General features: G+C 49.3%; 49 protein-coding genes and 2 tRNA genes (1 of these 51 running past the window's edge). 43 read left to right on the top strand and 8 right to left on the bottom strand.

The window, feature by feature from the left end:
* The 14 genes from HJV72_RS15945 to HJV72_RS15880 all read left to right on the top strand — a co-directional run.
* A protein-coding gene (locus tag HJV72_RS15945) for a DUF1905 domain-containing protein (protein WP_208072443.1) crosses the window boundary here: on the top strand, positions 1–566 show its 3' portion. The gene continues 91 nt to the left of window position 1, outside the view; only the last 566 of its 657 coding nucleotides appear in the window; its start codon lies off the left edge, out of view; it ends in the stop codon at positions 564–566.
* A 227-nt stretch (positions 567–793) separates the two neighbouring features.
* On the top strand, positions 794–1234 hold the full coding sequence (locus HJV72_RS15940) for a GNAT family N-acetyltransferase (protein ID WP_208072447.1): 441 nt from the start codon (positions 794–796) through the stop codon (positions 1232–1234).
* A 30-nt stretch (positions 1235–1264) separates the two neighbouring features.
* Positions 1265–1777 carry a GNAT family N-acetyltransferase gene (locus HJV72_RS15935; protein ID WP_208072441.1) on the top strand — a complete coding sequence of 171 codons (513 nt, stop codon included), beginning with the start codon at positions 1265–1267 and terminating at the stop codon, positions 1775–1777.
* A gap of 189 nt (positions 1778–1966) precedes the next feature.
* Positions 1967–2635, top strand: a complete 669-nt coding sequence (locus HJV72_RS15930; protein WP_208072440.1) for a methyltransferase family protein — start codon at positions 1967–1969, stop codon at positions 2633–2635.
* Between the two features lie 84 nt (positions 2636–2719).
* Positions 2720–3184 carry a VOC family protein gene (locus HJV72_RS15925; RefSeq protein ID WP_208072438.1) on the top strand — a complete coding sequence of 155 codons (465 nt, stop codon included), beginning with the start codon at positions 2720–2722 and terminating at the stop codon, positions 3182–3184.
* Positions 3185–3370: 186 nt separating this feature from the next.
* Positions 3371–4735: an FAD-dependent oxidoreductase gene (locus HJV72_RS15920; protein WP_208072436.1), complete on the top strand. Its 1365-nt coding sequence runs from the start codon at positions 3371–3373 to the stop codon at positions 4733–4735.
* 159 nt (positions 4736–4894) lie between these two features.
* On the top strand, positions 4895–6289 hold the full coding sequence (locus HJV72_RS15915; protein WP_208072434.1) for a GntR family transcriptional regulator: 1395 nt from the start codon (positions 4895–4897) through the stop codon (positions 6287–6289).
* Between the two features lie 71 nt (positions 6290–6360).
* Positions 6361–7731, top strand: a complete 1371-nt coding sequence (locus HJV72_RS15910) for an FAD-dependent oxidoreductase (RefSeq protein ID WP_208072432.1) — start codon at positions 6361–6363, stop codon at positions 7729–7731.
* Positions 7731–8606 (top strand): tocopherol cyclase family protein, encoded by an 876-nt coding sequence (locus HJV72_RS15905; protein ID WP_208072430.1) that lies wholly within the window; start codon positions 7731–7733, stop codon positions 8604–8606. The genes HJV72_RS15910 and HJV72_RS15905 overlap by 1 nt, the downstream gene beginning before the upstream one ends.
* 100 nt (positions 8607–8706) lie before the next feature.
* Positions 8707–10086 carry a DUF6612 family protein gene (locus tag HJV72_RS15900; protein ID WP_208072428.1) on the top strand — a complete coding sequence of 460 codons (1380 nt, stop codon included), beginning with the start codon at positions 8707–8709 and terminating at the stop codon, positions 10084–10086.
* A gap of 156 nt (positions 10087–10242) precedes the next feature.
* Positions 10243–11358, top strand: a complete 1116-nt coding sequence (locus tag HJV72_RS15895; RefSeq protein ID WP_208072426.1) for a DUF3810 domain-containing protein — start codon at positions 10243–10245, stop codon at positions 11356–11358.
* Positions 11359–11384: 26 nt separating this feature from the next.
* Positions 11385–12140: a proline reductase cluster protein PrdD gene (prdD, locus tag HJV72_RS20025; RefSeq protein ID WP_208072425.1), complete on the top strand. Its 756-nt coding sequence runs from the start codon at positions 11385–11387 to the stop codon at positions 12138–12140.
* Between the two features lie 31 nt (positions 12141–12171).
* Positions 12172–12660, top strand: a complete 489-nt coding sequence (locus HJV72_RS20020; RefSeq protein WP_208072423.1) for a glycine/sarcosine/betaine reductase component B subunit — start codon at positions 12172–12174, stop codon at positions 12658–12660.
* A 30-nt stretch (positions 12661–12690) separates the two neighbouring features.
* Positions 12691–13323, top strand: coding sequence for a DUF1847 domain-containing protein (locus tag HJV72_RS15880; protein ID WP_208072421.1), 633 nt, complete (start codon positions 12691–12693; stop codon positions 13321–13323).
* A 112-nt stretch (positions 13324–13435) separates the two neighbouring features.
* On the opposite strand, the gene HJV72_RS15875 is transcribed toward HJV72_RS15880, so the two are convergent.
* Positions 13436–15634: a DNA topoisomerase III gene (locus HJV72_RS15875; protein WP_208072419.1), complete on the bottom strand. Its 2199-nt coding sequence runs from the start codon at positions 15632–15634 to the stop codon at positions 13436–13438.
* Between the two features lie 183 nt (positions 15635–15817).
* Here HJV72_RS15875 and HJV72_RS15870 point away from each other — a divergent pair.
* The 7 genes from HJV72_RS15870 (at position 15818) to HJV72_RS15845 (ending at position 22044) form a co-directional block, all read left to right on the top strand.
* A tRNA-Glu gene (locus tag HJV72_RS15870) sits at positions 15818–15889 on the top strand.
* 156 nt (positions 15890–16045) lie between these two features.
* A complete protein-coding gene (locus HJV72_RS15865; protein WP_208072417.1) occupies positions 16046–17746 on the top strand; it encodes a LytS/YhcK type 5TM receptor domain-containing protein in 1701 nt (566 codons plus the stop codon).
* A complete protein-coding gene (locus HJV72_RS15860; protein ID WP_208072415.1) occupies positions 17743–18471 on the top strand; it encodes a LytR/AlgR family response regulator transcription factor in 729 nt (242 codons plus the stop codon). The genes HJV72_RS15865 and HJV72_RS15860 overlap by 4 nt, the downstream gene beginning before the upstream one ends.
* Positions 18472–18628: 157 nt before the next feature.
* Positions 18629–20062 carry a carbon starvation CstA family protein gene (locus tag HJV72_RS15855; protein ID WP_208072413.1) on the top strand — a complete coding sequence of 478 codons (1434 nt, stop codon included), beginning with the start codon at positions 18629–18631 and terminating at the stop codon, positions 20060–20062.
* 153 nt (positions 20063–20215) lie between these two features.
* Positions 20216–20286 (top strand) — tRNA-Cys (locus tag HJV72_RS15850).
* 114 nt (positions 20287–20400) lie between these two features.
* A complete protein-coding gene (locus HJV72_RS20015) occupies positions 20401–20535 on the top strand; it encodes a peptide-methionine (R)-S-oxide reductase (RefSeq protein WP_256435979.1) in 135 nt (44 codons plus the stop codon).
* Positions 20536–20661: 126 nt separating this feature from the next.
* A complete protein-coding gene (locus HJV72_RS15845; RefSeq protein ID WP_208072411.1) occupies positions 20662–22044 on the top strand; it encodes an aminopeptidase in 1383 nt (460 codons plus the stop codon).
* Between the two features lie 168 nt (positions 22045–22212).
* Here the strand turns inward: HJV72_RS15845 and HJV72_RS15840 are convergent, their stop codons facing one another.
* Entirely contained in the window at positions 22213–23181 is a 969-nt protein-coding gene (locus HJV72_RS15840) for an AraC family transcriptional regulator (RefSeq protein WP_208072409.1), read from the bottom strand.
* A gap of 151 nt (positions 23182–23332) precedes the next feature.
* On the opposite strand from HJV72_RS15840, the gene HJV72_RS15835 reads away from it, so the two are divergent.
* From HJV72_RS15835 to HJV72_RS15810, 6 genes are all read left to right on the top strand, one after another.
* Complete coding sequence (locus HJV72_RS15835; protein WP_208072407.1) at positions 23333–25222, top strand: DUF5696 domain-containing protein; 1890 nt, start codon at positions 23333–23335, stop codon at positions 25220–25222.
* Positions 25223–25237: 15 nt separating this feature from the next.
* Positions 25238–26560 carry a Gfo/Idh/MocA family protein gene (locus HJV72_RS15830; RefSeq protein ID WP_208072405.1) on the top strand — a complete coding sequence of 441 codons (1323 nt, stop codon included), beginning with the start codon at positions 25238–25240 and terminating at the stop codon, positions 26558–26560.
* 90 nt (positions 26561–26650) lie between these two features.
* Positions 26651–27934 carry an ABC transporter substrate-binding protein gene (locus tag HJV72_RS15825; protein WP_208072404.1) on the top strand — a complete coding sequence of 428 codons (1284 nt, stop codon included), beginning with the start codon at positions 26651–26653 and terminating at the stop codon, positions 27932–27934.
* 19 nt (positions 27935–27953) lie between these two features.
* Complete coding sequence (locus HJV72_RS15820) at positions 27954–28880, top strand: carbohydrate ABC transporter permease (RefSeq protein ID WP_208072402.1); 927 nt, start codon at positions 27954–27956, stop codon at positions 28878–28880.
* Between the two features lie 13 nt (positions 28881–28893).
* Positions 28894–29721 (top strand): carbohydrate ABC transporter permease, encoded by an 828-nt coding sequence (locus HJV72_RS15815; RefSeq protein WP_208072400.1) that lies wholly within the window; start codon positions 28894–28896, stop codon positions 29719–29721.
* A 113-nt stretch (positions 29722–29834) separates the two neighbouring features.
* Positions 29835–30401: a sugar O-acetyltransferase gene (locus tag HJV72_RS15810; protein ID WP_243765672.1), complete on the top strand. Its 567-nt coding sequence runs from the start codon at positions 29835–29837 to the stop codon at positions 30399–30401.
* A gap of 62 nt (positions 30402–30463) precedes the next feature.
* Here HJV72_RS15810 and HJV72_RS15805 read toward each other — a convergent pair whose 3' ends face one another.
* Positions 30464–31096, bottom strand: a complete 633-nt coding sequence (locus HJV72_RS15805) for a YesL family protein (protein ID WP_208072398.1) — start codon at positions 31094–31096, stop codon at positions 30464–30466.
* Positions 31097–31230: 134 nt separating this feature from the next.
* On the opposite strand from HJV72_RS15805, the gene HJV72_RS15800 reads away from it, so the two are divergent.
* From HJV72_RS15800 to HJV72_RS15745, 12 genes are all read left to right on the top strand, one after another.
* Positions 31231–31833, top strand: a complete 603-nt coding sequence (locus HJV72_RS15800; RefSeq protein WP_208072396.1) for a hypothetical protein — start codon at positions 31231–31233, stop codon at positions 31831–31833.
* Between the two features lie 55 nt (positions 31834–31888).
* On the top strand, positions 31889–33397 hold the full coding sequence (locus HJV72_RS15795; protein WP_208072394.1) for a catalase: 1509 nt from the start codon (positions 31889–31891) through the stop codon (positions 33395–33397).
* Between the two features lie 106 nt (positions 33398–33503).
* On the top strand, positions 33504–34298 hold the full coding sequence (locus HJV72_RS15790) for an IclR family transcriptional regulator (protein WP_208072393.1): 795 nt from the start codon (positions 33504–33506) through the stop codon (positions 34296–34298).
* 231 nt (positions 34299–34529) lie between these two features.
* Positions 34530–35960 (top strand): SLC13 family permease, encoded by a 1431-nt coding sequence (locus HJV72_RS15785; protein ID WP_208072391.1) that lies wholly within the window; start codon positions 34530–34532, stop codon positions 35958–35960.
* Positions 35961–35998: 38 nt separating this feature from the next.
* Positions 35999–37381: an aldehyde dehydrogenase family protein gene (locus HJV72_RS15780; RefSeq protein ID WP_208072389.1), complete on the top strand. Its 1383-nt coding sequence runs from the start codon at positions 35999–36001 to the stop codon at positions 37379–37381.
* A gap of 95 nt (positions 37382–37476) precedes the next feature.
* A complete protein-coding gene (locus HJV72_RS15775) occupies positions 37477–38628 on the top strand; it encodes an ATP-grasp domain-containing protein (protein WP_208072387.1) in 1152 nt (383 codons plus the stop codon).
* The gene (sucD, locus tag HJV72_RS15770; protein ID WP_208072385.1) at positions 38612–39532 is read left to right on the top strand and encodes a succinate--CoA ligase subunit alpha; all 921 of its coding nucleotides are present in this window, start codon (positions 38612–38614) and stop codon (positions 39530–39532) included. The genes HJV72_RS15775 and sucD overlap by 17 nt, the downstream gene beginning before the upstream one ends.
* Before the next feature lie 51 nt (positions 39533–39583).
* Positions 39584–40732 (top strand): iron-containing alcohol dehydrogenase, encoded by a 1149-nt coding sequence (locus tag HJV72_RS15765; RefSeq protein ID WP_208072383.1) that lies wholly within the window; start codon positions 39584–39586, stop codon positions 40730–40732.
* 116 nt (positions 40733–40848) lie between these two features.
* Positions 40849–41814, top strand: coding sequence for a ketopantoate reductase family protein (locus tag HJV72_RS15760; protein ID WP_208072381.1), 966 nt, complete (start codon positions 40849–40851; stop codon positions 41812–41814).
* Positions 41815–41922: 108 nt separating this feature from the next.
* The gene (locus tag HJV72_RS15755) at positions 41923–43116 is read left to right on the top strand and encodes a GGDEF domain-containing protein (protein ID WP_208072379.1); all 1194 of its coding nucleotides are present in this window, start codon (positions 41923–41925) and stop codon (positions 43114–43116) included.
* 20 nt (positions 43117–43136) lie between these two features.
* Complete coding sequence (locus tag HJV72_RS15750; RefSeq protein ID WP_208072377.1) at positions 43137–44336, top strand: GGDEF domain-containing protein; 1200 nt, start codon at positions 43137–43139, stop codon at positions 44334–44336.
* An 89-nt stretch (positions 44337–44425) separates the two neighbouring features.
* The gene (locus HJV72_RS15745; protein WP_208072375.1) at positions 44426–45661 is read left to right on the top strand and encodes a threonine/serine ThrE exporter family protein; all 1236 of its coding nucleotides are present in this window, start codon (positions 44426–44428) and stop codon (positions 45659–45661) included.
* 65 nt (positions 45662–45726) lie between these two features.
* Here the strand turns inward: HJV72_RS15745 and HJV72_RS15740 are convergent, their stop codons facing one another.
* On the bottom strand, positions 45727–47196 hold the full coding sequence (locus HJV72_RS15740) for a GntR family transcriptional regulator (protein WP_208072373.1): 1470 nt from the start codon (positions 47194–47196) through the stop codon (positions 45727–45729).
* A gap of 204 nt (positions 47197–47400) precedes the next feature.
* On the opposite strand from HJV72_RS15740, the gene HJV72_RS15735 reads away from it, so the two are divergent.
* Entirely contained in the window at positions 47401–49848 is a 2448-nt protein-coding gene (locus tag HJV72_RS15735) for a response regulator (protein WP_208072371.1), read from the top strand.
* An 84-nt stretch (positions 49849–49932) separates the two neighbouring features.
* Here the strand turns inward: HJV72_RS15735 and ortB are convergent, their stop codons facing one another.
* From ortB to HJV72_RS15720, 3 genes are read right to left on the bottom strand one after another with little or no spacing between them, the layout of a single operon-like run.
* Positions 49933–51354, bottom strand: coding sequence for a 2-amino-4-oxopentanoate thiolase subunit OrtB (gene ortB / locus HJV72_RS15730; RefSeq protein ID WP_208072369.1), 1422 nt, complete (start codon positions 51352–51354; stop codon positions 49933–49935).
* Positions 51347–51664, bottom strand: a complete 318-nt coding sequence (gene ortA, locus HJV72_RS15725; protein ID WP_208072368.1) for a 2-amino-4-oxopentanoate thiolase subunit OrtA — start codon at positions 51662–51664, stop codon at positions 51347–51349. Before ortA ends, ortB begins: the two co-directional genes overlap by 8 nt.
* Positions 51665–51668: 4 nt before the next feature.
* Positions 51669–52790: a YkvI family membrane protein gene (locus tag HJV72_RS15720; protein WP_208072366.1), complete on the bottom strand. Its 1122-nt coding sequence runs from the start codon at positions 52788–52790 to the stop codon at positions 51669–51671.
* Positions 52791–53113: 323 nt separating this feature from the next.
* Between HJV72_RS15720 and HJV72_RS15715 the strand changes: the two genes are divergently transcribed.
* On the top strand, positions 53114–53815 hold the full coding sequence (locus HJV72_RS15715) for a GntR family transcriptional regulator (RefSeq protein ID WP_208072364.1): 702 nt from the start codon (positions 53114–53116) through the stop codon (positions 53813–53815).
* Positions 53816–54179: 364 nt separating this feature from the next.
* Positions 54180–54725, top strand: coding sequence for a M48 family metallopeptidase (locus tag HJV72_RS15710; protein ID WP_208072362.1), 546 nt, complete (start codon positions 54180–54182; stop codon positions 54723–54725).
* 65 nt (positions 54726–54790) lie between these two features.
* Here the strand turns inward: HJV72_RS15710 and HJV72_RS15705 are convergent, their stop codons facing one another.
* Complete coding sequence (locus HJV72_RS15705; protein ID WP_208072360.1) at positions 54791–55963, bottom strand: MFS transporter; 1173 nt, start codon at positions 55961–55963, stop codon at positions 54791–54793.
* Between the two features lie 516 nt (positions 55964–56479).
* Here HJV72_RS15705 and HJV72_RS15700 point away from each other — a divergent pair.
* The gene (locus tag HJV72_RS15700; RefSeq protein WP_208072358.1) at positions 56480–57613 is read left to right on the top strand and encodes a helix-turn-helix domain-containing protein; all 1134 of its coding nucleotides are present in this window, start codon (positions 56480–56482) and stop codon (positions 57611–57613) included.
* Positions 57614–57671 lie beyond the last annotated feature (58 nt).

The following is a 57671-nucleotide window of genomic DNA, read 5'->3' as shown; positions in this document are numbered from 1 at the left end:
AGGGATCAGTGCCGGTTCGAGCTTACATAAAAGACTGCATATTTGAGTGCAGGCTCATTCCAAAAGGAGAAGGCATTTATTACATACCCATTACAAAGGATATTGTAAATCAGATTAATTGCGATGATGAGATAAATGTCTCCTTTGAAATCATTAACGGATTAACCAGAATCAATCATGATAGTCCATATTCAAAGGAAAATCCGATACGAAAAATCCGGGATATCCAAAGTGTCACTTATCCGAAAGCCGGATACTGCGGCCAGACATGCATCGCTATGCTGACGGGACTAAGTGTAGATGAAGTAATTGATATTATGCAGGCTAAAGCATGGCAGTGTTCTTTCTCAAAGCTATTAGAAACATTAGACTATTTTGGCATTTTACATGATGGAAAGATTACTTACACTAAAGGGAAAGAATTTATGCTGCCAGAGTGTTGTATCCTTAATGTCAAAGATAAGAAGATCAACCATCTTGTCTTGTATTATAAAGGGCAGTATTATGATACGAAGGATATTCATTTTGACGATATCATAGGCTACTTAAAAATCATTGTCGAATAGAGTACTAAACTACAGCAATAGGATGCTAGTGGAGGAATATGATTTGTGCTGCATTGAAGAGAAAGTACATGACCTTTATAGGAAAGAGGATATTAACTGTGCAAGGAGAATGCTCCTGTGCTTAAGTGAGTTGTTTGATATATCACTGGATCAGTCAAAAACTCACATGTGATGCTGTAAGATTTGCGTTTAATTATATCAAGGCGATTCAAGAAGGAGGTCAAATGATGCATATAAAAAAAGTTATGGGTGCAAAGAAAGAATTCATTGATTTGCTGCTCCTTGCGGATGAACAGGAAGATATGATTGATAGATATCTTGAGAAAGGCGATATGTTTGTATTGGATGATCATGGCATCAAGGGGGAGTGTGTTGTTACAAAAGAAGACGAGGGCGTCTATGAGCTTAAAAATATTGCCGTGCTGCCGGAATCTCAACGGAAAGGTTATGGAAAGAGCTTGATAGAATTTGCAATCTCGTATTATACTGACTGTAAAGTCCTGCTTGTCGGAACAGGGGACTGTCCTTCTGCCCTTGCTTTCTATCATAGCTGCGGTTTTATGGAATCCCACAGATTGAAGAACTTTTTTACAGATAATTATGACCACCCAATGTTTGAAGATGGGATACAACTTGTCGATATGGTCTATTTGAAGAGGGAACGATAATATTTAATATATCAGGGAGGTAGAGGAAAAGTGACATGTAGAATAAGAAAATGGGAGATGTCGGACGCCAGGGATTTAGCAGAGGCGTTATCCAATACAAAAGTACAGAACAATCTCCGGGACGGATTGCCCTATCCTTACACGGAACAGGATGGAAAAGATTTTATTTCTGAAATGCTTGCCGCGGATGAAAATGAAACGTTTGCCTTTGCTGTCACGGCAGACAGCAAAGTAATAGGCAGCATCGGAGTTTTCCGGCAGCAGAACATACACAGACGGACTGCCGAGCTGGGGTATTACATAGCAGAAGAATATTGGGGCAGAGGATTAATGACTGAAGCCGTAACACAAGTCTGCCGGCACGTCTTCGAAAATAGCGACATCATCCGTATCTATGCAGAGCCTTTTGCTTATAATGCCGCATCCTGCCGGGTACTTGAAAAAGCAGGTTTCAAATACGAGGGGACGTTGCGAGATAATGCTGTAAAAAACGGCAAGGTTATCGACATGAAGATGTACTCACTGCTGAAAGCAGAAAGATAAAAAGGAACAGACACAATAGCTGCACGATGAAGTCATTTCTAAAGCGAAAGGGAATATCAGCCTGGTGATTGTAAGGAAATGACTGAACTGTTTAAAATACCGTCTATTCAGCTATGGAAAAGGGCAGATAGAAATGAACGGCAGGGATAATTGGTTTGACAGAAATTTAAATCTATGGAGGATATATCTATGGCTAAACTTGCATTACAAGCTGTAACTAAGCTAATAAGCGGTTTCGTATTGATTGGTCTTCTTCTATTCTTGCCTGCCGGTTCAATATCTTATCTGGGGGCATGGCGTTTCATTGCGCTTTTATTTGTACCAATGCTATTTGTTGGGGGAGTCTTGATGATAAGAGCTCCCAATTTACTCAGGAAACGTTTGAATGATAAGGAACCGGAAATGGAGCAGAAAATAGTTATTGTCCTGTCTGGCTTAGAATTTATAATTTGCTTTATAGTAGCAGGGCTTGATTACCGTTTTGGCTGGACAAGTCTGCCGAAATGGTTAATCGGCATTTTCTGTGTTGCATTTCTCATATCTTATGGAATCTATGCTGAGGTAATCAGAGAAAATGCGTATCTTTCAAGGACGGTTGAAATACAGGAAAACCAACAGGTTATTTCAACAGGACTATATAGGTTTGTGAGACATCCAATGTACTTTTCCGTTGTATTGATGTTTTGGGCAATGCCTTTGGTACTGGAATCTCTGCCTGCCTTTATTGTAATGGTGCCTTTTCCCTTATTACTTGTAAAACGTATCCGGAACGAAGAAAAGGTACTTGAAGAAGGCCTATCGGGATATAAAGATTATGAAAATAGAGTAAAGTATAGGCTCATTCCATTTGTCTGGTAAGACACTTTATTTCCATCGAAAGGTATGCCATGGGAGAAATGAATTTGAAGTAATAGCAGTATTATATTGTAGGAGGTAACTTAGATGAAATATGAAGGCGTATGTATAGCAGTGAAAGACGTAAATCTCTCTAAAAAATTCTATCAGGAGATATTTGGACTTGAGGTCTTACAAGATTATGGTATAAATATTTCCTTTGGCGCGCTGTCCCTGCAGCAAGATTTTGACTGGCTGGCAGGAGTACCCAAGGATAGCATACTGGAAAAACCTCATAATATGGAACTGTATTTTGAGGAAGATGACTTTGACGGGTTTATTGCCAGATTAGAACAACGTAACGATATCCAATACTTAGGGGATGGTGTGAGGGAAGCCGGATGGGGACAACGCTCTGTACGTTTCTACGATTTGGACGGCCATATTATCGAAGTTGGTGAAAACATGATAATGGTTGTAAAACGGTTCCTGGATTCTGGAATGTCAATGGAGGAGACTTCTAAACGGATGGATGTATCTATGTCCGATCTGGAGTCGATTCTTTATAGTTAATGATATAAGGAGCCACCGCACATGGCCGGGTTATTTTCAGATATTGAAAATAACCCGGCTTTTCCATGTACCTTGTCATACATATAAAATCCTTCGTAATCTTATGGTTGACAGATTGAACTGTATATGATAAAGTTACAGTATAAACTGTAACAGAATAATATACATATAAAGCGGAGGTATGTCATGTCAGGTAATAATTATTATGACGCTGTTGTCATCGGTTTTGGCAAAGGAGGAAAGACAATAGCAAATGCTCTTGGAAATGCGGGAAGAAAAGTTGCAATGATTGAACAATCGGAAAAGATGTATGGGGGTACCTGTATCAATGTCGGATGTATCCCCACCAAATCGCTTGTGCACAGCGCCAGGGAAGCGTCAAGCGGATGTAAGACAGGCAGAGAGGCGTATGCGGAGGCTGTAAAGAAAAAGAGCCTGCTTGTCGAAAAGCTGAGAAAAAAGAACTACCAGAAGCTGGAAAACAGTCCGAACGTGTCGGTCATCCAGGGCAAAGCAAGATTCATATCGCCACACGAAGCGGAGATTGACAGTTCGGGAAGGAAACAGATTATCTATGGAGACCAGTTTTATATCAATACAGGTTCTTCACCATTCATCCCTCCTATCAAAGGGATTAAGGCGAACCCTTACGTATACCTCAGCGAGACATTGTTAGACTTAGAGGAGCTGCCGGAACGCCTCGTCATAATCGGAGGTGGCTATATAGGCGTTGAGTTTGCATCCATCTATGCGGATTTTGGGGCGCAAGTATCCATCCTTCAGGATGGAAGCGTGTTTCTGCCAAGAGAGGACGAAGAGATTGCCGGAAAAGTCCGGGCTAATCTAGAACGGCGTGGTGTCAGGGTACTTACAGAAGTACAGGTGGAAGAAGTCAGAGAGGCAGCCGGTCATGCGGACGTCATCATCGGTACTAAGGAAGGTCCGGACACCCTGGCTGCAGAGGCTGTGCTCGTAGCCACTGGTAGAAGGCCTAATACACAGGACCTTAATCTGGAGGCGGCCGGTGTGCAGACGAATGAGAGAGGCGGCATCATAACAGATGATACAAGGACGACAACCGCTCCTCATATCTTTGCGATGGGTGACGTAGTGGGTGGGCTGCAGTTTACTTATATCTCCCTGGATGATTATAGAATGGTAAGCTCTAAAGTATTAGGTGACGGGAGCTATACGTTAGAGGAACGGGGCGCAGTTCCGTATAGCGTGTTCTTGAACCCCCCGTTTTCCAGGGTGGGAATGAGTGAAGAAGAGGCAGCCAAAGCAGGTTACAAAGTTATGACCGCGCGTCTTGAAGCCACAGCCATACCAAAGGCCCAGGTAGTTGGGCAGCCCGATGGTCTTCTGAAGGCGGTGGTTGATGCCGGCACCGGTAAGATACTCGGGGCCCATCTCTTCTGTGAGGAATCTCACGAGCTGATCAATCTCGTCAAACTGGCTATGGATGCGGGGCTCCACTATACTACATTAAGAGATATGATATTTACACATCCGACGATGGGAGAGGCGCTGAACGACCTTTTTAACATATAGCATATCTGCCTGTGGTTAGGATTTTCAGAATATAAGAGACAATAGAATAAGCCTGTGGATTGGTCAGCCAATCCACAGGCTTATTCTATTGTCTCTTATATTATATACGTACCTATATCGTGATATAATGATAAATAATAGTCGGGAGGTGCTTAAAAAGTGAAGACAAGAAACCTAGATATGATGATTTATGGATACCTGCTGACCCGTATCCACTATGGGTTTTATCGAGAAGAGGAGCCGCTCCCTTCCGCCCAGAGGCTCGGCAAACTTTTTAACGTATCTGACATGGCGGCGCGCGGGGCCTACCGTCTGCTTGAAAAGGATGGCTGCATTTTGAATGTAAGAGGGAGAAGAACTGTTGCGGGCAATCATATTGCTGAACAGGAGAAGACCAATCTTGATAAATTCATAGTGAGCGAGGAACTCATGCAGGACATACTATGCAGCTTTGACCTGATCTTCCCGGAAGTCTTCTTCTACGGGCTTAATGCCTGCAGTGAAAAGGAGATTCATAAGCTCTATGGAATTCTGGACCGCCCTGCTCTCTCCTGGGACGAACCAACTCTGGATTTTTTGGCTCATGTAATCAAAGGGCTGAAGAATCCTCTTTTAATTGATTTGTATTATGATGTGGCCTTATTGACATATCCGGCCTTTCTGTCGCGTCTCGGGAAGTCGAAAGAAGGGTGGGAAGAGGCGCACAGAGAACTGTCGCCGCTGCTATATGAACTGCTGCGTGTCAGAGAAGAGGGGAACAGAAGAACTTTATGGAGCCAGATTGCCCGGCGATGTCCGGCTTATAATACTGAAAAAGGGGCGGTATCAGAGGATACGTACGAATGGGGCAGGAGAAGGACCTGCCTGGTGGCAGCCGGTAAAATTTTATACAAGATTAACAGTGGCGAATATCCTGTTGATACATTTCTTCCCTCTGCCAGGATACTGGCGGAACAGACATCAACGCCTATCATTACCATGCGGAGGGCTATCGCGCTGCTGAATGATCTGGGAATGGCCGAGTCCGTGAACGGTAAAGGCACCAGGGTGATATCATCGGAGAAGGGGCGCAGGAGAGTGAAGTGGCGTTCACCTGCTCTCAATAAAAACGTCAGGCTGTACCTGTATTCGGTGCACATATTGGCAATTACGTCCCAATCACTGGCGGTCCGTGCATTTCCGCTTATGAACGTTGAGAAGAGGAGGAGAATAAAAAACGATATTGAATGCCTGCTGGAGAGGGAGGAACATGCAGGTACGATAAGCTATATCTGCATTAAGGCGTTGATGGATGAGATGGATCTACCTTCGTTGCGGGAGATATACAATAAGCTTCTGCAATATCTTATATTAGGCCAGCCGCTGTCCTGTCTGCAGCCATATCTCAACATGGACGGGCAGGCAAGAGAGCTGATGGCCGGACTGGAGAGCGGCGATGCCTTGATGTTTGGAGTGGCGCTGAAGAAGTCCTTTTTCGTAATGTTCAGCTCTTCCAAAACGAAGGCAGCTTTTATGGGAATCGAGGGACTTGAAGAGCTGACGCTTCCTTTTTAAAACAGTGGAAGAGGGATGACAGTTGCATATATTTACCAGAAACGGAGCATGCTATACGGGAGGTGAATAATATGCAGAATAAATCCTACTGGAAAGAGACCGTATCGATTCCGGCACGCAATCCACTCGCCGGGGACATCAGTATAGATACCGTTATTATCGGGGGCGGTATGGCAGGGATACTGACCGCCTTTTTACTGCAGAAAAAAGGGCGGGAATGTATTGTGCTTGAGGCAGGACGCATCGGATGCGGGCAGACAGGATGCACGACTGCCAAAGTGACATCACAGCACAACCTGATATACGCGGGGCTCATCAAGGCGAAGGGCGAGGCGCTGGCAAGACAGTACGCGCAGGCCAACCAGGCGGCTGTAAGAGAATATGAGTCCGTGATACGCCGGCTGAAGATTGAGTGTGACTGGAAGGAATGCCCGGCATATCTGTATGCGGACAGGAAAAAGACAGAACTCCACAATGAATATATGGCCGCGCTGCGTCTCGGGATTCCGGCTAAATGGACAGAGGATACGGAACTACCGTTTCGGATTGAAGGGGCCCTCCGTTTTGATGCTCAAGGACAGTTCCACCCGATGAAGTTCTTAAAAGCACTGTCTGAAGAAGTTACGGTATATGAGAATACGAAAGTATTAAAGGTGACAGATAACGGGGTGGAAACAGATAAAGGCAATGTGCAGGCTGCAAATATCGTATTTGCCAGCCACTATCCGTTCGTAAACATGCCAGGCTACTATTTTATGAGAATGCATCAGGAGAGAAGCTACGTGCTGGCAGTGAAAGGGGCGTCCCCGTTAAATGGCGTCTATCTGGGAGTTGATGAGGACAGCCTTTCCCTGCGGACAGCCGGAGATCTCCTCCTTATCGGAGGGGGAGCACACCGGACAGGGGATAACGAGTACGGAGGCCGATACAAGAAGCTGGAGGGTGCGGCCGCCCGCTGGTGGCCGGGCAGCAAAGAGGCGTTCCGGTGGTCTGCGCAGGACTGCATGACGCTGGACGCAGTACCCTATATCGGCCGGTTCAGCGCCAGGAAGCAGAACTGGTATGTGGCAACGGGATTCCAAAAATGGGGCATGACTTCTTCTATGGTGTCTGCCATGATACTATCCGATCAGATCTGCGGTGAGAAGAATCCTTATGAAGAAGTCTTTTCTCCACAGCGCCATATCGGGCGGAGCGCGGCTGGCAGCCTTATCAAGGAAAGCGGCCACACGGCGACGACATTGGCAAAGCCGTCCAAGCTTCCGGAGGAAAGAAAGGAAAACGTACGGACTACCCGCTGTTCCCATCTCGGATGCCATCTGTCATGGAATCCCGATGAAAAGACGTATGAGTGTCCATGTCACGGCTCCCGGTTTGATTGTAAAGGAAGAGTGACGGACGGCCCAGCACAGAAAGACATAAGTATTGGAGGTGAAAGCTGATGGACAAGTTTCCTTATTTTGAAGGCTGGTACGTGAAGCATCAGGCTGACGGCAAAATGATAGCTTTTATCCCCGCAGTCCATGCAGGAATAACAGGGGAGTGGGAGGCTTCTATACAGGTCATTACGGAGGAAGGTTCCTGGTGCGTCTCCTACCCGGTATCCGAGTGCAGGATTGATAAGAAGAACTTCAGAATCAAAATGGGGGAGAACCTGTTCTCAAAAAAGGGCATCCGGATAAATATTAAGAGCAAGGAACTGTCAATCCAGGGACAAATCAGCTACGGACCGTTTACGAGACTGAAAAAGAATATCATGGGACCGTTCCGGCTGCTTCCGTTTCTGGAGTGCAATCATGGCGTCGTGAGCATGAGGCACCGGGCAGAAGGCACTCTGACGGTAAACGGGACTATGATAGAGATGAAAAACGGCCTGGGATATATCGAGACTGACTGGGGGCATTCCTTTCCGAAAGAATATGTGTGGACACAGTGTCTGCTTACCGGCAGGCAGGAAGGCAGCATCATGCTCTCCGCCGCTGACGTGCCGCTCTGGGGAAGGAGCTTTTTCGGTACGATAAGCGCTGCATATATCGGCGGGCATATGTACCGCATGGCTACGTACCTTGGTGCCAGAATCATACACTATAGTGAGAGCGAAGTGCATGTGAAGCAAGGGAAGATGCACCTCAAAGTTACGAAGCTTGGGGAGCGGTCTTTTGGGCTGTATGCCCCGCAGAAAGGCAGCATGTGCAGGGTAATACGGGAAAGTCCGGTATGCAGGGTGCGGTACCAGATGTGGAACGGACAGGAGCGTATATTGGATGTAACAGATAACTGTGCATCCTTTGAATCAGTAAGAGCACAGCGGACATAACCTTTGCCGCTGTGCTTTTCTTCTTGTTAATTTTATGGCATAATAGAGATGCGATAGCTTTGATTATTAAAATATCAGAAAGGAAGATGGAGGAGAGGTTATGGAAAAGAAATTGAAAAATGTCTGGCTTCTGGGGCTTGTGCTGCTCACAGCCGCTCTGATGGCCGGAGGGTGCGGCAAAAAGGCGACCCCAGAGAATCTGCTGACAGATATGTACAAGAACAGCAAAGAAGTTAAATCAGTATCAAGCAACATGAAGCTGGCTGCTGAGATGGGGGATGATACAGATACCCTGGCACTAGATCTGGATGCAGACATCACCGCTACGAAAAAGCCGGAGGCAAGCCATATAAAAGGCAAGGTGGGAATCAAGTTCGGCAGCACCGATTTCGGAACGGATATGGAAGTCTACCAGGTAAAAGAAAAAGATGAAATCATATCTTATACATATATCCAGGGACAATGGACAAAGCAGACTGCGGATTCAGAAGAAAATGTCCTGGATGAAGGCATGTATGAAGGCCTTAAAAAGGCTTATAAGTCGTTTGATATTAAGAAGGACCTTGTCAAAGTCAATGATAAAAAGTGCTATGAGCTTACAGGAAAGGTTGACGGCGGACTTTTAAGCGGGATTATCGATCAGGATATGCTTGATTCTGTTACTTCTGGTGTGGATTTGGACGCTGATGTAATAAAAGACGCTAAGATTCCGTGTGTCATCGACATCTACGAGGACAGTATCCTGCCGGCCAGAATCCATATAGATATGAAAGACGTACTTGCCAAAATGATGGGTGATGAGTACGAAGGATTAGAAGTAGATGAATACTATGCGGAGCTTACTTACAACGAATATGACAAGGTGGATGAAATCAAAGTACCGAAAAAAGCAAAAGAGGCTGCGGATGCCGGGAGCGGTTTTGACTGGGATTCCGGTGACGATGATACAGACAAGGCAAAGGCGACACCGGCCAGGCAGAGCAAGGAATTAGGTGATAAATGGAACAGCTATACAGTCCAGATTGGAGAGAAGGTCGTAACGCTTCCCTGTAGCATATCTGACCTTGAAGCGGCAGGGCTGGCTCTTGACACAGAGGATACCCCGGCAGATACGGCCGTGGAGGCGGACGATTATGTACTGGCGTATTTTGTAGACAAGAACGGGAATGAAGTTATGGTAGACCTGATCAATACATCAGGCGAGGCTAAGAAGGCAGAAGACTGCCTCGTGGGCGGCATATCCGTAGATGAGTACGGCCTTGAAGGAGGATTGAGCATTCTGTTTCCGGGCGGCATAGCTGTTGGAACCGCTAAGGATGACGTGCTGGCGAAGTACGGGGAGACAGATGACACATATGAAGGGGAGTCGCTGCATATGTTTACATGGTCGGACGAAAGCAGCTATTTCAGCCAGTGTGAGATTGATATAGACCCGGAGACGAATAACGTGTGCCAGATGTCTATGACTAGATACGAATAGGCAGAACAGTTCAAAGGCAGCCGGTACTGACCCCGGTTGCCTTCTGCCTGTCCCCCCCTTCTTGGTTTTACACATATCTTCCACTGGTAATCGTGCCGGAATATTGTTAGACTTAATATCAGGAACAGGCAGAGCGGATGGGCATGAGAGGTACATATGGAGCGTAACAGAAAAGACGGTAAGGGACAAAAAGACGGAAATATGAGAAGGATGACAGCCGGGTGCATATGCTTTGTGGCGGGCCTTCTCCTGCTATATGCGGCAAAAAGGGTTGGCGGCATGGCGGACTGGTACTCGCGGCATATCTACAGCAGGCTGGAAGGGACCATAGGACGGGTATCCGGGCTGTTCCCTTTTTCCCTCGCAGAGATTGGGCTTTATTTGCTGGCGTTGTCGCTGGCGGTATGGGCGGCACGCACGGTGCTTAAGATTCTGAGGAGGCAGGACGGACGGGCCGCGGCAGCAAAGCTGCTGACAGGGTTATTTCTGACAGCAGGCCTACTGTTTTTGGTCTATGCATTGAACTGCGGGGTGAATTATGAGCGGACTTCTTTTTCAGACAGCGCAGGGCTGAAGACAAGAGAATATACGGTGGAAGAGCTGAAGGAAGTGTGCATCTGGCTCACGGACGAGGTCAACGCAGCCGGCGGTCTGGTCGGCCGCGGCGATGATGGGGTCATGGCACTTGACAAGAATGAAACAGAAGGAGCGGTAGAGGCAATGGAGGCTCTTGGACGGACATACCATGAACTGTCCGGGTATTATCCGGTTCCCAAAGGCCTTCTTAACTCATGGATATTATCCGTACAGAACTTGACCGGCATCTATTCTCCGTTTACAATAGAGGCAAATTATAACAGTGCGATGACAGATTATAATATACCGTTTACGGCCTGCCACGAGCTTTCTCATCTGAAAGGCTTTATGCAGGAGCAGGAGGCCAATTTCATCGCTTGGCTTGCCTGTACCAACTCGGAAAGAAGAGATTTCCAATACAGCGGGAGGCTCATGGGGTGGATCTACTGCATGAATATACTGCACAAAGAAGACTACGAGGCTTATCAGGAAGTGCGCGCCAGACTGTCTGCAGAGATTGAACCTGACCTGCAGGCGAATCATGATTTCTGGGAGAAGTACGACGGAAGGATTGCGGAGGTGGCTAACCAGGTAAACGATACATATCTGAAGGCGAACGGACAGGAAGAAGGTGTAGAAAGCTACGACAGAATGGTAGATTTGATTGTTGCATATTATTATGCCCTTTCAGATTGAGGGCGGCCATGGAGGTGAACAAGCATATGGACACAGGGTCAAGACTTACGGTCCGGGCGTATCACGTAGACGATGTCTCCTACGGTGGGCAGAATGAGATTACGGTGGACGGGACGATGACAATATGCAGGGAGACGGCGCAGGAGCTGTGCGATCAGGAGCCGTTGATTCGGGATATACAGATTCGGATTATCCGGCCGGATGAGCACCGGCAGCATACGAATACGGTTATGGACGTTATTCCCCTGTCCGCGAAAGTGCTCGGGAGAGTAGGGGAAGGCATCACCCATACCCTCACAGGCGTATATGTTATCCTTACAGGGATAGATGAAAGCGGCAGGCAGGTGTGCAATTTCGGCGCCAGTGACGGAATCCTGGAGGAGAAGATAGCCTGGGGGCAAGCCGGGACGCCGCTTAAGAGCGACATCCTCATATCTTTTGATGTGGTGCTTATGGAGAATACGTGGGCGGACCGTTCGGGGCCGGAAGCAATACACCGTGCCTGCGACAGATTCTGCCAGATATTCCGGGAACAGATGAAACGTTTTAATGGATACAAGTGTACCGAAAAGCACGTATTTCAGGAGACGTACGAACAGGGGCGCAAGGATGTCGTTATCGTAAAGGAAGTGTCGGGGCAGGGAGCTGTGTACGATACGAGGCTGTTTGGAACGGAGCCGGGCGGCTTTGAAGGTGGGCATTCGGTTATCGATATGGGCTGCATGCCGGTAATCGTCACACCGAATGAATTTCGTGACGGCATCATGCATGCCATGGACTGATGTCGTGCCGGAAAGGAAGAGGAGGTGCATTATGGGACTTGGAACAAGTATGAAGGAGACGACGCTGCACTATTACAGGGATCCTCTCGTCGAGATCCTGTCGGAAGATCAGGATGTGAACCTGAGAGGGATAGTGATAGTCGGCTCCCCGGATAAGAATGAGGACAAATATCTATCGGCGGAGAGAGTGGGTGTATCCCTTGAATGCATGCGTGTGGACGGAGCGGTGTTCTCCTGCAACGGACTGGGGAATAACCATATTGACTATGCACATTCTATTGAGGCGGCAGAAAAGAGAGGCATTCCTGTCGTGGCGTTGAGCCTCTGTCCGGCGGGGGACTTCGTCGTCCAGAACAAATACATGGATGGCGTTCTCTGCTATTACAAGACTTTGGACGAAGGCCGGCAGGCCGGTGACGAGACGACGGTGCTGGCGCAGAATACGGTGACAGAGACGGACGTGAGGAAAGCACTGGCAATGCTGAAGCTGAAAATGAGAAAAAAGGAGAAGGAAGGATAGGGCGGGACATGCCCTGTACAGGTGGCAATTATGGAAGATTCAAAGAAGCTGTCCTGCATCGACTGTGCAGTGACAAATTGTAATGACGGTGATAAGGGGTTCCCTTCTTTCTGCCTGACGACGCATATGGATGAGAAGGTGTTTGCACAAGCCCTTGCCTGCTATGAGGAAGAAGATAACAAGAAAGCCATGGTTGCGGCAGCAGAAGTAGAATATGAACATTACTGCCAGTATACCAGAGTGGAAGAGATTATGGACTTCGCCCGTAAGATAGGGGCGCATAAGATAGGGATAGCTACCTGTGTCGGCTTAATCAGAGAGAGCAGGATGCTCGCTAAGATATTGCGGAAACATGGATTTGAAGTCTATGGTGTAGGCTGTAAGGTGGGAACGGTGCCTAAGGTGGATGTCGGCATCCCGAAGAAATGTGAAGGGGTGGGCAAGACGATGTGCAATCCGATACTGCAGGCAAAGCTGCTGAATGAAGAACAGACAGATCTGAACGTAGTGGTAGGCCTCTGCGTCGGTCATGACAGCCTGTTTTATAAATATTCCGATGCACTTGTCACTACCGCATTGACAAAGGACAGGGTGCTCGGACATAATCCGGCGGCAGCGCTGTACAATGCAGAGAGCTATTATAAAGGGAAGTTCGGGCTGTAGAGACATGAGCCGGAACGTATCACGGCAGAACAGCCGGAGAGGGGACAGGACGAAAAACGCATAAGCGCGGTGTCCATACCCCTCCCGGCTGCCTTCCTGACGGGATTCCTCTCTAATCCAGTTTTATCTTGGCCAGCGCATCGGCGAACGGATTATTGAGGGGTTCCTTTTTTTTGTTCTGCTCTTTCATATATCGCTGGACGTCTTTTTTGGATACGCCCGCGCCTTCTTTTTCTCTTCGTTTTTTGAAAGCTGAGAGCTTTTCTTTATAGCCGCAGGAGCAGACGAAAGTTTCCTCCTCATTCTTTTTGATTAGCTCCATCTTTTTATGGCATACCGGACAGCGTGCATTGCTTGTGCGGGCTATCGTTTCGCGGTAGCCGCACTCTCGGTCCTGACATACGAGCAGCCGGGAGTTCTTGCCGTTCACGGCAAGCATCCGTTTCCCACAGCGGGGGCACTTGGCATTTGTCACATTTTCGTGGCGGAAGGTGCCGTCCCCGCGCCGGATTTCTTCGATGAGCGCCTTCGTGTAATCCTGGATTTCCTGGATGAATTCGGTGTGCTTGTGGGTTCCTTTAGCGATGCCTGCCAATTCCATCTCCCAGCTTGCGGTGAGCTCTGGGCTTTTTAAGTCTCCGGGGACGAGTTCCAGCAGCTGCCTGCCTTTGGAAGTGATGAGTATCTCCTTGCCTTTCTTCTCTATATAGAAGGAGTGAAACAGCTTCTCGATGATGTCCGCACGGGTGGCCACCGTTCCAAGTCCGCCTGTCTCCCCGAGCGTCTTGCGTGCTTCTGCGTCCGTGGAATCCATGTATCGGGAGGGATTCTCCATGGCAGAGAGGAGGGCGGCTTCTGTAAACCGGGCCGGCGGCTTCGTCTTTCCTGTGGTGATGCGGATACCGGATATGGCGAGGGTCTGGCCCTCCGCAAGCTCAGGCAGGGCCTGGTCCGCTGGTCCGGGCTCGGAAGCGGTATCACCGGCATCATCGTCGTCCCATCTGTCTTCGTAGACGGTTTTCCATCCCATCGAGCGTACCACTTTGCCCCTTGCCAGAAATACCTGGCCGCCGGCAGCAGCCTTCATGGTCGTCTGCTCGTACTCAAAGGGAGGGTAGAGCACGCTCAGGAAACGGCGCACGACGAGATCGTATATCTTGCGTTCTTCATTGGACATATGGTCGAGCTGTACATATTCCTCTGTCGGAATGATCGCGTGGTGGTCGCTTATCTTCTTATCGTCCACAAAAGACTTGTTAACCTGGAGCGGCCTGTTTATCAGACTCCCTGCGATGCTCTTATATGGTCCTGTGGAACACGCCTTGAGCCGCTCTTTGATCGTTGGGACGATATCGGTGCCGATATAGCGCGAATCCGTCCTTGGATACGTGAGCACCTTATGGTTCTCATACAGGCGCTGCATGATGTTCAGCGTCTCTTTGGCGGAGTAGCCGAAGCGCCTGTTGGCGTCCCTCTGGAGTTCGGTCAGATCATACAGCCCAGGAGAAAGTGTTCTTTTGGATGCTTTTTTGATCTCTTCAACCTTCATGGAGGCATCCTTCAGACCGGCGGAGATGTCCTTGATATAGCTTTCGTTGAAGCTGCGGCAGCTTCCGCCTTTCTTGTCCTGCCAGGTCCATCTCACGTTGCCTGCCGTACATTCCAGCCCATAGAAGTCCTTTGGCCGGAACTGCCGGATCTCCTCTTCACGTCTTGCGATAATGGCCAGGGTAGGGGTCTGGACACGTCCGCATGACAGCTGGGCGTTATATTTGCATGTCAGCGCCCGTGTCGCGTTGATGCCCACAAGCCAGTCAGCCTCCGCCCTGCTTTTAGCGGCGAGGTAAAGGGGCGTATAGTTCCTGCCGTCCTTCAGGTCTGCAAATCCCTCCCGGATCGCTTTGTCGGTGACAGAAGATATCCAGAGGCGCCGTATGGGCTTATGGCAGCCGGCCTTGTCGAGGATCCACCGGGCCACAAGCTCGCCTTCCCGTCCTGCGTCGGTGGCGATGATGATATCTGCGACATCCTTGCGGAAGAGCTGCGTTTTGACGGACTGATACTGCCTCGATGTCTGCTTGATAACGACGAGTTCCCACCTTCCCGGAATCATGGGGAGGTCCGACATGTTCCATTCTTTGTACTTCTTGTCATAGCCTTCCGGGTCAGCCAGGGTCACGAGATGTCCAAGCGCCCATGTCACGATATATCTATCACCTTCGATAGCGCCTGGGATCTGCTTCCGACAGTGGAGCACCCGGGCGATATCCCGCGCTACGGAAGGCTTTTCTGCTAATACTAAGGATTTCATAAGCAGTCTCCTTTCAAAATATCTCTTACCAACATAACGAATCGAAGGACGTTTGTCAACCACGGCAGTTTTGGATATATGGGACATCGCAGAAGAAAAGAGCGGTTTTTGCAGAAAACTGTTGCAAAACCTGATAATATATGGTAACATAAGTCTCGGTCACGCTTAAGGCAAGCGTGATATGGCCCCGTGGTCAAGCGGTTAAGACATCGCCCTTTCACGGCGGTAACACGGGTTCGATTCCCGTCGGGGTCATCCATAAAGTCCGCTGGATTCTTTTCTAAAGGAATCCAGCGGTTTTTTTGTTACGCGGAAAGCATATTTAGCTGTTCAGGCCGTATGATGGATGATAGAATATAGTCAGATATATGGATATACACGAAAGATAACGACGTTGGGAAGGGGGAGCATATGGTTCTGGACATCTTTATGAATCTGATGCTGAATATCGGACTGTTGGCATTGATTGCCCAGGGGCTGACGAAATCTGACCGGATGAAGCGGATCTTTTTCCGGTATGCGGGAAAGACCGGCAGATGGAAGGACAAGATATTGCTGTCGCTCCTGTTCGGTGGAATCAGCATACTTTCCACTTACACCGGGATCAGCGTGCAGGGAGCCATCGTAAATACCCGGGTAATCGGAGTGATGGCCGGGGGAATCCTGGGCGGTCCGGTGGTAGGCATAGGAGCGGCTCTCATCGCGGGGGCCCACAGATATCTCTGTGATATCGGAGGATTGACCGCGGCGGCCTGCGCGGTGTCTACGATTGTAGAGGGGCTTCTCGGCGCGGCTTTTTCCGGCTATGTGAGGAAGCACAAATGGCGGCACGGGGATCTGTTTATTATCACTACAGCGGCTGAAATCCTGCAGATGGTCCTGATCCTTCTGATTGCCAGGCCATATGAGGCTGCGTGGGCGCTCGTGAAGGTGATAGGGCTTCCTATGATTATATTCAATTCCTTTGGCCTTGTCATCTTCATCCACATCTTCAATTCTATCCTAATCCAGCAGGATAAGAAGTCTGCGGACAGCGTACGCAAGGTGCTCGGCATTACAGACCAGTGCCTGCCCTACCTTAGGAAAGGCTTGTATAATGTAGGCAGCCTGAACAAGGCTGCGGAGGTAATCGTGGATTATACCGGTGAAGACGGGGTGATATTTACCGACTGGAATGATATTCTGTGCACCCATGCGCTTCACCCTAACCTGGATTTGAAGAAGCTTGATAAGGTTCCCCGTATTATCATGGAGGCGATGGAGAACGATAAGGTATGCCTGTCGGAGCATGCAGGGGATGATCCGGCAACGCAGGGGATACTGGAGAACCATGCGATGCTGACGGCCCCGCTTAGAAGAGAGAAGGATGTGATCGGGAGCTTTTCCCTGCTCATTCACAAGTACAAGATATCTGTGGATTTGGACCGGGATTTTGTGGCAGGGCTGGCGAATATCATATCGACCCAGCTGGAGCTGTCCGAATTGCAGAAGCAGAAAGAGCTGCGCCAGAAGGCAGAGTTTGAGGCTCTGCAGTCCCAGATAAATCCGCATTTTCTCTTTAATTCCCTCAGCATCATAACGGCGCTTTGCCGGGAACGGCCGGAGGATGCGCGGGAGCTGCTCGTAGTTCTGGGTGATTACTTCCGCAATACGCTGCAGACGAAATCCTATATGATAGACATCCAGGAGGAGCTGAACCATGTCAGGGCATATCTGCGGCTTGAAAAGGCCCGTTTTGAAGAACGGCTTTCTGTTGAGATAGATGTCCCGGAGGAACTTCATATCGAAGTGCCTCAGTTTATCCTTCAGCCTCTTGTGGAAAATGCCGTGAAGCATGGAGCCATGAAGCGGGAGAGGGGAAGCGTGCATATCAGCGTGTCGGCTATCGAGCGGGGCGTGCGGATAGTTGTCGAGGATAACGGGAAAGGGATGCCCGGTGAGGTCATGGGCGCACTTGCGGAAGACAAGATGCCCCATGAGAAGGTCGGATTAGCCAATGTACATAAAAGGCTGAAAAGCATCTATGGGGCTGCAGGGGGACTGCACATACAAAGTTCCGTGGAAGGTACGGCAGTCAGTTTCCTTATACCAAAAGGAGGGAGACACGGATGAAGATAATGATTATTGAAGATGAGAGGCTTACAAGAGGCGAGCTCATATACCTGATTCGCCAGAGCCTTGAGAAAAGGGGGATGGAGGCAGAGATTCTGGAGGCTGCAAGCGGTAAGGCGGCTGTCGAAGTCCTGGCGGAAGAGGAGCCGGATCTCATTTTTCTGGATATCCATCTCGGGGACATCGAGGGGACGGTGCTGGCATCCATGATACGAAGAAGCCATCCTTGTGCACAGATTGTATTTGCCACTGCGTATAACGATTATGCGGAGAAGGCGTTCGATGTAGAGGCGCTCAACTACATATTGAAGCCATATGACAAGGCGAGGGTGGACCAGACGCTGGAGCGGTTCTTTGCGCTGGATGATAAGGCGACAGGGCAGGGACAGCGGCTTACGAGGATCTCTATCCCTACAGAGAAGAAGCTTGTGGTCGTAAACGTGGAGGACATCGTATATCTGGAGACGGTAAAGAGAAAGTGCATCATCCATACGACGGGCGGGGAGATTGCCAGTACAGGAACGATCAGCGCATATGAAGAGCGGCTGAAAGGTTCGGGTTTCTTCCGGATACAGAAGAGCTTTTTGATTAATCTGAAATACGTTGTGGAAGTCTATCCGTGGATCAATAACTGCAGCTGTGTCAAGCTTCTCGGCTATGAAAAGGAAGTGCTGACCGTGAGCCGGGGGCTGCTGAAGCAGCTCAAAGAACTGCTCGATGCGTGAATGGCGGAGGAAATGATGGCATCATGCACATGAAAAACAACATTTTACACAGATATATATACATGATAGACAAAAAAGCACCAATCCTGAATCTGTATATGTTAGAATCCTTTCAAATAAAGGAGGGACTCAAAACAGAGGAAGGAGAGGTGTTTTTATGATTACTTTTTTAGTATGCCTGATAATACTTGTGGGCGGATATTTGATTTATGGAAAGTTTGTCGAGCGGACGTTCCAACCGGATAACAGGCCTACCCCTGCAACTACGATGGCAGACGGGTCGGACTATGTAAAGATGCATCCGGCAAAAATCTTTTTGATTCAGCTCCTCAATATCGCGGGGCTTGGCCCTATCTTCGGCGCGATACTGGGGGCTTACTGGGGGCCGGTCGTGTTCTTGTGGATAACATTCGGAACTATCTTTGCAGGAGCGGTTCATGACTATCTGTCCGGGATGATATCGATCCGGCACAAAGGCAGCAGCATTTCCGAGATTGTCGGCCTGTATCTTGGACCGGTCATGAAGAACATCATGCGGGTGTTTTCCGTGGTTCTGCTCGTCCTGGTAGGTGTCGTATTTGCGACAGGACCTGCGAACCTTCTTGCAATGCTGACTCCAAATTCACTGAATGCGGCATTCTGGCTTACAGTGATAATCGGATATTATTTTCTCGCGACGCTTGTCCCAATCGATAAGATCATCGGCAGGGTATACCCGATATTCGGTATCTGCCTTGTAATCATGTGCATAGGCGTGGCAGGCGGAATAATCGTAAAAGGATATCATATACCGGAACTTACGCTGAGCAACCTGCATCCGGACGGACAGAGCATCTGGCCCTTCATGTTCATAACAGTGGCGTGTGGTGCCATCTCCGGATTCCATGCGACACAGTCCCCGCTTATGGCGAGATGTATGGAAAAAGAGACGGACGGCAGGAAAATCTTCTATGGCGCGATGGTGGCGGAAGGCGTCATCGCTCTTGTGTGGGCGGCAGCCGGGGTTGCTTTTTATGAGACTACAGGCGGACTTCAGGAAGCGGTCGTTCGCCTGGGCGGCCAGGGCGGCGTCGTGTATGAAATCTGCAATACTTTGCTTGGACCAGTCGGCGCCGTAATAGCGATGGTTGGCGTCATTGCCTGTCCGATATCTTCAGGGGATACTGCATTTAGAAGCGCCAGACTGACGATAGCAGACTGGTTCAAGATAGGACAGAAGCCTATTAAGAAACGTCTTGCACTTACGATACCTCTGTTAGCAGTGGGCGCACTGCTGACACAGGTGGATGTCACGATAGTATGGAGATATTTTTCCTGGAGCAACCAGACGCTGGCGATGATAGCACTCTGGGCGGCAGGCGCGTATCTGGTGAAGAACAAGACTGCCCCATGGATAGCCGTGGTTCCGGCGACGTTCATGTCAGCAGTCAGCCTTACATATATCCTGATGGCGCCGGAAGGATTCAAGCTTGGCGCATCGGTTGCCTATCCGGCGGGAATTATATTTGCGATCGGATGTCTAGCGGCGTTCCTGCTGCTGATATATAAGAAGACGGAAAAAGCAGATGGTAAAGAATTAGCTGCTGAATAATAACAGTCCCTCCCAGATTCCCCGCCAGGAGAAAATCCTCTGGCGGGGAATTTGGGTCTTAATTATGAATATTCTTATTGACGAAACGGCAAAGCTTTGATATAATAACAACTGGTCACTTCCAAAAGATATGATGTGGCCTCAATAGCATATGGCGCCATAGCCAAGCGGTAAGGCAAAGGTCTGCAACACCTCTATCACCAGTTCGATTCTGGTTGGCGCCTTCTGAAAAGCCCGGAAATTCAGGTTTCCGAGGCTTTTTTGTTTTATTAAAAATAAGAACGGCTGACGACAAAAAAGGGAATACTGAAAATATGCCTATCGGGCAAGAGGATAGGATGGTCAATGGAAAGGAGAAAGATATGACAGCAAAACAGGAAAGTAGAAAGGCAAGTGAAAAGGGGATTTATGTTGACATTGTGACCGGTGAGCCGCTTTTCAGTTCTGCTGATAAATTTGAATTACTAGCATAAAGGCCTGACAGAGTTTGGACGATTCCACAAATCAAATAGATAATATGACAATCCTTTTTCTGCCCCCGTCCGATATAATGGATGACAGCACAAGAGCTGTAAAGAGACGAAAGGGGAATGACGTACATGGACAGAAAGAATTTGTGGAACACATATGATGAAGCGCACCTGCAGGAACTGGAGGGTGTGACCGGCCGGTATCTGACATGCCTTGACCTGGGAAAGACGGAGCGGGAATGTGTACGCATCACGAAGGAGCTGGCGCAAAAAGCGGGCTATCGTGATATGAAGGACCTGATTGAGAGAAGGGAACCGGTAAAGGCAGGCGACAAGGTATATATGGACTATGCGGAAAAAGCCGTTGTACTTTTCCAGGCAGGCTCTGAGCCACTTGTAAACGGAATGAATATTCTCGGCGCGCATATCGACTCGCCGAGAATCGACATCAAACAGAACCCTCTGTATGAGGATGCTCAGATGGCATATCTCGATACCCATTATTACGGTGGAATCAAGAAATACCAGTGGGTTGCAATGCCGCTTGCACTACATGGGGTTGTCATAAAGAAGGACGGGACAAAGGTTGATATCGTCATCGGTGAACGGGAAGACGAACCGGCACTTGCCATAACAGACCTGCTGCCCCATCTTGCCTACGAGCAGATGGAGAAGAAGGCAGACAAGTTCCTGGATGCGGAGAAAATGGACCTTCTGATAGGAAACCGTCCGGTCAAGGGAGAAGAAAAAGAAGCGGTAAAAGCGCAGATTCTTCAGATATTAGATGAAACCTATGGGATAGAGGAAGGCGACTTCCTATCGGCAGAGCTTGAGGTTGTCCCGGCGGGCAGAGCAAGGGTGTGCGGACTTGACCGCAGCATGGTGATGGCATACGGCCAGGACGACAGGGTGTGTGCATTCACCTCTCTGCTCGCCATGCTATCAGAGAAAGAGGTCAAAAGAACCTCCTGCTGCATTCTGATTGACAAGGAGGAGATCGGCAGCGTCGGCGCAAGCGGCATGACTTCTAAATTTTTTGAAAATACAGTGGCAGAATACCTGTCTTTATGCGGACAGTATGATGAACTGACACTTCGCAGGACACTTTCTAAGTCTAAAATGCTATCCTCTGACGTGAGCGCCGCATTTGACCCTATGTTCGAGGAGGCCTTTGAAAAGAAAAATGCAGCGTATCTTGCACACGGGCCGGTATTCAACAAGTATACAGGAAAAGGAGGCAAGGGCGGCTCCAATGACGCCAATGCCGAATATATGGCAGAGCTTCGTGCTGTCATGGAGAGGAACAATGTACAGTTCCAGACAGCAGAGCTTGGCAGGGTAGACCTTGGCGGCGGCGGTACGATAGCCTATATCATGGCAGCGTACGGCATGGAAGTGATTGACAGCGGCGTGGCGGTACTCTCCATGCATGCCCCGTGGGAGATCGCAAGCAAAGCCGACATCTACGAAGCGGTGAGAGCATACGAAGCATTTTTAAAGGCAGAGTTTTAAAAACGGGCAATTGGTTAATCGTGATAAGAACGCAAGGCGTACAACCCCAGGCCATGGGTGCTGTACGCCTTTATTTATTCCCGCGAGCAACGAGCCAAAGTCAAGCCCGCTAGACCTTGGCGACTGCCGCGAGGGTCAAATACCCCGCGGCTCACAGCGCTGCAAATTTCATGCCCCGTTCTTTGCGGCGGGATATTTGACTTCCCGCTTACGGTTCTTCGTACTGGGTTTCTTCAGCGCTTCGGTCATCCCCTTGATGGAGGAAGAATACTTGAGGGGCGACATTCCGGTTGCCTTTTTGAACTGCTTGGAGAAATAGGGGAGAGAGCTGTAGGACAGGAAATATGCAATCTCCGTATAATTCATGCTGCCCTCACGGATGATTTCCTTGGCCCGCTCTATCTTCATCGTATTGAAGTAATCGATGGCCCCGCATCCTTCCTTATCATGAAACAGAGTCTGGAGGGCAGAGCGGCTGATAGAGAAGTCTTCACAGATGGCGGTGACCGTGAGGCGTTCGCAGACGTGGTAGCCCATGTACTGGATAATCTGATCAAGGAGCGTTTCATTCGCCATCTCCTTTTCCGGTGATGACCTGCGTACAAGGGTCTGGGCGTGCCCCGCGCTTTCCTGATGGTTCCGGCAGACGGTAATGAGGAACAGTTCTAAGTATTGAAGCACCATCTGCTGTGAAGCAAAAGGCGTCTCGCTTTTGATCTGGACCTGTTCCACGGAAGGAATGTGCATCGGCGTGGAAAACGTATCCCTTGCCTCTCTGATGATGAGTGATATCAGGGAGCGCTCCTGCATATCCAGGGTAAAGCTTTTATTGCAGAAGAAGGATATGGACGGAGATTCTGTCGTAAAGGACACCGCGATTAGGTTCGGCGAATTCTTCCCGATGGACCGTATGGCATGGAATTCATTCGGCTTATGGAAGATGATGTCTCCCGTGTTAAGCGTCAGCCAGTCGTCGTCGGAACGGACGGAGACGGTTCCTTTATCCACATAAAGAAATTCCCAGAAATCATGGGATTCCCCCTGAAAAATAAAATCCTTCATGTATTCAAAATAGTGGAGCGTGATAACGGAGTCTATTACAATATCGCGTTTGAGACGTGTTTTTATATAAGTCATGATACGTTCCTCCTTAAAAGTCATTCTAGCAGAATCAGGATAATATGACAATAATGGCAGACAATCCTGTAAGTAAAATTGTGCAGAAGCCAATATAATGGTAGAAAATGGTAAATATATATAGGCACTATTGCCAAAAGAGAGGGACGATATGACAAGTGTACGAGCAAATGATATGGAATTACGCCTGGATGAAGAAAGTCTTTGCTATACGTTCAGTAAAGGAGAAGAGAGCTGGAGCTGGAGAGAGGAAGCAAAGGCAAGGCTGGAATGTGAGGAGGGTACGGTCTGCTTTCAAGATGCAGCCCTGGTGACACATAAAGCCATCGAAACCGGTTTGGGGAACGGAATCCAGAGCCACTTTGAAGGATTTGAAGTAGATGGAATTAAAGTATCTTATTCGTTTGACACGATTGTCTGGATAGAAGCGGCTACCGGGGACGTGTTCTGTGAATGGATTCCGCTGTGCGAAGAAGGGCTTCGCGTAAAAGCTGTATACTGGCCGGGGGAGATGGAATTTGAAGAGAAGAAGGAGAGCTGGTACACGCTGTTGAACCACCAGCAGGGGCTGATGATTCCGAACGACTGGGCGACAGAGCTTACGTCTGTGGTATTCGACGGATTCTTCGGAACGGCAGGCGGTTACATGCCGTGGATAGCCCAGGTCAGGGACCGGGCAGGGTATATAGCAATCTGCACCACGCCGTGGAATGCAGGCTATAATGCGGAGCACCCGGCGGGGGGGCCGTACACCCACACGGGGATCCGGTTTGAGCCAAGCCTTGGTAAGATGGAATACCGCAGAATCGTGAGATATACTTTTTTGAATGACTGTGATTACAATGATATCTGCAAGGTATACCGGACCTACGTAAAAGAGCAGGGAAGGCTGCGGACCCTTACAGAAAAAGCGGCCAGGAACCCTTCGGTGGACAGGCTCATAGGGTGTGCTTTCGTACATAAGGGGATCAAGAACGCGGTACAGGAGGATTCCGATTTTTATGATCCGGAAGCGCCGGATAAGAACAACAGCCTGACGACCTTTGCGGCCAGGGAGAAGGAGATGCGCCGCCTGAAGGAGCTCGGGGTAGAGAAGCTTTATCTTCATCTGGACGGATGGGCGGAGCCGGGCTATGACAACCAGCACCCGGACTACTACCCGGCATGTGAAGCGGCAGGCGGATGGGCAGGCATGAAATCCCTTGCGGATACGATGCATGAGCTGGGATATCTGTTCGGTGTCCACGACCAGTACCGTGACTACTACCTGGCCTCCCCAAGCTACGACGAGCACTATGCATGCAGGCTGGCGGACGGTACGGTCCCTGCCCACCAGAGATGGGCGGGAGGCCCGCAGGCATTCCTGTGCGGTTCACAGGCACCTTTTTATGTAAAGCGTAATTTCTCAAGAATCAGGCGCCATGATATTCGATTAGACTGTGCCTATCTTGATGTGTTCACCTGCAATGAGGGGGATGAATGTGCGAACCCGTTCCACAGGATGACAAGGCGTGACTGCTGCGATTACCGGAACCAGTGCTTTGAATACCTTATGTCAGTGGGGCTGCTCCCAAGTTCGGAAGAGGTGAGCGACTGGTGCATCCCAAGCCTGGTATTCTGCCACTACGCGCCGTATGACTTTATGATGAGGGAGCCGGGCGCACCTAAGGAGGGGATTCCGGTACCGCTTTATAACCTTGTATACCACGACTGCATCATTGAGCCGTGGATGATGGAAAAGGTGAGTGAAAAAGAAGATTATATGCTATATGCGCTTTTAAACGGAGGAGCACCATATTTAATCAGGGAGGGAGCGTACCCGAACACGGACGGCTCCTTTGAAGTCGGGGCAGAGGTGGCGATAGAAGATAACATCAGGAGAAGCCGGATTGTCTCTGATTTGCATAAAAAGGTTGCAAAATGCGAGATGATACGGCATGAGATGGTCGATGGCGACTGCCAGGTACAAAGGACGTATTTTGCAGATGGGACGACAGTGACTGTCGATTTCAATAAGCAAGAGTATGTGATAGCCGGATAAAAAGGAGAGGATATTATGGGAACATGTGTGACTGTCGCGATTGCGGGGCTTGGCAGCAGAGGGCATGACGTATATGCCCAGGCGGCAAAAGTATACCCGGACAAAATGAAAATAGCTGCTGTGGCTGACACGGATCCGGCCAGGGTGGAATATGCGGCCAGGGAATTTGGCATTCCAAAGGAGTCCTGCTTTGCAAGTGCAGAGGACATGCTTCAGGCAGACCGTCTGGCGGATGTGATGTTTATTGCCACACAGGACAGGCAGCATGTGGGGCACGCGATTCCTGCACTGGAAAAGGGGTATCATCTTCTGCTGGAGAAGCCTGTTTCACCTGATCCGGAGGAGTTTGAAATACTTTCCAGAACAGCAAAGGAGTGTAAGCGCAATGTAATCGTCTGCCATGTACTCCGCTATACGCCGATATACAGAAAGGTGAAAGAATTGATAGAGGCAGGGGAAATCGGTGACGTCGTCTCCATTGCGGCAATAGAGAATGTAGGATGGTTCCATCAGGCCCACAGTTTCGTGCGGGGGAACTGGGCGGATGCAGACAAGACAAGCCCTATGATACTGCAGAAAAGCTGCCACGATATGGATCTGTATCTGTGGCTGGCGGGAAAGACGTGCAAGTCACTGTCCTCCTATGGGAATACGTACCTGTTTAAAGAGGAGCAGGCCCCGAGGGGCAGCACAAAGCGCTGCCTGGACGGCTGTGCGGCCAAGGAGGGCTGTCCCTTTGATGCGGAAGCGATTTACATGGACAATAAGCTGATTGGATACAACAGCGGCAACAGAATCTGGCCGCTTAATGTACTGGCACCTGGAGAACCGACCGAAGAAAAGATAAAGGAGGCTATCGAGACAGGACCCTACGGCAGATGCGTGTATCACTGTGACAACAATGTGGTGGACCACCAGGTGGTAAATCTGAACATGACAGACAATACGACCATGAGCTTTACCATGTGTGCATTTTCGGCGGATACTTCCAGGTACGCAAGGTTTATGGGTACGAAGGGTGAGCTGATTGTCAATATGGATGTCAATACATTTGACAGAAATGAAATAGTTATACGAAAATTCAATCCGCACATCACAGAGACACATGTGGATATCGCCTCTCTGTCTGATGATTTTTCAGGCCATGGGGGCGGTGATATGAAGATGGTAGAGGAATTTGTTGATATTGTAAGCGGACGGATACAAGAGAGTCCCAATGTAACCTCCCTGGATAGATCTCTGGAGAGCCATTACTGCGCTCTTGCAGCGGAAGAATCAAGAATCCGCGGCGGGGCAGTGATAGAGCTGGATACATTCTGCAGTCAATTCAGTATGTAGCTTCTTAGCCAAAGAAGCATCATATAAACCGGCCGGTTCCGGAATCGGTCGGAGAAACAAGAAAACCTACTAGAAAGAAGGAGGAAAGTTATGAGAAAGAACTTAAAAAAACTGGCAGCTCTTGGACTTGCATTTGTAATGGGGGCAGCTCTGCTGGCAGGCTGTGGAAACGGCAAAGGAGAGAGTTCAGGCAGTGGTGGCAAGACAAAATTAACATTTGGAATCTGGGACGAGAACCAGAGGCCCGCGATGGAGGCGCTCGTTGATGCATATGAAGCAGAGCATAAAGACGTGACCGTCGAAATACAGCTCACCCCATATAAGGGAAGTGAATACTGGACGAAGTTAGAGGCTTCAGCGACAGGCGGAAAGGCTCCGGATGTATTCTGGCTGAATGTGCTACATGTGGACTCTTATGTAGACGGCGGCATTCTGGCAGATCTGACAGATGCAATTGCCGATTCAGACATTCCGGACAATTATTCAGAGACGCTGATTGATAACTATGTGCGGGATGGCGCTAACTATGCAGTTCCAAAAGACTTTGATACCAATGCGCTCTGGTACAACAAAGAGATCTTTGACGCGGCAGGGGTGGCTTATCCGACGGATGATATGGACTATGAAGATCTAAAGGCGCTGGCCTTGGAATTACAGGCAGCAGGTCTTGAGGATGGGGTATATCCGTTTGCCTGCCCGGTCGATTTCCAGACATGGTATTACCAGACCATATATGCGAATGGCGGCTGGATATTGAATGACGATGCAACCGAGACAGGATACGCAGATGCTAAGACCCAGGAAGGCATCCAGTGCTGGATTGACTTTATCGAGGCAGGGCTTTCACCAAAGGCTTCAGCGCTGGCTGAGACTACGCCAGATGCTATGTTCTCGGGCGGCCAGCTTGCCATGAACTTCGCAGGCTCCTACATGGTACCGGAATATGCGGGTAACGATGCAATAGCAGATAAGGTTGACTGTGTAGAGATTCCTACCTTTAACGGGGTGGAAGACAACTGCATCAACGGACTTGGATACGCCGTATACGAAGGAAGCAAGAATAAGGATGCCGCTACAGAATTTGCAATCTGGCTTGGAAGCGAAGAGGCGATGAAGATCCAGGGCGAGACCGGCGTTGTCATCTCTGCAAGGACGGACGCACAGAAATATTTTGCAGAAGCAAACCCGGATTACAACCTTGCGGCATACACGAATCATGCAGACGAGGCATATCCGCTGCCTGTGTGCCTGAAGGCGGCAGAGCTGTATGATCTGGAATCCACATGGCTGACAAAAGCATATACAGGCGAAATGACGCTGGAAGATGCTTGTAAAGAACTGAAAACAGAAGCAGACGCACTGCTGGCAAAATAGAAAGTAGACAGGTGAGAGTATGGCTGGTGAAAAAGTAAAAGCAGGCATACCGAAGAGACGGGCAGGCAGCAGAGAGAAAAAAGACTGGGTAGCTGCGTATATATTTATCGCACCGGTCACTTTAGGGCTTCTCGTATTTTATATCTGGCCGTTTATTCAGAACGTCTGGTTTAGTTTTAATGAGGTCAGCAAATTTAATGTAGCTACTTTTGTCGGGCTGCAGAACTACATAGACATATTTAAGGATTCGGAAGTGTGGAGAACCTTTGGCAATACGCTCAAGTATGTTATCTTCACGGTGCCGATTGGAATCTTCCTATCCATCTTTCTGGCCGCGCTTTTGAATTCCAAGATAAGAGGAACCTCTATATACAGGACACTGTATTTTCTTCCGTCTGTAACGATGGCGGCAGCAGTATCTATGGTATGGAAGTGGATTTATAACGAGAAGATGGGTATCCTGAACAGCGTGATTGAGGGGCTTGGAGGAGAGGGCCATGGATGGCTTACGAATGGATCTACTGCGCTCTTTATGATAATGCTGGTAGGTATCTGGATGACAGTGGGATACAATATGATTATTCTGCTTGCCGGCATGCAGGGGATATCCCGGTCTTACTATGAAGCAGCATCCATTGATGGGGCCGGTACCTTTGCACAGTTTTTCAAGATTACCATACCAATGCTGACCCCGACAATATTTTTCGTCTTAATAACGTCCATTATCAGCGGATTCCAAGTGTTTGATGTCATCTACATGATGATAGGCAAGACGAATCCGGCATATGAAAATACGCAGACGGTTGTTATGCTGTTCTACCGTCAGGCATTCGATTATGGGCATAAAGGGTATGCTGCGGCGATATCGATTCTTATATTTGCCGTTATCATGATTGTGACAGTAATCCAGTTGATTGGCCAGAAAAAATGGGTCAACTACGAATAGGAAGGAGAAGTGCATGAAAAATAAAGCGAGTACCAAAAAAATCATTGTGCATGTGATTCTTCTTGCAGGTGTTGCAATCGTGGTATTTCCATTTATATGGATGGTACTTACATCCTTTAAGACGGCAGGTGAAGCAATGCAGATTCCGCCCACCTTCTTTCCAAAACAGTTCTTACTGGATGCGTACACACAGATAGTCACAGCACTGCCGTTTGCAAGAGTGTACCTGAACACAATCATATCTACGCTTGTTACGACAGCGGTACAGGTAACATTCTGCTCTATGGCTGCTTATGCATTTGCGCGGATTGAATTTCCGTTCAAAAATGCAATATTTATCCTGATTTTATCCGTACTTATGGTTCCGGGACAGATCTTCCTGATTCCACAGTACCTGATTATTCAGAAAGTCGGTCTTCTTGACACGATACCTGCGCTTTTTCTGCCGAACCTCTTCAGTGCATTTGGTACGTTCCTTCTGAGACAGTTCTTTATGTCTCTTCCAAAGGAACTTGAGGAGGCTGCGATACTGGACGGCTGCAACCGATTCCAGATATTTGGAAAGATTATGCTGCCGCTGGTGAAGCCGGGCATCGTGTCGCTGGTAATCTTTACGGCAAAATTTGCCTGGAATGACTTTATGTGGCCGCTGATCGTCAACACATCCCCGAAGATGATGACACTTGGTCCGGCGCTTGCCACCTTACAGGGGCAGTACACGACAAAGTATCCGATGCAGATGGCCGGTGCGGTCATGGCGGTCATTCCCATCATCGTATTGTTTTTCATCTTCCAGAGACAGTTTATCGAAGGTGTGGCACAGTCCGGTATCAAAGGCTAAAGAGTCGTTTATTTACATGGGAGTGGAGGGTAGAACCTTCTCTCCCATTTTCATAATACAGGAACCTTCTTTGTGAGATGACGGGTAATAGGGAGTATGAAGGGAGAAGCAGTATGGAGATGAGGAAAAAGACAATTGAGGAAATGATGAAAAGCGGTGAGATGTACAATTCATCAGACGATGCTCTGTATGAGGAACAATGGCGCCTCAATGATATCGTCTATGACTATAACCAGACCAGACCTTCCGACAGAGAGCGGCAGCAGAGGCTTCTTCATAATCTTCTGGGCGGCATTGGTGAGCACTGTGTGATAGAACCACCTCTGCGGGCAAGCTGGGGTAAGAATACCTACCTTGGAGATGACGTCTATGTCAACTTCAATCTGACGCTGGTCGATGATACGGATATCTGTATCGGTGACGGGGTCATGATTGGGCCAAACGTAACGATTGCCACAGCGGCGCATCCTCTCGACGCGGGCTTGAGAAGACAGGGGATGCAGATGAATCGCCCGGTTACGATAGGCAGCGGGGCATGGATCGGCGCAGGAGTAATAATCCTTCCGGGCGTGACGATTGGAGAGAATACCACAATCGGGGCCGGGAGCATAGTGACGAACGATATTCCCGCTGATGTGGTGGCATACGGAAATCCCTGCAGGGTGAGAAAAGAACTGTAATGACAGATAAGATGCCTTCATCTGGATCATATAGGAAACACTGTTGCGGAGTGCAGGTCTCTTTAGACCTCCTCCGTTTCATATTTTTTGAATATGCTGCTGAATAAAATGCAGGCCGTAAAAGAGAATACGGAGAAGCCGCAGATGCCGCTGAGCACGACGACAAGGGCAAAGGTCTTAGTGGAAAAGGTGCAGAGAAACACGATAAGCGCATGGCCTGCCAGCAGAAGAAACGTGTAAGGCAGGTGGGCAATAGCCATGAGCGCGGCATTTTTCAATGCCTGTCTGGTGGTGCAGACAAAGTGGGATATTACCGGGAAGATATAAACGAACATGGAGAATAATATACCGCATATGACCCAGAGCCCGGTACGGACAACTGCAAATAACACCGTGTCCTGAAAATTGATAATGTAAAAGTCCATGCCAAGGAATAGAGATACGGCAATTAGGAGCAGCCAGACAATGGTACTCTGCTTAAAGTTCTGCCGGAAGGATTTCCAGAAGTTCTGCCAGATATACGGGTCTTCCCCCCGCACCATCTTAAGGCTGACGTAATAAAGGGCACTGATGGACGCACCTATCGTAATGACAGGCACACAGCTCAGGATAAAGATCAAATTCAGAACGACTAAATCAAATATTTTGGCAATAAACTGCATAACCGCATTATCAGGGCTAAATAAACTTCTCATAGGTTCCCCTTCTTATCTTTGGATTTTATAACGCCCTAAACGGGCTGCATATAGATAGTATACCGAAAACGGCTGTTAAAAGCAACGTGACACTGATGAATATAGCAGGAATTTACTAAGGAAGGAATACGGGTATGGAACAGAAGCGCGAATCCGATATGACCAAAAAAGAAAAGAGACAGTTAGAAATCAGGAAGCTTAAGGCAATGAGTACCGGCGGTAAGATAGAATACATCTGGATGTACTACAAAGTATGGTTCGCGGCTGCACTGCTGGCTGCAGCGGCAGTCTATCTTGGGGTAGCTATATATCAGGGCAGCAAGACTAACGTAGTAGTAAGCGTGGTAATCGTCGGCGGCAATGCACAGGATACGGATAAGCTGGAACGGGAGATAAAAGAGTATCTTCATGCCGATGAAAAGCATGATATAGTGCGGATCCAGGCGAACATATCCGGGGAGGATGATACTTCCGCATCCGAGACGGCGCTCACGACTTTGATTGGTGCCAATTCCGTCGATGTGCTCATCTGCCCCGAGGAGGTATATGTTAAATATAAGGAGCAGGGCGGATTTGACGGTGATGCGCTTGTGCTTGCCAATAAAGGGGCAATAAAGGAACTGGTGGACGTACAGTACGATGAGATCTATGCGGGCATACCCGTCAATGCGCAGCATAAGCAGGCGGCGCGGAAGGTATTAGAATTATTAAATGACATTGACAATATGTGGAAATAGGTTTACACTAATAATAGTAACAATTATCGATATTGCATCGGAAAGGAGTACTATTATGGAGGAAAGTAAAAAATTGACGAATGAAGCAGGAGCACCGGTTGCAGAGAATGAACATTCGCTGACCGCGGGAGCGCGTGGGCCCGTGGCGCTGCAGGACGTCTGGCTGCTGGAGAAGCTGGCACATTTTGACAGGGAAGTGATACCGGAACGCCGGATGCATGCCAAAGGCTGGGGAGCTTATGGAAAACTGACCGTCACACACGACATCTCCCGGTGGACGAAAGCAAAAGTATTGCAGCCAGGTGCAATGACAGAACTTTTTGTTCGGTTTTCCACGGTGGCGGGTGAACGGGGGGCCGCGGATGCAGAACGTGATATTCGGGGAGTTGCGGTGAAATTCTATACCGAGGAGGGGAATTGGGACCTGGTGGGTAATAATACGCCGACCTTTTTCCTGCGGGATGTACATAACTTCCCGGATCTAAATCGCGCGGTTAAGAGAGATCCGAGAACCGGTATGCGCTCCGCACAAAATAACTGGGACTTCTGGACATTGCTGCCGGAGACGTTCCATCAGACGACAATCGTCATGTCGGACAGAGGCATACCCGCTACATTCCGGCATATGCATTTCTTTGGCGAACATACCTTTTCATTCTACAATGAAAAGAACGAGCGGGTGTGGTGCAAATTCCATTTCAAGACCCAGCAGGGCATTAAGAATCTGACAGACGAGGAAGCAGAAAAGATAGTGGCCAAGGACCGTGAGAGCCATGGACGTGACTTGTTTGAAGCGATTGAGAAAGGCGACTATCCGCGCTGGACCATGTATGTCCAGATTATGACAGAAGAACAGGCAAAGAACCACTACGAAAATCCTTTTGATATTACAAAAATATGGCGTCATGCGGAATACCCGCTGCATGAAGTAGGGGTGCTGGAACTTAACCGTAACCCGGAAAATTATTTTGCAGAGGTTGAACAGGCCGCATTTACTCCGGCCCATGTGGTGCCAGGCATCGGGTTTTCGCCGGATAAGTTCCTTCAGGGGCGCCTGTTTGTCTATGGGGACGCCCAGCGCTACCGCCTTGGCGTGAACTATAATCAGATACCGGTCAATAAGGCAAAGTGTGAAGTGCATGATTACCACCGGGACGGCTTCATGAGGACAGACGGCAACTACGGAGGGGCGCCGGCCTACAGTCCAAACAGCCTGGGTGAATGGGCGGCACAGCCTGAAGTGATGGAACCGCCGCTGGACCTTTCCGGGGCACTCTATGCGTATGACCCCCAGGATGATCCTACGGATAACTGCTTCAGAGCGGGCGGTGATTTGTGGCGTGTGATGACAGAAGATAAGCGGGCGCTGCTCATTGAAAATACGGCACGTAATATAGAACCGGTAAGCGATAATATCAAGTACCGCCATGCGGTCCACTGCTATTGGGCAGATGAAGCGTATGGCCGCAGGATTACAGAAGCCATGGGGCTGGATATGGAGAAGGTAGAAGAATTGTCCAAAGGAGACCATAAAGCTTTGGTGAAGGCGACAGTGCCGGCATAACTAATGCAATGTTTGGATGTAGTATTGTTGCATAATATGCAAAAAAATGGTAAACTTATCATGAAAAATATACAAAAAAGACTTTACAGAAAGGTTTACCATTAATATGACGCAGCCAGAAGAAAACCGGCACAAAGTCTCTAATACGAAAAGTGTCAGCAAGACACTTGCCATACTTTCCACATTTGATGAAACAGCACCCATGCAGCGGACATCTGATATAGCAATGAAGCTGGACATGAATATCAGCACGGTGTCCAGGCACCTTAACACAATGCTGGACTGGGGATTTTTAGAACGGGACGACTCCACGGGTTTCTATTATCCTGGGCTCGAAATCGTCGCTCTTGCGGGAGCGGCCTTACAGAATAATGATGTGTTCCGCCATGCCTTCCCAGAGCTTCAGAGACTCTCGTATAAATACGATGTACACGGTCATATGGGGATTCCACGTAAGACAGAGGTTGCCCATCTGATCAGCAGCTCTTCTGAGAGGACGATGGAGCTTTTCATACCGATGGGGCATCGCCAGCCGATGTATTGCTCGGCCATGGGCCGCGCTTTGCTGGCTTATATGGCACCTGCCAAGGCGGAGGATATACTGAAGAACAGTAATCTGCAGAAGCGGACTCCGGATACATTGACAGACCATTGGGAAATCAGACAAGAATTGATCCGCACGAAACAGAGAGGGTACTGCCTTCTTCTGAATGAACTCACGGAAGGCAAAGGTTCCATAGCCGCGCCGGTATTTGACAGGCACCGTAATGTGATAGCCGCTGTCAGCGTTTCGGCAGGCGTCCACAGCATCAGCCAGCCGCAGCGGGAGAGGGAACTTGCGAAAGCGGTGATGCACGTAGCAAGCAAGATATCAGGGAAACTGGGGTATTACCCAAAATAGCCATACCAGCAATAGAAAGCAAGAGGCAGGCAGACGACAATCGTCTGCCTGCCTCTTGCTTTCTGTTTTTTTTGTTGCATGATATGCAATTCTATTTGCAGTATATAAAACATCAATTCACACTTTAAAATCATATTTCGCCGGCGGGAAAAGAAAGCGCCGTCTATTGCTATTTTGCGCCGTGCATCTGTATAATACAGGCAAGTTAAAGCATGGAGGAGGAGAAGGACCATGAATACAAAAAAACGCTTCATCTACATTCTGCTAGGGCCCATTATATTTGCCCTGTCAGCCCTGCTGCTTAAAGATGCCCTCACGCTTCGGGGTGCACAGGCAGTAGGTACTGCGTTTTGGCTAATCTTCTGGTGGATAACACGTCCCGTACATATTACGGTTACTGGTATCATGCCGGTTGTCGTCAACGCATTATTTAATATCGTCCCCATGGCATCGGTCACTGCACAATACGCATCTGACAGTATCATCCTGATCTTCGGCTCGACACTGATATGCCTGCCCTGGGCGGCATGCGGGCTGGACCGGAGAGTTGCGCTTAAGGCGCTGTCCCTGATCGGACCATCCATGAAGTCGCAGATTACGGTCTGGCTCCTTGCAAGCATTGTGCTTTCCATGGCGCTTCCAAACGTAATGGTCTGTGCTTTATTCACACCGATTGCAGTGGCGATGCTCTCAGCAGCCGGTTATGAAGATATTCCAAATTGTGCCCCTGCCGTACCTATCTTACTTGCCATTGGATGGGGAGTCAGCCTGGGTGGGTCCGGCACACCGCTTGGGGGAGCGATGAACCTTGTCGCAATCTCCTATCTGGAGGAATTTACCGGACATGAGTTCATGTACATAGACTGGGTGGTACGAGTATTGCCTTATCTTGTCATCGCTGCGATTGTCCTGCTGATTAGTATGCTGCTGATGCCGATGAAAGTCAAAAGATTAGATGGCACGAAGGAATACTTTGTAGAGAGCTACCGGGAACTTGGACCTATGAAGAGAGATGAAAAGATCTGTTCTGTACTTTTCATAACTGCCATGTTAGCCGCCTTTACACGCCCTTTGTATGCGGACATCTTACCTGGCCTTGCGCCGGCCTATGTATATCTTACGCTTGGCTGCCTCTGCTTCTTTATCACGGCAGCGGACAAAGGATTCCTGCTGAAATGGGAGACGGCCCAGAAAGGGATGATGTGGGGGATGATGATTCTCTTCGCAGGCGGTATGGCGCTCGGAAAGCTGATCAACGACTCTGGTGCAACGGCCCGGATTGCGGATATCGTGTCCAACCTGGCTCTGGATGGGGGACTGCTGACGGTCGTAGTCTTAGTCTTCTTTACACGTATGATATCCGAGGTGACTAACGGTACGACGGCCGCTGCCGTGTCTGTTCCGATTGTATTCGGCTTTACAAGCGAGCTCGGACTGAATCCGATACCTTACTGGTTCATTACCACACTTGCTTATAACGCGGAATTCCTGCTGCCGTTAAGTGTTCGTGCAATTCCAGTCGCTTACGGGCTGGATGCAAATAAGATGCTGAAATACGGTACCCCTATGACCATCATAAGCATGGTCGTCGTAGTTATCTTCGGCTATGCAGCCCTTAAGCTGTGGCCGATGTTCGGTGAACTGCCGTATCTAATTAATTAGTAAGTTATAAAAAAATAAAAGGATAGGAGTGGTCTGACATGAATGAGACAAAACAAAATGAAACAAAGACAGTAGAGGAATTGGTTTTACGTTCAAGAGCAGCACAAGAGCAGTTTGCTTTTGCGACACAGGAGGAGGCAGATGCCGCAGCCCGTGCAATCTGTAAAGTAATCTATGACAATGCAGAGATGCTTGGCCCTATGGCGGCAGAAGAGACACGACTGGGCAGCGTGGCAGATAAGATTACCAAGTGTCGTATGAAGTCCGCACTCATCTGGAACAGTCTGAAAGGGAAGAAATCCGTAGGTATCATCAACAGGATAGAAGACCGGCGCATGATTGAGATTGCCAAGCCTATGGGTGTCGTTGCAAGTATCGTACCTTCCACGAATCCGGTCGTTACGCCGATGAGCAACGCGGCATTTGCGCTTAAGACCCGCAACTCCGTTATCTTTGCCCCGCATCCACGTGCGGTAAAGTGCACAAAGCTTCTCGTGGATATGTTCCGTACGGAACTTGCGAAGCTTGGCTTTCCTGAAGATCTTGTCCTTGGGCTTGAGCAGGTATCCATTGAAGACAGTGGAAAGCTCATGAGTTCTGCAGATGTTATCGTTGCCACCGGCGGCATGGGCATGGTAAAAGCGGCGTATTCAAGCGGGAAGCCGGCGTTTGGCGTAGGGGCCGGCAATGTCCAGTGCATCGTGGATCGTGACGTGAATCTGGCGGATGCCGTATCAAAAATAATCATCGGGCGCAGTTTTGACAACGGCCTTATCTGTCTGGGAGAGCAGACAGCCTTTATCCCGGAAGAAATATTTGATGCATTTATAGAAGAAATGGAGAAGCAGGGAGGCTGTTACGTTGCAGAGCCTGCGCTCGTTAATAAACTGCGTGAAGGCATATTCCCCGGTGGCGGCACTATCAGCCGGGACGTGGTCGGCCTCACAGCAGAACAGGTGGCGGCGAACATCGGCCTTGACGTGCCCGAGGGCACACGGGTCATCGTTGCGAAGGCAAGCGCCCTTGGACATGGAGATGTCCTCTGCCGTGAAAAGATGTGTCCGGTCCTCACCGTGTATCCTTACGGCACATTTGAGGAAGGGGTCGCCATGATGGTGGAGAACCTCAACTGCGAAGGCAAAGGGCACAGCATCGGCATCCATTCCAACACGCCGGAACATGTGGAGTATGCCGCCATACAGTGCTCGGTATCCCGCGTAATCGTAAACCAGCCGGCTGGTACGACCGGAGGCGGCAGCCCGACAAATGGATTCACTGCAACGACTACGCTGGGCTGCGGCTCCTGGGGCAACAACAGCTTCAGCGGTAACCTTGATTATGTCCATCTTATGAATATCACACGTGTCGGCTACCCTTACGAGGAGTCTTACCTTCCAGATCCGGAACTGGCCTGGCAGTAATGGCCGGTACGTGTTACCAGAATGAATCAATATAGTATCAGCGCCACGGTGCCGTATGACTTGCGGTACTGTGGCATATAGAAAGGAAGCAGCCTATGGATTACTTAGAAATAGAAGGAAAAGCCCAGTTAGAACGCTTTGGCATTCCCATCAACGAAAGCATACTGTTGAGCGGTGATGAAGTGCCGGACCGAGTTACCTATCCGTGCGTGCTGAAAGGCCAGATTCTCTCCGGCAAGCGTGGCAAAGCAGGTGCCGTACGCGCTGTAAAGACAGAGGAAGAACTGCTGGAAGTCAAGAAGATTATTGAAGGAATCCGTATAAACGAACGTACGATGGAAGGTATCATCGCCTGCAGCTTCCTGCCTATCGCGCAGGAGTATTATCTGGGCATGACACTGGATGTAAAGAACCGTGCCATGATAATGCTGTTTACTCCATATGGAGGAATGGACATTGAAGAACTTGCGGCATCTGCACCGGAGAAACTGCTTCGTTTTGACTGTACCGCAGGTTTTGATGCCGGGGCATTCGTGGAGGCGGCATCGGTCTTTGAACTTCCGGATACCCATATGGAACAGGTTGCGGATATTGCAGAGAAGCTTTGTAATGCCTGTTTTGCACTGGATGCAACAACATTTGAAATCAATCCTCTTGCAGTCCTTAAGGATAACAGCCTGCTGGCGATTGATGCGAAGATGGTTATCGATGACAACAGCCTTTACCGCCAGGACGATTATACGATACTACCACGCACCGCACAGAGCAGATCCCGTCAGGAAGCGGAGGCCCAGGCCCATGACCTCACCTATGTCGAACTGGACGCAGAAGGGGATATCGGCACGATGGCAGGCGGCGCCGGTATCGGCATGGCGACGATGGACACCATCCGCCATTACGGCGGCCGTGTGAACAACTTCCTTGATCTCGGGGGCGGTGTGACGGCAGAGAAAACGTACCAGGCTATGCGTATTCTGCTTCAGAATGAAAGCACAGACTATATTCTGGTGAATGTCTTTGGCGGCATCAACAACTGCGCGGATATGGCAGAAGGAATCTCCCGGGCATGCACCGAATTAGACATACAGAAGCCGGTTGTCGTTAAAAGCCGCGGCTTCAATCAGGAACAGGGTTGGAATATATATGAAAAGCTCGGCTTTGCACAGACAAAGTATGGTACGACGGACGAGGCGGTGCAGACATTACTCAGATTGAAGGAGGGAAAGGAACATGAGCATATTAATTGATCAGGATACCTCCATGTTGATTATCGGCATTACGGGAAAACAGGGCAGGATTCACTGTAAGCATACATTGGAGAGCGGTGCTAAACTCCTTGCAGGTGTTGCGCCGGGAAGGGGCGGTCAGACGGTAGAGGGCGTCCCGGTATTTGAGACTGTTGCCGAAGCCCGCGCCACATTCCCGGAGATCCGCGCTGCCATGCTTCTCGTCCCAAAGCAGTTCGTGCTGGAGGCAGCGCTTAAGGCGCTGCGGGAAGGGATTGAGCTGCTGGTCATCATTACAGAATTTGTTCCTGTCATGGACGCGCTGAAGATTGTTCATGAGGCGAAGCAGCTGGGGGCGAAAGTCGTGGGGCCCAACACGATCGGAGTGATATCCCCAGGCAAGTCGAAGCTCGGAATCATGCCGGATTACATATACGGCAAAGGGCATATCGGCATCATTTCCCGCAGCGGCACGCTCACCCATGAGACAGCCTCCAACCTTACATTCAAAGGGTTTGGACTCTCCACTTGCGTAGGAATCGGCGGTGATGCTATCATCGGTATGGACCATGCGGACGTGATGGAACTCTTCGCGCAGGATGACGAGACAGATGCCATAGTCATCATCGGGGAGATCGGCGGCACGAGTGAGGAGATGGCGGCAGCCAAGATAAAGGAGATAGGCCTTAAAAAGCCGGTCTGTGCCTATATTGCCGGCATGTATGCACCGGAGAATAAACGCATGGGTCATGCAGGCGCCATCGTGAGCGGTGGTATGGGTACTGTGAAGTCCAAGATTGCGGCACTTGAGGACGCAGGTGTAGTTATCTGTCCGACGCTTGGCAAGATCGTGGATTTTATAAGTGAATATAATGCCCGCACAGGCGGAAGGATGCAGTCGCTTAAGCCCCAGATTGATTCGTAACCGAATGCTGTGCCTTTTGGCAGAGGCTGTCCATTATGAAGGAGGATAAGAATGAAAGATTATAGTTTTAAGATACCACAGAACATAGAATTTGGAATGGGAAGTCTGAAGAAACTCCCGGTTATATTGGAAAAGAGCCGGTCAGATAATGTTCTGCTCGTCTCGGACCGTGGCCTTGAAAAACTGGGCGTTGTCAAGAAGGTCCGGGATATCATTGAGGACGGTGGCATCAAATGTACCGCATACCTGGATGTCATTCCGAATCCGACGGTAGATGTTGTAAACGCTGCCGCGGCGCTTTATAAGGAATGCAAGGCGACAAGCATCGTTGCACTTGGCGGCGGCAGTTCCATGGATGTGGCCAAGGCCGTAGGGGTGCTCGTCAACTATGGTGGAAATATTACGGAATACGAAGGGTTTGACACTGTTCCGGGCCCGATTGTTCCGATGATCGCGATTCCGACTACGGCAGGGACGGGAAGCGAAGTGACGGCTTCCTCTGTCATCACAGATGAATCCAGGAATTATAAGCTGTCCGTAATCAGCTATGAGCTGCTGCCAAAATATGCAGTGCTCGATCCGGAGCTTATCATGACGGCGCCCGCATCAATTGCTGCCTCCTGCGGTGTGGACGCACTGATTCATGCCATGGAGGCATATATCTCCACGAAAGCCTCGCCATTTTCAGATGCAATGGCGGAAAAAGCGATGGAGCTGATTGGACGCAATATCCGAAAGTTTGTGGCAAACAGGCAGGATGAAGACGCCGCATGTGCGATGATGGCAGGCTGCAACTTTGCCGGAATCGCCTTTGCATGGGCAAAGCTGGGTAACGTGCATGCCATGAGCCATCCGGTAAGCGCATATTTCCACGTAGCACACGGTGTTGCCAATTCCATCCTCCTTCCGACAGTCCTTGAGTACAATGCACTTGCAGATGACGGCCGTTATGAAGTGATGTATGACTACATCAGTGAAGGCGGCGGTGCTGCAGATGGCTTTAAGCCGGAGATGCTTGTGGAAGAGATTAGAAAGCTGAATGCTGACCTTGGGATCCCGAAAACGCTGTCAGAAGTGGGGGTAAAAGAAGAGCTGATTCCGGCCATGGCAGAAGATGCCATGAAGAGTGGAAATATCCTGGCTAATCCGAGGCAGTCGAACGTGAAGGATATTATTGAATTGTATAAGAAAGCGCTATAGGGCAAACTGTAATTGCCGGCACGCTGTGTGTTTGGAGAAAATTCCAGACACCCGGCGTGCCTTTTTGGGTTATAATGAAGCTGCAGGCTCCTGCCTGCTCAGACGGAGGTGTTAGAATGAAGCAAGATGTGAAGATAGCGGTGATAGGACTTGGCGGTGTGGGGGGATATATCGGGGCCGCCCTGGCAGATACGTATGAGAATGTAACGTTTGCCGCAAGGGGCGGTCGGAAAGCATCCCTGGAAGAGAAAGGGCTTATCCTTCACAGCGATTGCCTGGGGGAACGGACCGTACACCCGAAGCAGGTAGTCGAAAGCGTGAGGGAGCTGCCGGCACAGGACTATATATTCGTATGTGTGAAGAATTATTCTCTGGAAGAAGTGTGCGAAGATATCTGTGAAGCAGCCGGTGAGGGCACGGTAATCATTCCGGTCATGAACGGTGCAGATCCGGGGGCAAAGGCCCGCCGGCATATCGGAAGGGGAACGGTATTGGATTCCCTGATTTATATCGTCTCATATATAGATGAGGCTTATGAGGTTATCCAGAAAGGTGATTATGCGCATATCCATATCGGTCTGGAGAATCCGGACAGACAGGAGCAGGATATGATGAATGAGGCAGCGGAGCTGATGCGCAAGGCAGGCCTCGACTGCCGGATAGATGAAGACATACAGAAGGCAATCTGGAAAAAGTATAGCCTTAACTGTGCGTTTAACGTCATGACAGCCTATTATTCTACAGATACGGAAGGAATCCGAGGCATCCCAGAACGGCTTGCAGATTTTAAAGCTATCCTGTATGAAGCACGTGAGGTGGCAAGGGCAAAGGGGATTGACCTGTCGGATGCGTTTTTGAACCGTCAGTTGGAGCATTTTATGAATGTACAGGAGCCGGACGCTTCGAGCTCTCTTTGCCGGGATATGGATGCCGGCAGAAGATGCGAACTTGAGACATTCAGCGGATACCTGGTCAGCGAGGCGGAGCGTCTTAACATAGCGGTTCCGGTATCAAAACGATATTATGAAGGGTTAAAGAAGAAGCAGATACAACCTGAAGACAGATGGCTTTCGTCAAAGTGAGCGGTATCATTTGGGCTTCTTGTGGCTTCGGGTGGATTTTCCCCCCGCCGCATGCTATAATTTTTAACAAACGCAGAGACGTATGAGGGGAAAAGGAGGTGCGGCGGGATGAATCTGGTATTCTATTGGTATTACTGCCTTCCGGTCGTTCTGGTCGTGCTGTACGGCGGTATACTTTACTATGTCGTGCCTCCGCGGAGCCTGCCGGCGTGGAAGCTGCGCCTGGATCTGTCTTTCATCCTTCTGGCAGAGGGAGTGCTCGTGGCGGCGTGGCTCTCCAAGGGCTTTCCGCTGCCTGTCTTCTATGCCCTGACATATCTGATACAGGCTGCGGCTATATGTATCAGAAGGAATGTACAGATAAGGTACTGGTTTTTTATAAATCTGAATTTTGTTAATATGATGGTGCTTCATATGACATTTACCGGCGTTGCCTCCCTTATCCGGAAAGCAGCCATGCATACGCTGCTGGCAGATGCCGTCTGGCGCACTGCCAGCGTCGCGTTTGTTCTGACAGCCTGTATAATAGAAAATGTAATACTTCTGTACAAGAGGAACATTCTCTTTCTGCTTGTCATCGAAGCGAAGAGCGATGAGGCCCGACCTTTTATGGCTTTCCTCTCTTTTTGCACCGGCTATCTGCTGCTGGACAGCCTGCTCTGCGAAGCAGAGCTTATGTCAGTATATCCGGCGCTTTTCCTACTCGGCAGCAGCACGGTGCTTGCATTCTGCATTATCCGCTTCTTAATTCGTATCCGTACGATTATGCATGAGGAATATCTCAGGAAGGAGCATGATGAGCTTTCGGCAAGGCTTGAATCTGCGAGGGAAAGTACGGGCAGCCTGAAGCGCATGACAGAACGGGATGCTTTGACGGGGACTTTCTCACGGAGATATCTGATAGACTATATTGACAAGCTGATAGAGGAAGACCAGTTATTTTCCCTTGCTTTTCTGGATCTGGACGGGCTTAAGCTGCTCAACGACAGGGAAGGCCACGACGCCGGAGACCGTTATCTGATTATGTTTTCCAGAGAGATAGAAACAAGGCTCGGTTCCGGCGGCCTGCTTGCGCGTGTAGGGGGAGATGAGTTCATTGTACTTATGCCGGATACTGAGGCAGAGGCAGCAGAAAGCCGGATGGAGTCAATCCGGGAGACGCTGGAGTCAGGATATTGGGAGAGGCCGATGCGCTTTTCTTATGGCGTTACGGCATATCTGCCGGGAGGATCCAAAAAAGCGGACGCCTTATTAAGAGAAGCGGATCGGGCGATGTACCGGGATAAGATTTACCGGCGATAGAGAGAAGGGAGGTCTAAGACATGTATATCAATATGATTGTGGCGGCTTCTTATTACTACTTCAACTGGAGCTATTTTATGCTGGTTTCGAAGGTCCTCGGGTATCCTCCTCTGCCGAAGAAGTTCGCGGTCGGGACATTTCTTGTGAACTATGCCATGTTTTTCATATGCAGTATGCTGCAATTCAATCTGCTTGTAAACTGGGGATTGTTTTTCCTGCTTCTGTTCGGAGAGTCTTTCTATTATTGCAGGAGAGAGTTCCGGCCAGCGCTTTTCTTTTCGATGAATGGTATCTTGTATGGACTTACCATTAATATCTTCTGCCGCTGTGCAGTCTCGATATACAGTTCTCAGCCGCTCATGTCATTTGACAACAGTGTTACCAGCCTGAAAGCGGTTCCTGTTTTTCTTGGCTTTCTGCTCGGTGGTATCGTCCTTCATCTGATGACGATACGGAAAACACAACAGTCGTTCCGGATCGTGCTGGACCACCCGGGCCATTTGACGTTCCAGCTGGAAGTCATGGCGGGCATGTTCCTCTATCTGTATCTGAATCTGCTGCTTTACCAGACGCCGGGCAACTCGGTTCTGCTGAAGCTGTGGGGCGTCAAATCGTGTATTTTCTCTCTGACGGGTGCGGGGCTTGGAATGCGTTACTCCCTCAAGATGTGCCAGCTGGCTGATTATCGTGAGCAGAACCGGGAAATCCGGCGTAAGATTGTACAAAAAGAGCAAGAAGAGCGGGAGCTTCGCTCCACTGCCTATTATGATACGTTGACTGGTACGTATAACCGTCAGTATATACTGGAGCAGCTAAGGAACCTGCTTCAGAAAAAGATACCATTTGCACTCTGCTTTCTGGATCTGGACAATCTCAAGGGTGTCAATGACTCTTATGGCCACGGGGAAGGAGACCGCTATCTGGTAATTGCAGCCAGGGAGCTGAGGCTGTCCTGCAGGCAGGACTGTGATCTGCTTGCCAGGTACGCCGGAGACGAGTTTCTGATATTGTTCACGGAAATGGAGGCGTCCGATGCAGACGAGCGTGTCCGTGATGCAGACGAGAGGATCCAGGCCATAAGCAGGAGCGGGGCCGTTCCTTTTGGAATGTCAATCAGTTATGGAACTGTAGACAGCAGCATGGAAGCGGACGCGGACAGCCTGATAGCGGCAGCCGATGAAGCTATGTACCGCAGAAAGCAGGAGAGAAGTTCCGGCTGACAAGAAACCGTCATGACGATTTTGGTTGACACATCCGAAAACAATGCTATCATTACATCATGCGATATTATATACCAGGGGGGAAAGCGATGGATTACAATAAGATAGTGCAGGGGATTCTCGACATCGGAGAAGCGATGCTGATCTGCGGGGCAGAAAATTTCAGGCTGGATGACAGCCTTTACAGAATGTGCAGAAGTTATGGATTCAAACGGTATGATGTATTCGCCATACCGAGCAACATCCAGATAACGGTAGAGACTCCGGAGGGGGAGATAATTACCCAGGTCCGTCACATCGAATCGACGGATATTGATTTTGACAGGCTCGATTACCTGAACAACCTGTCCCGATATGTCTGCCGGCATACGCCTGATGAGATATTACTTCAGGAAAAGTACGAGGAAGTCATGAACAGGCCGCCGCAGAAACCGTACACGAAATACTTTGCGGCTGTGATGGGGGGAACCGGCTTTGCGGTCTTTTTTGGGTGCAATTTTGCCGATGCGGTCGTGGCGGCAATCGTATCGCTTATGATTGCCCTTGTCGGAGGATGGCTCAGCAAGAGGGAAGAGAACCTGATGGCATATAACCTGATTCTGTCCTTTTTCTCCGAGGTTATCATTATACTTGCAGTCCGTCTCGGACTTGGAAGCCATCCGGAGCGGATCATGATAGGTATCGTCATGCTCCTGATCAGCGGGCTCAGTACCACGAATGGGATCCGGGAGGTGCTGCAGAGAGACTTTATATCTGGTTCGTTGAATATCATGAACTCTATGCTCGGGGCAGCTGGTATCGCCTTTGGAACTGCGCTTGCCATGCTGCTGCTGGACGGAGTATCTGCGGAAGGCTACATATTGAACCATAATATCCCGATTCAGCTCATCTCGTGTACGGTTGCCTGTATCGGATTTGCCTTCTGGTTTAAGATACGCGGACGCCAGGTCGCGTATTCCGGCGTGGGTGCCTTTTTTACATGGGGAATCTATGTGGTGGCCTATCATTTCTGGCCGAGCAACTTTCTGGCGACGCTGCTTGCCTCTATCTTTGTTGCGTTTTATGCATTCATCATGTCCAGAATCAACAAGGCGCCGTCCACCATATTTCTGACGGCTTCCGTGTTCCCGCTCATTCCGGGGCCTAACTTATATTATATGATGTATGGCTGCGTGAGCGGCGATTATGGAATGGTGCTTGGCGAGACAATCGTACTGCTGGCAACGTGCCTTGCGATTGCCTTTGGCTTCAATATTGTGGACATATTGTCGAGGACAGGCATGCGGATGCTGAAAAGAGAATATCACATTGGGAAGAACTCGTAGCGGCTTAATCGCCGAATGACTTCATGCTCCCTATGTCGATAGATATATCGTGCGGCAATCAAACCTCAATTGTCTGACGTGACAAGAAGCCGTATTGCAGGAGTCAGACGCAGCTCATCCAGGCCGATCCCCTGGCGGAGCAGATACTGTTCTGCTGCAGGGAACTGCCATCCGATGAGCTCTTTTATGGCGCTTCCACAACGGGCGGTGTCATTTTCTCTCAGGCTTTGAATCATGACGTTCGTAAAGTGAAGCATGGTCTCCTCTAACTTTGGTGAGCCGTTTGAAGATGCTTTCAAAGGATATCCCCATTGAAACAGACTGTATATGCGCCCGTAAATCGCCCGTATCCCTTTCAGACGATTATGCCTGTGAACGAACAGGATGCAGGACCACAAGGCAAGCTCTTGCCGTCCTGTCTGGAGCTGCGTCTCCAGTTCGTGGATGAGGGAATCTCTCTCTTCGATGGTAATCTCTTCCAGGATGTCCTGGATTACATGCTGGAAGGAGTAGGCGAGCAGTTCAAAAGACTGTACGAAAAAAGCAAGGCTGCGGCGGACGACAGGACTGCCGAAGTCAGGCTTGTCACAGGCATCCCCTATTCCAAAGATTTGAGTTCCCTTTCCATTGACTGGCCGGACAACTCCAAGCTGCCGAAGTATGTTGACTGTGCGCCGGATGGTGCTGACTGAGACACGGTATTGTTCTGCCATCTTCTTATAGGAGGGAAGAAATTCTGTATTTCGGTAGCTACCCATATAAATCTCATGTAAGAGCCGGGAGCCAAGGCTATAACATACCTGGGGGCGTCCGTGGTATATGCGCCAGTCAAATCCGACCTGCTCTTCCTCTTTGGCCGGCGTAACAGCCTGTCCCAAGAGCCTGATTGCATTTCCGACGGAATCCTGACGGAAAATCAGAAGCTCTTCCTGTAGCAGGGTCCACTCTTTTTTTTCTGCAAAAGAGACGCAACGTCTCATCTCTTCGTGCATCCGTTCCCCATTGCTGAAATCTTCCTCTTTATTCTGCTTTAAAAATAGCAGTCCCCAGAACAGGGACGTCTCCCAGTAGAGATTCATCGCAAGCGGATTATCCAGCTTCTGAAGGATAAAACAGAAGAAATGAAGCACGTCATCTGCGCTTGTTCCGTCCGCAAGACGGGCAAGATATGTAAGGTCCTCTTTGCTGCACCGGCGAAACCCTTCCATCAGCAATGGCTGGATAATCATTTCGGTTGAGTCATATAGATCACAGAAGCTGTTCGTTCTTTTGGAAAAATATTGGAGCAGGCATTGCCGGGCATCTTCTTCTGTCTGCTGGAATATGACTCTCGTAGGACGGCCGTTATGCATATCGATATAGCCCTCCGTACGCAGACGCCGCAGAGCCATTTTCACTGTTTGTGATGAAACGCTGAATTCCTGGCAGAGCCTGTCGATGGACGGAAGGCAATCGCCACATTTATAATAACGAAATTGTATCCGCATGTAAAAATATTCATAGACTAGATTTGAAAACTGGTGTTCACTTTGCAACTGCCTGCTGCCTCCATTCCATTATATTTATTTAAATATTTTACCATTTTGCCGTATGATTTTCCAGAAGCGATTGAGTTTTCGTGCGGAATACATTATACTTGTAACAAACAGACTAATATGAACAAGGTAGTAGAAACGACGATAGCAAGCCAGTTATGCGACATCAGATAATTGCATCTACTATTAGGAGGAAGTTAATTTATGGCTGGACAGAACCATTATCACGAGCCCCTGCCGGGCGATGCCGGTATCACGCATGCAGAATATGAGTACAACACGTTGATGCGCCTGCTGGGTGTCAGTGTGAGCAAGCATCTGCTGGATGAACATTTTACGCTAATCTGGGCGAATGAATTCTATTATGAGCTGATTGGCTGGCCCAAGGATGAATATGTGGCAGCGTTCAACAACCGGCCGGACTTGTATTATAAAGAGGATCCAGACGAGTGGAAAAAGCTTTCGGAAACTGTGTTGAATGCGCTCGGCGCGGGAGAGGATGGGTACAGGATGCTGTCCCGGATCCGGCGCAGGAACGGAGATTATGTCTGGGTACAATTTTCCACTCAGTTTGCGGAAGAGTATATCGATGGTTATCAGGTGGCCTACTCGGTCCTTACGAACGTGGATGATGTCATTAAGATGCAGAAGGAGCAGTCTGTCACCTATGAGAGCCTGCCAGGCTTTGTCGCAAAATATAGGATTGACGGCGCAGGAGACCAGTTAGAGCTGGAACTTTTGTCTGCCAATGGCCGTTTTATGGATTACTTCGGGGAGAGTGGCAACCGCGGCGGCAGTCCGCTGTACCGGAAGAACATACAGGACAATATAGAGATTATCAACGAGAATAGACAGAAGATGCTTGCGGGGGAGCCGCTTCACTTTACGATGAATGTCTTAAGCCGGGATAACCAGTCGCTGTGGCTGCAGGTCAATGCTACCTGTGTCGACTGGCAGGAGGGCAAGCCGATATACCTGGTTATATTTATCGATATCACGGATGTGACGGAACTGCGGGAGATGCAGCGGAAGCTGACCGCCCAGGCGGAGGCGCTGAAAGATGCTCTGGCCGTGGCGGAGCATGCCAACCGTGCGAAGTCTGACTTCCTCTCCCGGATGTCCCATGAGATACGTACGCCGATGAATGCTATCATAGGCATGACTACGATAGCGGCCGCATATATAGAAGACCGTAAGAGGGTGGAGGATTGCCTGGAGAAGATCGGCTACTCGTCCAAGCATCTGATGACGCTGATCAATGACGTGCTGGATATGTCTAAAATAGACGAAGGGAAGCTTCAGATTGTCCGGGAAGCCTTTAATCTGGAGACCGTCGTGGAGTCGATCACTTCCATCGTCTATCCCCAGGCAGTGGACAAAGGGCTGATCTTCACGGTGCCGCTGGTTAACATTACGGATACGGTCCTGATTGGTGACGAACTGCGGCTGAACCAGGTGCTGCTCAACCTGCTGTCCAATTCCCTTAAATTTACCCCGGAGGGCGGCACGATCCGGCTGGAAATCCGTCAGCTGCGGCGTACCGAGGGGCGTGTGCGCCTGCGCTTCACAGTCAGTGACACCGGAATCGGCATGAGTGAGGCCTTCTTGAACAGTATCTTTGATCCTTTTGAGCAGGAGAGTGCTGTCATCGGTCAGAAATACGGGGGTACCGGACTTGGCATGCCGATAACGAAGAATCTGGTGACTCTGATGGGCGGAACCATCTCTGTCAAGAGCAGGCCGGAGCATGGTACGACATTTTTGATTGAGCTGGATTTTGACCTGAAGGAATGTGATGCTGACAAGCGCGAACAGAAGCCGCATGCATTGCAGGTACTAAAGGCTCTGATTGCGGATGACGACCGTGACAGCTGTGTCCATACTTCTCTTCTGCTGCAGAATCTCGGCATCGAATCTGAGTGGGTGCAGACGGGCCGGGAATGTGTCGAAAAGGTGTGTACGGCCCACCATTCCGGGGAAGGCTATGATGTCTGCCTGGTGGACTGGAGCATGCCGGATATCGACGGTGTAGAGGTGACACGGCGTATGAGGGATATTGTGGGCAGCGATAGGCTTATCATTATCATCACTGCCTATGACTGGGGAGCGATAGAGAAGCGTGCACGCGCCGCAGGAGCCAATGCTTTTCTTGCCAAACCGATATTTGCGTCTACGCTTTATGATGCGCTGCTGTCGGTGACAGGTATTGAGAAGGCGGTTATGCTGCCAAATCGTGCCAGCAGCCTTTTGCGGCCGGATCTGGCGGGGCATCATGTGCTGCTTGTGGAGGATAATGATATTAACAGGGAAATCGCGGTTGAACTGCTGAAGATGACAGATATCAGTGCGGATTGCGCGATAGATGGCAGGGAGGCAGTAGATAAGTTTCTGGCAGGCGGTGACCGCTATGACCTGATCTTAATGGATGTGCAGATGCCTGTGATGGACGGTTATCTGGCTACGGAGACGATTCGGCAGTCTGATCATCCGTTAGCAGCAACGATACCGATTATCGCAATGACCGCGGATGCCTTCCACGAAGATGTAGTGAAGGCGACAGAGTCGGGCATGAACGGACATCTGGCGAAGCCGATAGATCCGGAACTGCTCTATCAGACATTGGCAGATTATCTGACACATTCAGTAAGCTGACCATCTGACAGTCATAAAGTATATGGAGAGGACCGGCTGACGAAGGGGGGTGTCAGCCGGTCCTTATCTATCACATATATGGCATTAGGAAGCCACAGTGATACCTGCGTTATCGAGCATGGACCTTACGGCAGCAGCATCGATGTTCATCTCTTCAGACAGGTACTTAATCTCCTCAGCGGTAAGGTGGTCATATCCTTTCTCCTTTACATTGAGCTCCACATATCTGCGCCTCATCTTATCCAGATCTACTGGTACGGTCTTGATGTCGGCTGGAGAGGCGGGGATAATGATATTTGTGCCCGGAATCTCTTCTTCATGTGCTCCGATTCTTACCTCTACACCATGGTCTTCGGCAAATGTAAGCTGTGCCGTATGTGCTTTACCGGCACCTGTATATTCGGATTCTTCGACGACGATAATCTGGTCTGCGTCCATCTCCCGGGCGAGGCTGATTGCGGCCGCAAGGCCGGTATTTCCCGCAGGTCCTCTCTGGAGTCCTTCCAGCTGGTTGAGAAGCTCGGTGGCGTAGTACACTTCTCCCTGGGTGACGGTGTAGAATTCGTCCATATATCTGAGCGGCCTTGCGGCGTTCAGTGGAACATCTACGCTTTCCGGATTATAAAGAGACGGAAAGCCGTAGCCGGTATGTCCGGTAGAAAATGACTTCCGTGCAAAGACGGCGTCGTCATGAGAATCAAGGTCCGCCAGATTGACAGATACCCCTACGGTCTTGCCGGTATATCCCGCCTTACGCAGACCTCTTGCAGCACCGGTAAAGTTGCCGCCGCCAGCGTGGGTGACAAGCACCACATCGGGCTGGCGCCCCGCCATTGCTTCAGCCTGCTCCATTATCTCCACACCAATCGTCTCGATTCCCGCGATGCTGAATGGAAGATAAAGCGACGCGCTGAAGTATCCGAGGTCATCGAGCAGCTTGAGAATGACGTATGTAAATACTTCCGGCCCGACGGTATATTGCTGGACTTCGGCTCCATACGCCTCGCACGCCCGTCCCTTTTCGAGGGATTCCGGCTGTCCGTTTCCGGCATCGTCATAGACTTCCTGGCAGATGATGGCCTTCAGGCCTCTGCGGGCGGCCTGGGAAGCGACGGCCGCTCCGTAGTTGCCGCTTGTGGATGCAATCACTCCCGGATATCCTGCTCTTTTTGCCTCATAGACGGGCAGCAGGGCTCTCCGGTCTTTGAAGCTGCCGGTCGGATTATTGGCTTCGTCTTTTAAGAATATCCTGGCGCCTTTTCCCGGTTCCGAGATGGAACGTACGAGCCGGTTGATATTATGAAGCTCTACAAGCGGCGTGTTACCGACATAGACGTCAGCCGCGATGCTTCGGATTTCGTCCATGGAAAGCCCTACAATATTCATGAACGCTTCGTAATCCCATGCCAGACGCCCGGTCTTAAACTCGTCGTAATTGATGTTGACAGAATGGAACAGAATATCTTTGTTTTTACCTGTAATTTCAGAAACTGCCTGGTTACTCATCCTTACCCGCCTCCTTCATTATCCTTCGCACTTCATTTCCGGCATGTATCAGGGCCGGCTGCTGCCGCCCGAAGCCATGGTTATACTGCGGCCATGCCTCATACAGTGTGCCGGTGACTTTTCTTCCAATCAGTGTCTCGATGGACACCGTGTCTCCTGGTTCTGCCGTATCATCCAGAAGAAAGCCGTTCATCCAGCATTTTAATGCGACTTTCCTTGTACTATCAGGCAGTGACTCCAGCCTCTCCTCAGGGGTCAGTATGATCTGCATGATTCTGACCCAGTCATTTTTTTTCGCTGTTTGTTTCATGGGGTTAATCTCCTTTCTTTCCGGGTTCCGATAGATCTGCTATATCTTTGCGTTTTACGACTGTCTTATAAAAGCCTACCGCCATGATGACAAGCCCGAGATAGCCGAGCAGCGGATAGACAGTGCCGACCAGCTTGCTGAAAGGTACGAGGCCTGCAGCAAAGGCGATACATCCGGCCGCGAGGGTCAGTATCTTGAACTTGGCAGTGCCGTCTTCTGCAAAACGGACAGAGAAGCCATACAAGATAGGCACGGAAGTCGTATAGACGGCAAACAGGAGGATGAAAGCAAAGATGCCTCCGATGACCGGGCTCATCTGGCGCGCCACCTCCAGGAAGGGAACTTCCATGGCGGATACATCCACAATACGGGACAGTGTCGCAAGGACCATGAACAGGATTGCGATGCCGAGCAGCGATCCGCCGAGTATGCCGGATCTGCGTATCACTTTTGCGTCTTTCTCGCTGTTGCCGATGGATGCAAGGGCAGGTACGGCGGGCAGTACGCAGTAGGAGATGTAGATAAATACAGATGACCACCAGAACGGTGTTGCTTTGGCAATCTCCAGATTACGAATCTGTGCGCCGGCGTCTGCGATTCCTCCAAAGTTGGCGCCGATGGTGCCGATAGATATGGCAAGCGTGGCGATGACGATGACCGGGGACAGAAAGCCAAGTGCGTTGAGTGATGAATTGAAGCCGAGTATAACGGTTCCTACTGTCAGTACGGCGATGATTACCCGCCCGACCATCAGGTTGACTCCAAAATACTGGTTCAGCGATGCCCCGCCTCCGGCTATCATAATGGACAGTACGCCAAACAGGAAGAATACGAGTATCCAGTCAAAGACGGCTCCTATTTTAGGGCCGCACAGGTAAGTAAATACTTCTTTGTGCGAATTCGTGTGCAGCTTATGGCCAAGCTCCATAAACATGGTCCCATACCAGGCAAATAAGACGATAGCGATCAGTGTGCCGATAATTCCTGCATATCCGTAGCTTACGAAGAACTGCAGCGTCTCCTGGCCGCTGGCGTAGCCCGCGCCGATGATGGCACCCACATACATGCCGGCATAGCGGATGCAGTTAATTATCCATTTGTTTGAATTGTGCTGATTGTTTCCCATAGCTTCCCTCCTCTGTAAGACATTTGCATAGTCGCGGTCAAAACGTTTTGAATGATATAAGCGTATATGATGTAGAGGGAAGGTGTCAAAATTTAGCCTGGATTTGGCCGGATACCAGATTTTTGCACAGCGGCAGACGCTGAAATGTCTTTCCTGTGATTCATTTGGACTTATAAAAAAGCGATTTTGCCAGATAACTCGTCGGAAAAAGGCGCAGAATAATGTTAATTTATTAATTAATGAAGAATATTGTGACTGAATGCCCGCAATGTGGTACTATTATGACATTATAAGACAATCCAGGAAGGGAGGAAGCAAGTCCAATGAATAAGAGCGAACTAGATAAAATGATGGCTGAAAATCCATTTCTAGTATTAAGTGATGTGATATACCAGTCGCTGTATAACGATATAATTCAGCTAAGGATGTCCCCGGATTCCCGATTGAACGAGAGCAAGATAGCGGAAGAGCTTGGAATCAGCCGGAGCCCTGTTAAGAGTGCGCTGTCAAGGCTGGAAAAAGACGGCCTCGTATATAAGAAGAGCGGCAAGATGCTGGCAGTGTCATGGATGACCAAGGAGGATGGCTATAATCTATACGAGGCCCGAAGCGCGCTGGAAGGATTCGCCGCCTCGCTCGCCGTTATCAGGATTACCTCAAAGCAGATGGAAGAGCTGGAGTGCCTGACAAAGCAGTACATAGCGGTATGCAATGGCAATACAAAGGACCTGAACGCGAACGATTATGCGGAGATTGACCACAAGTTCCACTCACTTATCGTCACAGCATCCTGCAACCCATATATCCTGCGTATGTATAAGAGCCTGGAAGGGTATCTTCTGCACTACAGGTACTGCCTGTATTATTCGCTCGGCCCGGAGAAGCTCCAGCGGATCTTGTACCATGCAGGCAAGCGGCATCAGGCTATCTTCAATGCATTTAAAATGGGGTTTACCGATATCGTCAGACATGAAGTAGAAGAAGATGTCCACAGCATGCTCAATGCCTTCAACCAGTGGGAATGAAAGACGGTGCGTTTGTTGACAGGAAGTTGTGCGTGAAATATAATAAATATGAAAGAATTTTGAAAGGGGTCAGACCCCTATATGCGGGAGGGGTCTGACCCCTTTGCAAATTTCTTGAATTATCTGACAAAAGACAGAGTATTTTACGGAAATTTCTTCTCCATTTTTATAGCACTTGTATTACAGAATATTATTACCTTAAGCGTGAACCTGGCGGACAATATCGTGCTGGGGGCCTACTTCCCCCGCGGTGGTCATGTGCTGCCTCAATGCGGATCGGATATTCAAATGTGTTCCTGCCTGCCTGAAGTCTCATTACGGGAACTGGGTGAAGAAGCTGACAAGAGACTGACGAGGTGAGAAGATGAACTATCGGATAAATGATATTCCTGTGGCAATAGAATACCGCAATGTGAAAAACATCAACCTCTATATAAAGCCGCCTGACGGCCGGATTCTTGTCACGGCTCCAAGACGGGTGCCGAAGAAAAGGATTATGGAATTTGTCGAATCAAAAGCCGGGTGGATAGAGCAGACACGCCGCCGGATGTTGAATGCACGGGAAAGGCAGATGGGCGATAGGCTGACCGTGGTGACGAAGGGGCAGCTTGAGGCGATGCGAAGCAATGTGGAAAAATATGTGGATAGATGGGAACCGGTGATGGGCGTACATGCGTCTGCCTGGACGCTGAGAGATATGAAGACAAGATGGGGAAGCTGCAGCGTGGACAGTGGACGTATCCGCCTGAACAAGCGCCTTGCGCTCTATCCCGAAGACTGCCTGGAATACGTGATAGTACATGAACTGTGCCATCTGCTCGAGCCAAGCCATAACCAACGGTTCAAAATGCTTATGGGCCGTTTCATGCCAGATTGGAAAGAACGGAAAAAACGTCTGGGGACAGGTTAAAACGCGGATGGGGACGGGGGAAATCTAGATTTCCCCCGTCCCCATCCGCGTTTTAACCTGTCCCCCTAGATTTTGCGCTTCAGGATGAATATTCCGGTAAGAACCAGAAGCAGTCCGCTTCCAATCATTATCCAACGGATATCCACCCAGTCTGCCATCGGGCCGAATATCAGCATACCTACCGGCATTACCGCGGCAGAAATGATCTGGAAGACAGAGAAGACTCTGCCGAGCCTCTGCTCTTCGACCTGCTCCTGCAGCATGACGGTGGAGGCGGTAGCAAGTGGCGGCATGAACGTCCCGGATAGGAATATGACGGCCAGATACATCCAGAAATACGGGCTGACGCCCAGCAGGGCGAAGGTAATTCCGAAACCGATATAGGATACGGCGATTACGAGCCATTTGTTTTTGAAGCTGCCTTTCCATGATACATAGACGCCTCCGGCGAGGGAACCCGCTGTCCATATAATTTCGTTGGCGGAAAGCCGCCATACTTCGCTGCCGAAGATTCGTTCAACCATCAGCGGCGACAAGAAAGCCGCAGGCGTGATAAGAAAGAAGGCAATTCCGTAATATACGAGTATGCGGGAGACGACAGGATGGCCTGTCGTGTAGGCAATGCCTTCTCTCAAGTCGTGCCACATGGACAGGACACCTTCTGCCTGGGGCTTTTGGACTTTTAGAAATGCCATGACGCAGATGGCCATGGCGGCGGTAATAACATCCGCCATCATTGCCCACACGATTCCGGCAGCCCCGAGCAGCGCGCCGCCTACAGCGGGTGAGACCATCAGGAGCAGGGAGCTGCACGTCTGATTTATCCCATTGATTCTTGTCAGCTTCTCCGTTGGTACTATCTGGGGCAGAAGAGCACCCACGGCAGGCGTCTGGACACCGGCACCGACAGAGCGGATGGCAGAGACGACCATCAGCATGGAGAGAGAATCATTTCCCTTAAAGAACATGATGACAAGTCCGAGGGTAGCTAAGGCGATAAAGCCGTCTGCACACATAATGAGATATTTACGGTTATAGCGGTCCGCCCAGACACCGGCGAACAGTGAAATTAGCAGCTGCGGCAGCAGGCTGCACAGGATAGACGCTGTCATCCAGGCACCAGAGGAGGTCTCCAGCGTAATATACCAGGTTATTGCATAGCTGACGATAGAGGAGCCGAATAAACTGATATTCTGGCTCACAAGAAACAGTGTACTTTTTTTCTTCCAGTCTTTCATAGTAACCTCATTTCCTAAAATAAAAACAGACAAATGCCCTGGAAAGGACTTTTGTCTGCTGCCTGTTCAATATAAATGGGTACGTAAAAACAGACTTCCCGTAACATCGTCGGGGACTCTGTTCCATCTCCATTCATACAAAATAAGCATCAGAAAAAATCCCTTCCGGGAGCAGTATTTTTTCAATAGCTTATCTCAACTGAATGGAAAACATGAACGTACCTCCTAGTATTATGAATTGTATATAAAAATAGCACAAAAGCAAGTGGTTTGTCAATACAATATTAAAGATTAAAAGGACCATGAAATGATTCAAGGTCCTTTTGCTTATATAATCTAGAGATTGGATTAGGAATTACAAAATCGGGGTCATTTAAATATTTTGTATCCTAAGTACAATATATCATGGAATATATACTTTGAATATAGTTTTGACATACATAAAAACTACAAATGATTGTGCTTGAAGCACAAAAGAAGTATAATTGTATCAGCATAAGAAAAGAGGGGTCAGATATGGCAGTAGAATTGGAGGACTTGTATGCGCAAATCAAGCCGCAGTATGATATAAAGCTTCATACGAATGGATGTTTCCGGAGGATGATAGACTGGATACATATGGTAGAAGAGGTCAGCTTCGTATCCCTGCTTCACGGAGATGAGCTTGTGTTTAACTCGGGACTTCACTATACATCTGAAGAATGGCTCGTACAATTTATAAAAGAACTGGATAACGTGCATGCTGGCGGTCTGATTATCGCGCTGGAAGAAGGGCACATGTTTGCAAGTGAGACGGTAGATTACTGCAACAGTATACGGTTTCCGTTATTTTCCGCAACCATGACGTCACCATTTATTGATATCATGCGCATGTTTTCGGCCATCTTGCTGCGGAATGAGCAGAGAGACACCAATCTGATCGCAGCGCTTAAAAATGCAGTTTTTTACCCGGAGAATACAGAATTATACGCAAGCCATCTGGAGCGGAACGGGTTTTTCAGAAATATGAGCTACCTCGTTGTGATGCTCAGCTGCCACGCCTACGATACAGAGAATGGAAACGAGAAGCTAGAAGAACTTCACAAGTCATTAAACCATGAGATAAAAAGCGGAATTGTCTACGAAGAAAAAGGGCTGCTGGTAATATTGCTGGCCGGATATGAGCAGAAACGGGTTAAGGAAAAGATGCAGGCGCTCAGCCGGAAAGATCATCATATTTACATTGGAATCGGTTCCCAGGAAGAGGATATGCAGCATATATATAAATCTTACCAGAATGCATATACGGCATATCAGCTGACAAAGACGGCAATCAACAAAAACTTCTTGGTATATGAGGAACTGGGCGTATACAAGTTACTGGCAGATGTAAAGGAAAAAGAAATATATCCGGCGTTCGTACAAGAGACGCTCGGGGCTTTGATTTCATATGACCGGGATAACAAGACAGAGTACACGGAGGTATTGAGGGCATTTTTCGAAAATGAATGCAGCATCCTGAATACTTCCAGAGCATTATACTGCCATAAGAATACACTGGCTTATAAGATAAATAAAGTAAAAAATCTGCTTGGCTATGATATACTCAGCAATGAAAACAGAACGAGGATAATGCTGGCATTCTACATTATGAAAATGCAGGAAAACTGAGGGGGGACAGGGGAAAGCGCGGATGGGGACGGGGGAAATCTAGATTTCCCCCGTCCCC

The sequence above is a fragment of the Extibacter sp. GGCC_0201 genome (assembly GCF_017566055.1).
GTDB lineage: Bacteria > Bacillota > Clostridia > Lachnospirales > Lachnospiraceae > Extibacter.
Note: the sequence above shows the minus strand (reverse complement) of the source record. Positions and strands in the feature narration are given on the sequence as shown.

Bases quoted from the DNA above. Each gene is read 5' to 3' on its own strand.
- HJV72_RS15940 (WP_208072447.1), top strand. From the start codon at position 794: ATGCATATAAAAAAAGTTATGGGTGCAAAGAAAGAATTCATTGATTTG.
- HJV72_RS15930 (WP_208072440.1), top strand. From the start codon at position 1,967: ATGGCTAAACTTGCATTACAAGCTGTAACTAAGCTAATAAGCGGTTTC.
- HJV72_RS15925 (WP_208072438.1), top strand. From the start codon at position 2,720: ATGAAATATGAAGGCGTATGTATAGCAGTGAAAGACGTAAATCTCTCT.
- HJV72_RS15920 (WP_208072436.1), top strand. From the start codon at position 3,371: ATGTCAGGTAATAATTATTATGACGCTGTTGTCATCGGTTTTGGCAAA.
- HJV72_RS15910 (WP_208072432.1), top strand. From the start codon at position 6,361: ATGCAGAATAAATCCTACTGGAAAGAGACCGTATCGATTCCGGCACGC.
- HJV72_RS15905 (WP_208072430.1), top strand. From the start codon at position 7,731: ATGGACAAGTTTCCTTATTTTGAAGGCTGGTACGTGAAGCATCAGGCT.
- HJV72_RS15900 (WP_208072428.1), top strand. From the start codon at position 8,707: ATGGAAAAGAAATTGAAAAATGTCTGGCTTCTGGGGCTTGTGCTGCTC.
- HJV72_RS15895 (WP_208072426.1), top strand. From the start codon at position 10,243: ATGGAGCGTAACAGAAAAGACGGTAAGGGACAAAAAGACGGAAATATG.
- prdD (WP_208072425.1), top strand. From the start codon at position 11,385: ATGGACACAGGGTCAAGACTTACGGTCCGGGCGTATCACGTAGACGAT.
- HJV72_RS20020 (WP_208072423.1), top strand. From the start codon at position 12,172: ATGGGACTTGGAACAAGTATGAAGGAGACGACGCTGCACTATTACAGG.
- HJV72_RS15880 (WP_208072421.1), top strand. From the start codon at position 12,691: ATGGAAGATTCAAAGAAGCTGTCCTGCATCGACTGTGCAGTGACAAAT.
- HJV72_RS15875 (WP_208072419.1), bottom strand. From the start codon at position 15,634: ATGAAATCCTTAGTATTAGCAGAAAAGCCTTCCGTAGCGCGGGATATC.
- HJV72_RS15865 (WP_208072417.1), top strand. From the start codon at position 16,046: ATGGTTCTGGACATCTTTATGAATCTGATGCTGAATATCGGACTGTTG.
- HJV72_RS15860 (WP_208072415.1), top strand. From the start codon at position 17,743: ATGAAGATAATGATTATTGAAGATGAGAGGCTTACAAGAGGCGAGCTC.
- HJV72_RS15855 (WP_208072413.1), top strand. From the start codon at position 18,629: ATGATTACTTTTTTAGTATGCCTGATAATACTTGTGGGCGGATATTTG.
- HJV72_RS20015 (WP_256435979.1), top strand. From the start codon at position 20,401: ATGGTCAATGGAAAGGAGAAAGATATGACAGCAAAACAGGAAAGTAGA.
- HJV72_RS15845 (WP_208072411.1), top strand. From the start codon at position 20,662: ATGGACAGAAAGAATTTGTGGAACACATATGATGAAGCGCACCTGCAG.
- HJV72_RS15840 (WP_208072409.1), bottom strand. From the start codon at position 23,181: ATGACTTATATAAAAACACGTCTCAAACGCGATATTGTAATAGACTCC.
- HJV72_RS15835 (WP_208072407.1), top strand. From the start codon at position 23,333: ATGACAAGTGTACGAGCAAATGATATGGAATTACGCCTGGATGAAGAA.
- HJV72_RS15830 (WP_208072405.1), top strand. From the start codon at position 25,238: ATGGGAACATGTGTGACTGTCGCGATTGCGGGGCTTGGCAGCAGAGGG.
- HJV72_RS15825 (WP_208072404.1), top strand. From the start codon at position 26,651: ATGAGAAAGAACTTAAAAAAACTGGCAGCTCTTGGACTTGCATTTGTA.
- HJV72_RS15820 (WP_208072402.1), top strand. From the start codon at position 27,954: ATGGCTGGTGAAAAAGTAAAAGCAGGCATACCGAAGAGACGGGCAGGC.
- HJV72_RS15815 (WP_208072400.1), top strand. From the start codon at position 28,894: ATGAAAAATAAAGCGAGTACCAAAAAAATCATTGTGCATGTGATTCTT.
- HJV72_RS15810 (WP_243765672.1), top strand. From the start codon at position 29,835: ATGGAGATGAGGAAAAAGACAATTGAGGAAATGATGAAAAGCGGTGAG.
- HJV72_RS15805 (WP_208072398.1), bottom strand. From the start codon at position 31,096: ATGAGAAGTTTATTTAGCCCTGATAATGCGGTTATGCAGTTTATTGCC.
- HJV72_RS15800 (WP_208072396.1), top strand. From the start codon at position 31,231: ATGGAACAGAAGCGCGAATCCGATATGACCAAAAAAGAAAAGAGACAG.
- HJV72_RS15795 (WP_208072394.1), top strand. From the start codon at position 31,889: ATGGAGGAAAGTAAAAAATTGACGAATGAAGCAGGAGCACCGGTTGCA.
- HJV72_RS15790 (WP_208072393.1), top strand. From the start codon at position 33,504: ATGACGCAGCCAGAAGAAAACCGGCACAAAGTCTCTAATACGAAAAGT.
- HJV72_RS15785 (WP_208072391.1), top strand. From the start codon at position 34,530: ATGAATACAAAAAAACGCTTCATCTACATTCTGCTAGGGCCCATTATA.
- HJV72_RS15780 (WP_208072389.1), top strand. From the start codon at position 35,999: ATGAATGAGACAAAACAAAATGAAACAAAGACAGTAGAGGAATTGGTT.
- HJV72_RS15775 (WP_208072387.1), top strand. From the start codon at position 37,477: ATGGATTACTTAGAAATAGAAGGAAAAGCCCAGTTAGAACGCTTTGGC.
- sucD (WP_208072385.1), top strand. From the start codon at position 38,612: ATGAGCATATTAATTGATCAGGATACCTCCATGTTGATTATCGGCATT.
- HJV72_RS15765 (WP_208072383.1), top strand. From the start codon at position 39,584: ATGAAAGATTATAGTTTTAAGATACCACAGAACATAGAATTTGGAATG.
- HJV72_RS15760 (WP_208072381.1), top strand. From the start codon at position 40,849: ATGAAGCAAGATGTGAAGATAGCGGTGATAGGACTTGGCGGTGTGGGG.
- HJV72_RS15755 (WP_208072379.1), top strand. From the start codon at position 41,923: ATGAATCTGGTATTCTATTGGTATTACTGCCTTCCGGTCGTTCTGGTC.
- HJV72_RS15750 (WP_208072377.1), top strand. From the start codon at position 43,137: ATGTATATCAATATGATTGTGGCGGCTTCTTATTACTACTTCAACTGG.
- HJV72_RS15745 (WP_208072375.1), top strand. From the start codon at position 44,426: ATGGATTACAATAAGATAGTGCAGGGGATTCTCGACATCGGAGAAGCG.
- HJV72_RS15735 (WP_208072371.1), top strand. From the start codon at position 47,401: ATGGCTGGACAGAACCATTATCACGAGCCCCTGCCGGGCGATGCCGGT.
- ortB (WP_208072369.1), bottom strand. From the start codon at position 51,354: ATGAGTAACCAGGCAGTTTCTGAAATTACAGGTAAAAACAAAGATATT.
- ortA (WP_208072368.1), bottom strand. From the start codon at position 51,664: ATGAAACAAACAGCGAAAAAAAATGACTGGGTCAGAATCATGCAGATC.
- HJV72_RS15720 (WP_208072366.1), bottom strand. From the start codon at position 52,790: ATGGGAAACAATCAGCACAATTCAAACAAATGGATAATTAACTGCATC.
- HJV72_RS15715 (WP_208072364.1), top strand. From the start codon at position 53,114: ATGAATAAGAGCGAACTAGATAAAATGATGGCTGAAAATCCATTTCTA.
- HJV72_RS15710 (WP_208072362.1), top strand. From the start codon at position 54,180: ATGAACTATCGGATAAATGATATTCCTGTGGCAATAGAATACCGCAAT.
- HJV72_RS15705 (WP_208072360.1), bottom strand. From the start codon at position 55,963: ATGAAAGACTGGAAGAAAAAAAGTACACTGTTTCTTGTGAGCCAGAAT.
- HJV72_RS15700 (WP_208072358.1), top strand. From the start codon at position 56,480: ATGGCAGTAGAATTGGAGGACTTGTATGCGCAAATCAAGCCGCAGTAT.